The 57671-nt window shown below is 40.8% G+C and carries 62 protein-coding genes and 1 riboswitch (1 of these 63 only partly in view); of the genes, 12 read left to right on the forward strand and 50 right to left on the reverse strand.

Annotation, left to right across the window (positions count from 1 at the left end):
- The 5 genes from ACY8D0_RS19610 to ACY8D0_RS19630 all read right to left on the reverse strand — a co-directional run.
- Positions 1-80, reverse strand: the beginning of a protein-coding gene (locus ACY8D0_RS19610) for a PCYCGC motif-containing (lipo)protein (protein WP_462412174.1). The gene continues 373 nt to the left of window position 1, outside the view; the window shows 80 of its 453 coding nt (coding positions 1-80); the start codon lies at positions 78-80; its stop codon lies beyond the left edge, outside the window.
- Positions 81-263: 183 nt separating this feature from the next.
- Positions 264-761, reverse strand: a complete 498-nt coding sequence (locus tag ACY8D0_RS19615) for a DUF6803 family protein (RefSeq protein ID WP_462412175.1) — start codon at positions 759-761, stop codon at positions 264-266.
- 216 nt (positions 762-977) lie between these two features.
- Complete coding sequence (efp, locus tag ACY8D0_RS19620) at positions 978-1535, reverse strand: elongation factor P (protein WP_462412176.1); 558 nt, start codon at positions 1533-1535, stop codon at positions 978-980.
- A 24-nt stretch (positions 1536-1559) separates the two neighbouring features.
- Positions 1560-2621: a M24 family metallopeptidase gene (locus ACY8D0_RS19625; protein WP_462412177.1), complete on the reverse strand. Its 1062-nt coding sequence runs from the start codon at positions 2619-2621 to the stop codon at positions 1560-1562.
- A gap of 63 nt (positions 2622-2684) precedes the next feature.
- Positions 2685-3194 (reverse strand): YqhR family membrane protein, encoded by a 510-nt coding sequence (locus tag ACY8D0_RS19630; RefSeq protein ID WP_462412178.1) that lies wholly within the window; start codon positions 3192-3194, stop codon positions 2685-2687.
- 423 nt (positions 3195-3617) lie between these two features.
- Between ACY8D0_RS19630 and ACY8D0_RS19635 the strand changes: the two genes are divergently transcribed.
- On the forward strand, positions 3618-3962 hold the full coding sequence (locus tag ACY8D0_RS19635) for an SA1362 family protein (protein WP_462412179.1): 345 nt from the start codon (positions 3618-3620) through the stop codon (positions 3960-3962).
- Positions 3963-4191: 229 nt separating this feature from the next.
- Here ACY8D0_RS19635 and ACY8D0_RS19640 read toward each other — a convergent pair whose 3' ends face one another.
- Positions 4192-5076 (reverse strand): patatin-like phospholipase family protein, encoded by an 885-nt coding sequence (locus ACY8D0_RS19640; protein ID WP_462412180.1) that lies wholly within the window; start codon positions 5074-5076, stop codon positions 4192-4194.
- Positions 5077-5309: 233 nt separating this feature from the next.
- Here ACY8D0_RS19640 and ACY8D0_RS19645 point away from each other — a divergent pair, with 233 nt between their 5' ends.
- Positions 5310-7097: an urease accessory protein UreH domain-containing protein gene (locus ACY8D0_RS19645; protein ID WP_462412181.1), complete on the forward strand. Its 1788-nt coding sequence runs from the start codon at positions 5310-5312 to the stop codon at positions 7095-7097.
- A 40-nt stretch (positions 7098-7137) separates the two neighbouring features.
- On the opposite strand, the gene ACY8D0_RS19650 is transcribed toward ACY8D0_RS19645, so the two are convergent.
- From ACY8D0_RS19650 to copZ, 4 genes are all read right to left on the reverse strand, one after another.
- On the reverse strand, positions 7138-8514 hold the full coding sequence (locus ACY8D0_RS19650) for a sensor histidine kinase (protein ID WP_462412182.1): 1377 nt from the start codon (positions 8512-8514) through the stop codon (positions 7138-7140).
- A complete protein-coding gene (locus ACY8D0_RS19655; RefSeq protein WP_462412183.1) occupies positions 8515-9201 on the reverse strand; it encodes a response regulator transcription factor in 687 nt (228 codons plus the stop codon). It abuts the gene before it with no gap.
- 113 nt (positions 9202-9314) lie between these two features.
- Positions 9315-11723, reverse strand: coding sequence for a heavy metal translocating P-type ATPase (locus tag ACY8D0_RS19660; RefSeq protein ID WP_462412184.1), 2409 nt, complete (start codon positions 11721-11723; stop codon positions 9315-9317).
- Between the two features lie 82 nt (positions 11724-11805).
- Positions 11806-12012, reverse strand: a complete 207-nt coding sequence (gene copZ, locus ACY8D0_RS19665; protein ID WP_462412185.1) for a copper chaperone CopZ — start codon at positions 12010-12012, stop codon at positions 11806-11808.
- A 215-nt stretch (positions 12013-12227) separates the two neighbouring features.
- Between copZ and ACY8D0_RS19670 the strand changes: the two genes are divergently transcribed.
- Positions 12228-12485: a hypothetical protein gene (locus tag ACY8D0_RS19670; protein ID WP_462412186.1), complete on the forward strand. Its 258-nt coding sequence runs from the start codon at positions 12228-12230 to the stop codon at positions 12483-12485.
- A 102-nt stretch (positions 12486-12587) separates the two neighbouring features.
- Here the strand turns inward: ACY8D0_RS19670 and ACY8D0_RS19675 are convergent, their stop codons facing one another.
- Entirely contained in the window at positions 12588-13322 is a 735-nt protein-coding gene (locus ACY8D0_RS19675) for an urease accessory protein UreH domain-containing protein (RefSeq protein ID WP_462412187.1), read from the reverse strand.
- A 188-nt stretch (positions 13323-13510) separates the two neighbouring features.
- Between ACY8D0_RS19675 and ACY8D0_RS19680 the strand changes: the two genes are divergently transcribed.
- Positions 13511-14749 (forward strand): hypothetical protein, encoded by a 1239-nt coding sequence (locus tag ACY8D0_RS19680; protein WP_462412188.1) that lies wholly within the window; start codon positions 13511-13513, stop codon positions 14747-14749.
- 231 nt (positions 14750-14980) lie between these two features.
- Positions 14981-15559: a YdhK family protein gene (locus tag ACY8D0_RS19685; protein WP_462412189.1), complete on the forward strand. Its 579-nt coding sequence runs from the start codon at positions 14981-14983 to the stop codon at positions 15557-15559.
- 134 nt (positions 15560-15693) lie between these two features.
- Here the strand turns inward: ACY8D0_RS19685 and ACY8D0_RS19690 are convergent, their stop codons facing one another.
- From ACY8D0_RS19690 to ACY8D0_RS19720, 7 genes are all read right to left on the reverse strand, one after another.
- Complete coding sequence (locus ACY8D0_RS19690) at positions 15694-15906, reverse strand: DUF2933 domain-containing protein (protein WP_462412190.1); 213 nt, start codon at positions 15904-15906, stop codon at positions 15694-15696.
- Positions 15907-16237: 331 nt separating this feature from the next.
- Positions 16238-16915 carry a response regulator transcription factor gene (locus ACY8D0_RS19695; RefSeq protein WP_462412191.1) on the reverse strand — a complete coding sequence of 226 codons (678 nt, stop codon included), beginning with the start codon at positions 16913-16915 and terminating at the stop codon, positions 16238-16240.
- Complete coding sequence (locus tag ACY8D0_RS19700) at positions 16908-18305, reverse strand: sensor histidine kinase (protein WP_462412192.1); 1398 nt, start codon at positions 18303-18305, stop codon at positions 16908-16910. Before ACY8D0_RS19700 ends, ACY8D0_RS19695 begins: the two co-directional genes overlap by 8 nt.
- A 127-nt stretch (positions 18306-18432) precedes the next feature.
- A complete protein-coding gene (gene splB, locus ACY8D0_RS19705; RefSeq protein WP_462412193.1) occupies positions 18433-19458 on the reverse strand; it encodes a spore photoproduct lyase in 1026 nt (341 codons plus the stop codon).
- A gap of 463 nt (positions 19459-19921) precedes the next feature.
- Positions 19922-21016, reverse strand: coding sequence for an NADH-dependent flavin oxidoreductase (locus tag ACY8D0_RS19710; RefSeq protein WP_462412194.1), 1095 nt, complete (start codon positions 21014-21016; stop codon positions 19922-19924).
- Between the two features lie 345 nt (positions 21017-21361).
- Positions 21362-23920, reverse strand: a complete 2559-nt coding sequence (locus ACY8D0_RS19715) for a vitamin B12-dependent ribonucleotide reductase (protein WP_462412195.1) — start codon at positions 23918-23920, stop codon at positions 21362-21364.
- Positions 23921-24252: 332 nt separating this feature from the next.
- Complete coding sequence (locus tag ACY8D0_RS19720) at positions 24253-25089, reverse strand: lipoate--protein ligase family protein (RefSeq protein WP_462412196.1); 837 nt, start codon at positions 25087-25089, stop codon at positions 24253-24255.
- A 190-nt stretch (positions 25090-25279) separates the two neighbouring features.
- Between ACY8D0_RS19720 and ACY8D0_RS19725 the strand changes: the two genes are divergently transcribed.
- On the forward strand, positions 25280-25651 hold the full coding sequence (locus tag ACY8D0_RS19725; RefSeq protein ID WP_462412517.1) for a rhodanese-like domain-containing protein: 372 nt from the start codon (positions 25280-25282) through the stop codon (positions 25649-25651).
- Positions 25652-25929: 278 nt separating this feature from the next.
- On the opposite strand, the gene gcvPB is transcribed toward ACY8D0_RS19725, so the two are convergent.
- From gcvPB to gcvT, 3 genes are read right to left on the reverse strand one after another with little or no spacing between them, the layout of a single operon-like run.
- Positions 25930-27393 carry an aminomethyl-transferring glycine dehydrogenase subunit GcvPB gene (gene gcvPB, locus ACY8D0_RS19730; RefSeq protein WP_462412197.1) on the reverse strand — a complete coding sequence of 488 codons (1464 nt, stop codon included), beginning with the start codon at positions 27391-27393 and terminating at the stop codon, positions 25930-25932.
- Positions 27386-28732 carry an aminomethyl-transferring glycine dehydrogenase subunit GcvPA gene (gene gcvPA / locus ACY8D0_RS19735; RefSeq protein ID WP_462412198.1) on the reverse strand — a complete coding sequence of 449 codons (1347 nt, stop codon included), beginning with the start codon at positions 28730-28732 and terminating at the stop codon, positions 27386-27388. The genes gcvPB and gcvPA overlap by 8 nt, the downstream gene beginning before the upstream one ends.
- A 17-nt stretch (positions 28733-28749) precedes the next feature.
- The gene (gene gcvT, locus ACY8D0_RS19740; RefSeq protein WP_462412199.1) at positions 28750-29856 is read right to left on the reverse strand and encodes a glycine cleavage system aminomethyltransferase GcvT; all 1107 of its coding nucleotides are present in this window, start codon (positions 29854-29856) and stop codon (positions 28750-28752) included.
- A gap of 214 nt (positions 29857-30070) precedes the next feature.
- A riboswitch (glycine riboswitch) is annotated at positions 30071-30161 on the reverse strand.
- A 146-nt stretch (positions 30162-30307) separates the two neighbouring features.
- On the opposite strand from gcvT, the gene ACY8D0_RS19745 reads away from it, so the two are divergent.
- Both ACY8D0_RS19745 and ACY8D0_RS19750 read left to right on the forward strand, forming a co-directional pair.
- Positions 30308-31999 carry a DEAD/DEAH box helicase gene (locus ACY8D0_RS19745; protein WP_462412200.1) on the forward strand — a complete coding sequence of 564 codons (1692 nt, stop codon included), beginning with the start codon at positions 30308-30310 and terminating at the stop codon, positions 31997-31999.
- Positions 31977-32771: a YqhG family protein gene (locus ACY8D0_RS19750; protein WP_462412518.1), complete on the forward strand. Its 795-nt coding sequence runs from the start codon at positions 31977-31979 to the stop codon at positions 32769-32771. The genes ACY8D0_RS19745 and ACY8D0_RS19750 overlap by 23 nt, the downstream gene beginning before the upstream one ends.
- 48 nt (positions 32772-32819) lie before the next feature.
- Here ACY8D0_RS19750 and ACY8D0_RS19755 read toward each other — a convergent pair whose 3' ends face one another.
- The 8 genes from ACY8D0_RS19755 to comGA all read right to left on the reverse strand — a co-directional run bounded on the left by ACY8D0_RS19755 (position 32820) and on the right by comGA (position 37116).
- Entirely contained in the window at positions 32820-33008 is a 189-nt protein-coding gene (locus ACY8D0_RS19755; RefSeq protein ID WP_462412201.1) for a YqzE family protein, read from the reverse strand.
- Between the two features lie 64 nt (positions 33009-33072).
- On the reverse strand, positions 33073-33453 hold the full coding sequence (gene comGG, locus ACY8D0_RS19760) for a competence type IV pilus minor pilin ComGG (RefSeq protein WP_462412202.1): 381 nt from the start codon (positions 33451-33453) through the stop codon (positions 33073-33075).
- The gene (gene comGF / locus ACY8D0_RS19765; protein ID WP_462412203.1) at positions 33450-33908 is read right to left on the reverse strand and encodes a competence type IV pilus minor pilin ComGF; all 459 of its coding nucleotides are present in this window, start codon (positions 33906-33908) and stop codon (positions 33450-33452) included. Before comGF ends, comGG begins: the two co-directional genes overlap by 4 nt.
- Positions 33874-34209, reverse strand: coding sequence for a hypothetical protein (locus ACY8D0_RS19770; protein WP_462412204.1), 336 nt, complete (start codon positions 34207-34209; stop codon positions 33874-33876). Before ACY8D0_RS19770 ends, comGF begins: the two co-directional genes overlap by 35 nt.
- A complete protein-coding gene (gene comGD, locus ACY8D0_RS19775) occupies positions 34193-34633 on the reverse strand; it encodes a competence type IV pilus minor pilin ComGD (protein WP_462412205.1) in 441 nt (146 codons plus the stop codon). Before comGD ends, ACY8D0_RS19770 begins: the two co-directional genes overlap by 17 nt.
- A gap of 2 nt (positions 34634-34635) precedes the next feature.
- Positions 34636-34992, reverse strand: a complete 357-nt coding sequence (gene comGC, locus ACY8D0_RS19780) for a competence type IV pilus major pilin ComGC (protein WP_462412206.1) — start codon at positions 34990-34992, stop codon at positions 34636-34638.
- A gap of 20 nt (positions 34993-35012) precedes the next feature.
- Positions 35013-36044, reverse strand: a complete 1032-nt coding sequence (gene comGB, locus ACY8D0_RS19785; RefSeq protein ID WP_462412207.1) for a competence type IV pilus assembly protein ComGB — start codon at positions 36042-36044, stop codon at positions 35013-35015.
- Positions 36031-37116 (reverse strand): competence type IV pilus ATPase ComGA, encoded by a 1086-nt coding sequence (comGA, locus tag ACY8D0_RS19790; RefSeq protein WP_462412208.1) that lies wholly within the window; start codon positions 37114-37116, stop codon positions 36031-36033. The genes comGB and comGA overlap by 14 nt, the downstream gene beginning before the upstream one ends.
- Before the next feature lie 223 nt (positions 37117-37339).
- On the opposite strand from comGA, the gene ACY8D0_RS19795 reads away from it, so the two are divergent.
- Together ACY8D0_RS19795 and ACY8D0_RS19800 are read left to right on the forward strand one after the other, a co-directional pair.
- The gene (locus ACY8D0_RS19795; RefSeq protein ID WP_462412209.1) at positions 37340-38035 is read left to right on the forward strand and encodes a helix-turn-helix transcriptional regulator; all 696 of its coding nucleotides are present in this window, start codon (positions 37340-37342) and stop codon (positions 38033-38035) included.
- Between the two features lie 85 nt (positions 38036-38120).
- Positions 38121-38366, forward strand: coding sequence for a DUF2626 domain-containing protein (locus tag ACY8D0_RS19800; protein WP_462412210.1), 246 nt, complete (start codon positions 38121-38123; stop codon positions 38364-38366).
- A gap of 56 nt (positions 38367-38422) precedes the next feature.
- Here the strand turns inward: ACY8D0_RS19800 and ACY8D0_RS19805 are convergent, their stop codons facing one another.
- Together ACY8D0_RS19805 and ACY8D0_RS19810 are read right to left on the reverse strand one after the other, a co-directional pair.
- The gene (locus ACY8D0_RS19805; RefSeq protein ID WP_462412211.1) at positions 38423-39514 is read right to left on the reverse strand and encodes a class I SAM-dependent methyltransferase; all 1092 of its coding nucleotides are present in this window, start codon (positions 39512-39514) and stop codon (positions 38423-38425) included.
- A gap of 457 nt (positions 39515-39971) precedes the next feature.
- A complete protein-coding gene (locus ACY8D0_RS19810; protein ID WP_462412212.1) occupies positions 39972-40607 on the reverse strand; it encodes an MBL fold metallo-hydrolase in 636 nt (211 codons plus the stop codon).
- A gap of 250 nt (positions 40608-40857) precedes the next feature.
- Between ACY8D0_RS19810 and ACY8D0_RS19815 the strand changes: the two genes are divergently transcribed.
- Positions 40858-41034: a DUF2759 domain-containing protein gene (locus ACY8D0_RS19815; protein WP_462412213.1), complete on the forward strand. Its 177-nt coding sequence runs from the start codon at positions 40858-40860 to the stop codon at positions 41032-41034.
- Positions 41035-41057: 23 nt separating this feature from the next.
- On the opposite strand, the gene ACY8D0_RS19820 is transcribed toward ACY8D0_RS19815, so the two are convergent.
- From ACY8D0_RS19820 to ACY8D0_RS19835, 4 genes are all read right to left on the reverse strand, one after another.
- The gene (locus ACY8D0_RS19820; RefSeq protein WP_462412214.1) at positions 41058-41378 is read right to left on the reverse strand and encodes an MTH1187 family thiamine-binding protein; all 321 of its coding nucleotides are present in this window, start codon (positions 41376-41378) and stop codon (positions 41058-41060) included.
- 81 nt (positions 41379-41459) lie between these two features.
- Positions 41460-42602, reverse strand: a complete 1143-nt coding sequence (locus tag ACY8D0_RS19825) for a YqgU-like beta propeller domain-containing protein (protein WP_462412215.1) — start codon at positions 42600-42602, stop codon at positions 41460-41462.
- Between the two features lie 189 nt (positions 42603-42791).
- On the reverse strand, positions 42792-43772 hold the full coding sequence (locus tag ACY8D0_RS19830; protein WP_462412216.1) for an ROK family glucokinase: 981 nt from the start codon (positions 43770-43772) through the stop codon (positions 42792-42794).
- A gap of 9 nt (positions 43773-43781) precedes the next feature.
- Positions 43782-43994 (reverse strand): YqgQ family protein, encoded by a 213-nt coding sequence (locus ACY8D0_RS19835; RefSeq protein WP_462412217.1) that lies wholly within the window; start codon positions 43992-43994, stop codon positions 43782-43784.
- Positions 43995-44212: 218 nt separating this feature from the next.
- Between ACY8D0_RS19835 and ACY8D0_RS19840 the strand changes: the two genes are divergently transcribed.
- On the forward strand, positions 44213-45073 hold the full coding sequence (locus ACY8D0_RS19840; RefSeq protein ID WP_462412218.1) for a hypothetical protein: 861 nt from the start codon (positions 44213-44215) through the stop codon (positions 45071-45073).
- Here ACY8D0_RS19840 and ACY8D0_RS19845 read toward each other — a convergent pair.
- The 15 genes from ACY8D0_RS19845 to ACY8D0_RS19915 form a co-directional block, all read right to left on the reverse strand.
- Entirely contained in the window at positions 45036-46724 is a 1689-nt protein-coding gene (locus ACY8D0_RS19845; protein ID WP_462412519.1) for a rhomboid family intramembrane serine protease, read from the reverse strand. The two genes, ACY8D0_RS19840 and ACY8D0_RS19845, sit on opposite strands and share 38 nt — an antisense overlap.
- The gene (locus tag ACY8D0_RS19850; protein ID WP_462412219.1) at positions 46721-46915 is read right to left on the reverse strand and encodes a hypothetical protein; all 195 of its coding nucleotides are present in this window, start codon (positions 46913-46915) and stop codon (positions 46721-46723) included. The genes ACY8D0_RS19845 and ACY8D0_RS19850 overlap by 4 nt, the downstream gene beginning before the upstream one ends.
- Positions 46916-47034: 119 nt before the next feature.
- Complete coding sequence (locus ACY8D0_RS19855) at positions 47035-47979, reverse strand: L-lactate dehydrogenase (protein WP_462412220.1); 945 nt, start codon at positions 47977-47979, stop codon at positions 47035-47037.
- Between the two features lie 79 nt (positions 47980-48058).
- Positions 48059-48841 (reverse strand): DUF92 domain-containing protein, encoded by a 783-nt coding sequence (locus ACY8D0_RS19860; protein WP_462412221.1) that lies wholly within the window; start codon positions 48839-48841, stop codon positions 48059-48061.
- Positions 48838-49404 carry a 5-formyltetrahydrofolate cyclo-ligase gene (locus ACY8D0_RS19865; RefSeq protein ID WP_462412222.1) on the reverse strand — a complete coding sequence of 189 codons (567 nt, stop codon included), beginning with the start codon at positions 49402-49404 and terminating at the stop codon, positions 48838-48840. The genes ACY8D0_RS19860 and ACY8D0_RS19865 overlap by 4 nt, the downstream gene beginning before the upstream one ends.
- Before the next feature lie 51 nt (positions 49405-49455).
- The gene (gene rpmG, locus ACY8D0_RS19870) at positions 49456-49605 is read right to left on the reverse strand and encodes a 50S ribosomal protein L33 (RefSeq protein WP_015594975.1); all 150 of its coding nucleotides are present in this window, start codon (positions 49603-49605) and stop codon (positions 49456-49458) included.
- Between the two features lie 149 nt (positions 49606-49754).
- Positions 49755-50378, reverse strand: a complete 624-nt coding sequence (locus tag ACY8D0_RS19875) for a hypothetical protein (RefSeq protein ID WP_462412223.1) — start codon at positions 50376-50378, stop codon at positions 49755-49757.
- 24 nt (positions 50379-50402) lie between these two features.
- Positions 50403-51641 (reverse strand): glycosyltransferase family 4 protein, encoded by a 1239-nt coding sequence (locus tag ACY8D0_RS19880; RefSeq protein ID WP_462412224.1) that lies wholly within the window; start codon positions 51639-51641, stop codon positions 50403-50405.
- Positions 51634-52188, reverse strand: a complete 555-nt coding sequence (locus tag ACY8D0_RS19885) for a DUF4912 domain-containing protein (protein ID WP_462412225.1) — start codon at positions 52186-52188, stop codon at positions 51634-51636. Before ACY8D0_RS19885 ends, ACY8D0_RS19880 begins: the two co-directional genes overlap by 8 nt.
- Positions 52189-52450: 262 nt before the next feature.
- A complete protein-coding gene (gene phoU / locus ACY8D0_RS19890) occupies positions 52451-53116 on the reverse strand; it encodes a phosphate signaling complex protein PhoU (protein WP_462412226.1) in 666 nt (221 codons plus the stop codon).
- On the reverse strand, positions 53116-53889 hold the full coding sequence (pstB, locus tag ACY8D0_RS19895) for a phosphate ABC transporter ATP-binding protein PstB (protein ID WP_462412227.1): 774 nt from the start codon (positions 53887-53889) through the stop codon (positions 53116-53118). Before pstB (ACY8D0_RS19895) ends, phoU begins: the two co-directional genes overlap by 1 nt.
- Before the next feature lie 12 nt (positions 53890-53901).
- Positions 53902-54723, reverse strand: a complete 822-nt coding sequence (pstB, locus tag ACY8D0_RS19900) for a phosphate ABC transporter ATP-binding protein PstB (protein WP_462412228.1) — start codon at positions 54721-54723, stop codon at positions 53902-53904.
- Positions 54724-54738: 15 nt separating this feature from the next.
- Complete coding sequence (gene pstA / locus ACY8D0_RS19905) at positions 54739-55626, reverse strand: phosphate ABC transporter permease PstA (protein ID WP_462412229.1); 888 nt, start codon at positions 55624-55626, stop codon at positions 54739-54741.
- Entirely contained in the window at positions 55623-56546 is a 924-nt protein-coding gene (pstC, locus tag ACY8D0_RS19910) for a phosphate ABC transporter permease subunit PstC (protein ID WP_462412230.1), read from the reverse strand. Before pstC ends, pstA begins: the two co-directional genes overlap by 4 nt.
- 92 nt (positions 56547-56638) lie before the next feature.
- Positions 56639-57559, reverse strand: coding sequence for a phosphate ABC transporter substrate-binding protein (locus tag ACY8D0_RS19915; RefSeq protein ID WP_462412231.1), 921 nt, complete (start codon positions 57557-57559; stop codon positions 56639-56641).
- Between the last annotated feature and the right edge of the window lie 112 nt (positions 57560-57671).

Genomic DNA, 57671 nt, shown 5'->3' on the forward strand with positions numbered 1-57671 from the left:
CTATCAACTGTAGAGCCGCAGGCGGCAACAAACAGTGATAATGAAATTATGAGGACTAATACTGAAGCAATTCTTTTCAAGTTTGTTATACCTCCCTTCATTCTATTTATAAATTAATCTTAGCAAAAATTTAACAGTGGGAAGTTTATTAAATATTACTATTTCGTGAAGTTTAACGATTGCTTAAGAGGATAGTTAAAATATTTAATCCAATCTATTAAAGAATAAACAAGGGATATTCTAAATACCCCTTGTACCAACTTTTACATGTTCATAGGATTGTGTCCAGTATTGCTGTTGGAGACTAACGTTGGGTCAACCATACCAAATATCATGGCAATATGGGAAACAACTAAAAACATACCTACAAATATCGCATGAATTTTCAATTTTTCCAAAGCGGATTTCTTTTTAAAGATGATTCCTAAATCCAGTAAGGCCATGCCTAGCAACGGAACGATTCCTAACAAATAAAATGTTACAGCAAGAACATCGATCCATCCCTTCCATTCATCATTAACTGTCAGAGGGATATAGGCTGTTTTCATCAAATAAACGAATATCCCCGTGAAATAAATACCGACAAAAATGGAGACGGCTTTATTCACTTTTTTTAATGTGCCATCCAGATTACGGGTAAAAAGGATCGCTAGTTCTGATACCGCAATCGTTTCAGCACAGATAACTGGAATGGCCATAAAAATAATCAAGTTCCAAGGCTGGTTTGATGCTAACAAGGCCATATAATGTGTCATATTCATTTATTTTGCTCCCTTACGATTAGTAGTTACTACCTAAATGTAAGGACAAAATATGGAGAAACTTTGCAGAAAGAATGGATAAATTGTTAAGTTATTTTTAACAAAATGGCCCTGCTAAATAGGGCTGTTGATTGCAGCGAAAGTCAATCAGCGAACCTGCGAGCGTTCCGGGAGCCTAACAAAAAAAGCAGGGGGAAATATTCCCCCTGCTAAGATTTAGCCACGCGATACATAAGTACCGTCTGTAGTATTAATAATTAAGCGGTCTCCCTGGTTAACAAAGAAAGGAACCTGAACAACAAGTCCAGTTTCTACTGTTGCTGGTTTTGATCCGCCAGACGCTGTGTCCCCTTTAATACCAGGTTCTGTTTCTGTTACTTCCAATACTACTGTATTAGGCAATTCCACTCCTAGTGTCTCGCCTTGGAACATCATGATATGAACTTCCATGTTTTCCTTTAAGAATTTCAACTCATATTCGATGCTTGTTGCCGGAAGCTCCACTTGCTCATATGATTCCATATCCATAAATACGTGTTGATCACCGCTAGCGTACAAATATTGCATCTTGCGGTTATCGATTTGAGCTTTTTCTACTTTTTCACCGGCACGGAATGTTTTTTCTTGAATAGCACCTGTTCTAAGATTACGAAGTTTGGAGCGGACGAACGCAGCTCCCTTGCCTGGTTTTACATGTTGGAAATCGATGACGCGCCAAATGCCGTTATCCACTTCAATGGTTAATCCAGTACGGAAATCGTTAACTGAGATCATGTTTTATGAATCCTCCTAAATAAATTACAAAATAATAAGTTCTTTTGTGGAATGTGTGAACGGTTCGTTGTGGTCATTTGTAATCAACAAATCATCCTCAATACGGACTCCGCCAAGACCTGGGACATAGATGCCGGGTTCACAAGTGACTACCATTCCAGGCACCAAAACGGTATCAGAGCGTTTTGAAAGACCAGGGCCTTCATGGACTTCCAGACCAATCCCATGACCAGTAGAATGGCCAAAATAGTCACCGTAGCCTTTTTCCGTGATATAATCCCTTGTTAAGTCATCTGCTTGTTTACCGGTCATTCCTTTTTTAATTCCATCCATCCCGCGGAGCTGTGCTTCTAGGACAATTTGATAAATTTCCTTAAGCTCTGCAGCCGGTTCCCCTACTGCAATGGTTCTGGTAATATCCGAAACATAACCTTTATAATAGGCACCATAGTCCATGGTAACCATATCGCCTTTTTCGATGACTTTTTCACTGGCCACGCCATGAGGCAGTGCGGACCTTACTCCAGAAGCCACAATCGTATCAAAGGAAGAAGATGTCGCCCCGGCTTTTCTCATGAAAAATTCTAACTCATTCGACACTTCCAGTTCAGTGAGACCTGGACGGATAAAGTCTAAAATATGTTTAAAGGCAGCATCTGCAATGTCCGCTGCTTCCTTTAATATCTTAATCTCTGCGTCACTCTTAATCAAGCGTAACTTTTCAACAACACCAGAAATCGGGACAAGTTCAGCTTCCACTTCTTTTTCATATACTTTATAAGAAGAGTATGTCAAAAAGTCCTCTTCCACTCCAAGCTTATGAATTCCTAATTTTTTGGACTGCTCTGCCACTTCTTTTGAAATCGAATCAGAGTATTTAACAATTTCGAATCCTTCACATTGCTTGGTCGCTTGCTCAATGTAACGGAAATCAGTGATAAACTGGGCCTTCTCTTCACTGATTAAAACAACGCCAGAAGTCCCAGTAAAATTTGATATGTAACGTCGGTTATAAGGGCTGGTAATTAGGATACCATCAATTCCATAAGCGGCGAACTGTTCCCTTAGGTTTTCTAACTTTGCCATGGTTTCCACTCTCCTTTTGCTCCACACGGATAGCAATATTTTATCACAACAAAAGCAATCATACTAATTAATTCTAGAGCCCACCGCTTCTTTAACAAGGAGTTTTTTGTTTTCGTATTCATAATGAATGGAGTAACCAATAAAGATGCCGTAGACAACAAACAAACATAGTGATGATATTATGGTATTTCGGCTTAGGTCAACAAATGGCTTCATCCCAGGTAACAGAGGATCTACAACAAAAAATACAATCAGAAACAAAACAAGTCCAAAAACCATGCCCAGCCATATTCCATTATATTTTTTTAACAAACCAAAATAGACAAACGATACACCCACTGAAAGGATCCCTAATATGAAAATCGACAGCAGCGCTCCAATCCATCCGTGTTTCCAATCACCCGTTGTCCAAGGTTCTAAGATTACGTTCGGACGGATTTCAGTTAAATGAAAGAAAAAAGAAAGGTATCCGATAGCACTCCAAAAGACCCCTCCAAACAAACCCGTCCAAAACACCATTAAAGGAAAAGGCATGGGTTTTGGATAGGACTCGTTATAATGCATATCTGACATAAGATAACCCCCAATTTACTGTTGTTTTGACCGGTATTGCAATAACGCCATGTTTATTGAACTACACTGGCTTAATAGGAATAATATACCCTTTGCTGCCTTCTCTTTTTCATAAAAAAATTTTTTTGGTTTCTTTGGAAATATCATGTCATGAATGGAGGTTTTTTGTTTCTTTTAGTAGAATACAATTAAGTACATATAGTTTTCTTCTTTGCATGATCTATATGTAAGGAATTTCCTGTTTTTAAAATAATGATCCATCACCATATCATTCAGCGGATTCTATAATAGGATGGATTTATGGCCAATAAATTTTCTAAATCTTTCCTCTAAAGTGTTTAAAAGGATAAAAATATGCTTAAGATGCTCTTAGGGAGGTGGCTTTACTTGAGAAAACGGACATCTGCTATTGTCATTGGAGGATTGTTCATTCTTGCCTTAATCGGGCTTTTTAGTTCATTTACAGCAAATCCTGCAGGGTTTATTCAATCAATCGCTGTCTTTGCATTAATTGGTTTACTGATTTTTTATCTGGTTCGTCGTTTTTCAACTCCAAGCCCTCAAAAAAGAGAGCAGCGGGCATTTCTAAAAGCTGCAAAAAAGTCTAAAAAACGACTTCAGCAAAGGGGCGGAGAGGCATCCTCAAAAGGCTCCTCACTTGCCACACTGACAACTTTAAAGAAAAGTAAAACCAAAAAGAATCCCCCTGTTCATCTTACCGTCATTGAAGGCAAAAAAAACAAAAAGAAAAATCGAGCGTCTTTCTAGACGTTCGATTTTTTATCCTGTCAAAATATTTTTATATTTGACTCTGATATATTAGTCTGAATATTCCCGCTCCAGTCGCTCAGTGAACCCGCGGACGTGCCATGGAGCCCCTCGGCACCGTACTCCCGCAGGATTTCCGCTCCAATCATCGGAGTTAAAGAAATCAGCATTATCGTTTAACAAAGCCTGATCTTTATGAATTGTCCAACAACAGGGTACTTTCGCTTTTCTAGTAACTCCATCGATTTAAAAACTGTTTTGCCTGATTTTTTCCCAGTTCAAACAACTGCTGCTTTTTTTCCTCCGTTAAGTGAAATTCCATTGATAAAACCTCTTTGGCAGGGATAAATATGATGTTTTGGGCGTGTTTTCTGGAAATATACCTTGCATCGTGGGCATCCTTCATGGTTTCAAATAAAGCACCAAACATTTCAATACCATTGTTGATTTTATGTTTTTCGTGATCGTGCACACTTGAACTTAGTTTTATTCCGAGTACCGGCCTTACTTTTTTGATATTTTCTTTATCAAATAGCCACATGGGGAAATTGCTCAATACGCCGCCATCTACTAAGATATTGATTCCATCATGGGATCGCATTTTTACCGGTTCAAAAAAATAGGGGATACTGCAGCTCATTCTGATCGCCTTTGCAATGGAAAATGACCCAGGGGATATTCCGTACTTTTCCAAATCATCCGGCAGTACGGCCATTTGACCATTTGATAGATCGGAAACAACCACCCGGAGTGTCTGTGGAGGCAAATCGGAAAATGTTTTCAGTCCTTTTTTCTCCAGCTTTTCCTTAACCCATTTTTCCAATTCGTTTCCTTTATATAATCCCAGTTTCCAATAAAGCATCAGCCACTTTGCTACCTTAGTGGGGATGAAAGTCTTTCGAGCATCCAGTATTTTGGATAGATCCAATTCATCTACTAATTGGTACATCTCCTTACTTGTATAGCCGGCAACAATCAATGCTGCTATGATGGAACCAGCACTTGTCCCTGCCAGCCTTACAAACCGCAAACCCCTGCTTTCGATTTCTTCGTACGCCCCAATAAGAGCAAAGCCTTTAATACCTCCTCCGGAAAATACCCCGTCTATATTCATGGCAGCCACTCCTAAAAGAAGGATTCCTTTTTACATCTTTAAGCGGCACGCAAGCATTTTAGTACAGAGGACATGGATAAAATTTTTCATTTCTCATTCGCTTTCATGAATTAGTAACATTTTGTCTACAAAATGTTCACTATGCCCCCATATTTCTTCATATTATCAACATATTCCTTCCATACACTTTACTTATCCTAGAATATTGTCAAAGAAAAAAGGCAGGGTGTTTTATGGGGCTAAAGAAGGAAAGAATCAAGATTTACGATATGACCTGTACCTCTTGTGAACGGCGGATTGAAAGAGCCGTAAAAAAGTTGGAAGGAGTTTCTTATGTAAAAGCAGATTTTACCGGTCAGTTGGCCGATATCGAGTACAATGATGAATTATCCAGCCTTGAAGAAATCAAACAGGCGATTCATCGTGTCGGTTACAGTACCGAAAGAGGAAAGGGATTTCAGTTCATTGGATTACTCATCGTTGCTGCCGCGATTATTCTACTTGGAATTAATACAGGCAGCTTTAATATGGATGACAAATTACAAAATGCATCTTATGCCGTGCTTTTTGTTATCGGTTTAATTTCCTCGCTTCACTGCGTGGGCATGTGCGGCGGGATTATGCTTTCGCAAACCTTTGGAAAAGAAGGCACTACCAAGTTTAAAGCCATGAAACCAGCTTTACTATACAATCTGGGCAGAGTTGTCTCCTACACCATCATAGGCGGAATAATCGGTGCGATTGGGTCGATATTTGCCCTCTCCCTGACAGCTAAAGCAGCATTGCAAATTTTTGCAGGTATCTTCATGATCATGATGGGCTTTAACATGACTGGATTTAAACTATTTCGGAAGTTCCAATTAAGGATACCCGCTCCGCTTTTGAAGGCGGTAAGCAAACCAAAGCCGCGGACTCCGTTTTTGATAGGTATATTAAACGGTTTTATGCCGTGCGGACCGCTGCAAACCATGCAATTATTTGCTTTAGGCACAGGCAGTGCTTTTAGCGGTGCTCTGTCTATGTTTATGTTTTCGCTTGGAACCGTCCCATTAATGCTTACTTTTGGGGCCTTATCAAGTCTGCTAAGCAAGGGTTACACCAAGAAAATCCTCAAATTCAGCGGGATTTTAATTGTGGTCCTAGGGCTTATCATGAGTAACCGAGGTCTAGCGCTTGCGGGTATGAATATTAGCCCGAGTTCAGTCATGGCAGGTATCGGCGGCTCAGATGCAGATTCGTCGAATGTTGTTAAAGCCGTTATGAAAGATGGGGTGCAAGTTTTAAGTATGAAGGCAGATGTATACGGGTATACCCCGCAAACTTTATATGTAAAAAAGGATACCCCAGTCAAATGGGTTGTCAATGCAGAGCAATTGACTGGTTGCAATAATACCATCGTCGTTCCTGAAATGAATATTGAGCAGAAACTTCAGGACGGTGAAAATATCATTGAATTCACTCCCGGAGATAAAGATATACCTTTTAGCTGCTGGATGGGCATGAAACGGGGTGTCATTAAGGTAGTTGATAATCTAGACAAAGTATCGGCCAAAAACAGCGCTGCTAAAGGAGTGGATGCTTCCACCAATGCGACAGCATCGACCGCCTCACAATCAACACCTAGCATTTATGGCACTGATATCAGTAAAGTGGCTACCGACCGTTTAATTAAAAGAGCGGTAATCGTAAACAATGAGCAAACCATTTCCGTAAAAGGGGTTGGCTATGAATTAGAGCCGCTTGTCATGGTGGCCGCTCCAAATATGAAAACCAAATTGTCCATTGACTTATCTTCATTTGACAAGCCCGAGCAAGGGTTTTTAATTCTAAACAGCAATACCAAACAAATAATCGCCGATTTTACCGGATCAAAAGGTGTGGTGGACGTTGATTTTACTATTGAAAAAACTGGCTCTTACGGCATCTATTTAAACGAAAAGGATGTCATCGGAATGATTGAAGTAGTAAACGTTGTAAATGCAGCAGACTTAGAGCAAATTAGGAGCAAATATATACAATGAGCAAAAAAGGGCTTTGGATATCATATACCAAAGCCCTTTATTATGGATTTTCTTCTTTTGCAAAAAACAGGGTAAATTTAGTGCCCTTTCCCTCTTCACTGCAAACCTCTATTTGAGCATTGTGCAGCTGCAGTATATTTTTTACGATGGTAAGGCCGATTCCATTTCCCTCGATGACATTTCTGCTTTTGTCCCCACGGTACAGCCGTTCAAAAATATAAGGCAAGTCATCTTGACGAATTCCTATTCCATTGTCACAAACTTCGACGACAATATTTTTATGGTTTTCAAATAGGTTAATCAAAATATGCCCGCCTGGTTCAGTAAATTTAAGGCTGTTCGCGATTAGGTTGATAAATACTTGTTTTAATTTATCCTTATCACCCTTGATGCGATACTTATTATTTGGTTGAACGACAACTTTAAGAATCATTTGCTTTTTCTCAGCAGCAATGCAAAAGTCGTTGCATAGTTCATTGATGATTTCATCCAAGAAAATGATTTCAAAATTCAGTTTGGCCGCTTCTGATTCAAATTCTTTTAAGACATTTAAGTTTTCAATCAATTTTCCAAACCGGATGACCTCTTCATTTAAGGCTTGCAGTTTTTCGGTTGTGACTGGAAATAGGCCATCCACCATGGCTTCCAAGTTATTTTGCAAAACATTTAGCGGTGTCCTTATCTCATGAGAAATATCGGAAACCAGTTTTCTTCGCAGTGTCTCCTGATATTTCAACTTGCTTGCTAAATCACGTACACTTTTGTGAAGGTCCTCTATTTCGCGAATATGACTCCGCTTCGAAGACTGGATATTGAAATCTCCTTTTGACAGACTAACTGACATATTCGCCGCTTCCTTTATTGGCAGCGAAAATTGTCTGGAAAAATAGAGACTTAAAAAACTAACTAGTATTAAGGTAACGGCCCCACTGGCGAGAATACTTTTGTTAATCGAAGATTTAAATTGAACGTCTTCCTCTGTCAGCAATACGGAAGAGTATTGTCCGATATTGGCAAAACCAACCACCTTTCCATCTACTTTTATTTTGAATATTTTTGACGTATAGACACCGCTATCCTGGGTCGGCATGGACTTGTTGCTTAACTGTCTTTTAATCTCGCTTGGATCCATCCCCCAAACCGGCTGCTTATTCTGGTCCAAAAGTGTGATACAATAATGGCCCATATAGGCTTCATGCATAAGTTCGATCCCGGAAGTTTCTGTCCACTTTCCGTCCCTTTTATAGGCAGCTTCAAAAGAGGAGACGATTTTTTCATATCGTTTATTTTGTAGATCCATCATATATTGATTAAATTGATTGGTGAGTGTGATATTGACGACCAATGTGATAAACAAGATGGCGGCAATGCTGCAAGTAAACAATAAAATACTTAATCTCCTATTAATAGAATGCAATTACACTTCACCACCAAATTTGTAGCCTGCTTTCGTAACAGTAAGAACATATTTTGGATTCTTTGTATCCTCTTCAATTTTCTTGCGGATATTTTTTATATGGACATCGATTGTCCGATCAAACCCGGCAAAGTCTTCCCCGTAAATTTTGTCAATCAGCTGCTCTCTTGATAAAACATTCCCTTTGTTATAGACAAGAGCGGAGAGAATATCAAACTCATTGGGGGTAAAAGATATCGTGTCTCCGTGAACCTTTATCGCCCTTTTCTCCCCATCTATGACTAAATTTCCATCATCAAATAGAATACCAGTTGAATGAAACCCACCATTCAATCTGCGAAACAAGGCATTGACTCTTGCAGTCAATTCTCTAGGACTAAGTGGTTTTATTAAATATTCATCGGCACCAATGGTTAAACCCTCAATGCGGTCATTTAATGACCCTTTCGCAGTCAGCATAAATATATGTACATCAGAAGTTTGTCGAATGATTCTACAAATCTCTTCTCCGCTGATATCAGGCAGCATTAAATCCAAAATGACCAGGTCTATAGGCTGGGTTCGAAAAATATTGATTCCATTCATTCCATTCAAAGCACAATAAACCTGATAGCCTTCTTTTACTAAGTAAGCTTTAATGACCTCGGAAACACTTTGTTCATCCTCAATAAGTAAAATTGAATTCATGTCTATCACCCATAAAAAAATGATTGAACGCTAATTTCAGTATACTAGGTATATATAGTGTTAAAAGGATAAAAGGCTGACAATTATGTGTCAGCCTTTTACCTCTTTTTCCTTTATAGCTTTACCTTTTGTAATCGCAGGGAATTCAGGACAACGGATACAGAACTGAATGCCATGGCAGCTCCGGCAAGCCATGGAGCAAGAAACCCTAACGCCGCTACCGGAATCCCGATTGAGTTATAAGCCAATGCCCAAAACAAGTTTTGTTTGATATTGGTAATGGTTTTTTTGCTCATATAAATGGCATCGGCAATGCTATTTAAATCACCGCGGATCAACGTGATGTCGGCCGCTTCCATCGCCACATCCGTCCCGGTGCCAATTGCCATACCAATATCAGCTACAGCAAGAGCAGGTGCGTCATTAATGCCGTCACCGACCATCGCTGCCTTTTTGCCTGCCGCTTGAAGTTTTTTAATTTCGTCAGCCTTCCCTTCCGGCAGAACCTCCGCTATAACTTGGTCAATCCCCGCTTGGGAGGCAATTGCCTTGGCGGTCTGGTGATTATCTCCGGTTATCATGATGACATCAAGGCCCATTTTTTTGAGACGGCTGATCGCTGTTTTGGAAGTTTCTTTAATCGTATCGGCTACGGCCACTGTGCCGGCATAATGGCCATTAATGGCAGCTAGCATAGCGGTTTTGCCCGACTTCTCCAGTTCCTCCATCTTAGCAAGGGCACTGGTAATTTCTATATTGAACTTATTCATTAGTTTTCTTGTTCCCACTAATAATTCCTGATCCTCCACTATTGCGCGAATACCATATCCAGGAATCGCCTCAAATTCACTAACATCCTTTAGAGCAATCCCTTTTGCTTGAATTCCTTGAACAATTGCCTGTGCAAGCGGGTGCTCCGATTGCTTTTCAGCAGACCCAACTAAAGATAAGAACTCTTCTTCAGCCTCATCCGTGAAAATATCTGTCAAAACCGGAGTGCCATTCGTGACCGTTCCCGTTTTATCCAGAACAACCGTCGTAATTCGGTGGGTCATTTCCAAATGTTCTCCGCCTTTAAAAAGGATGCCATATTCGGCAGAACGGCCAGAACCGGCCATAATCGAAGTCGGGGTGGCCAATCCTAATGCACATGGGCAAGCAATCACGAGAACGGCAATCATTTTTTCCAATGCTTCAGCAAAGTTTCCAGGGCTAGCCCAAACATACCAGATAATAAAGGTGATGAACGCTATACTTACGACAATCGGTACAAACACGCCAGAAATTTGGTCAGCAAGTCTTTGAATTGGAGCCTTAGACCCTTGGGCCTCTTCGACTACTTTAATAATTTGTGCCAATGCCGTATCTCTGCCAACCTTAGTTGCTTCTACCTTTAAGAAGCCATTTTTGTTAATGGTGGCGCCAATAACTTCATCTCCGGCCTTTTTATCTACTGGGACACTTTCGCCAGTCAGCATTGATTCATCAATGGCAGATTGTCCTTCTTTAATCATTCCGTCCACTGGAATTTTTTCGCCCGGCTTGATATGGAGAACATCCCCAACTGCCACTTCTTCAATCGGGACCACAATTTCCTTCCCATCCCGTTCGATGACCGCCGTCTTGGCCTGAAGGCCCATTAATTTTTTGATAGCTTCCGATGAACGGCCTTTTGCTTTTGCCTCGAATAGCTTGCCTAAAATAATTAATGTAATTAAAACAGCACTTGTTTCATAGTAAAGCTCCATAGCTTGGCCTTTTCCCATAAGGGACATGACCGATAAATATAGGCTATAAAAATAGGCGGCCGAGGTTCCTAATGCTACCAGCACGTCCATATTGGCACTCTTATTTTTTAATGCTTTATATGCCCCAACATAAAATTGGCCGCCTATTATAAACTGAACCGGCGTCGCCAATGCCAGTTGGAACCATGGATTCATAAATAGATCAGGCACCCAAATAAATTGGGTAAACGAAAAGTGGCCTGCCATGGCCCACAGCAGCGGAAAGGCGAGTATAGCCGAAAGAACAAACTTTTTAGATTGCTTTTCAATTTCCTTTTGACGGTAATCGATTGTTTCTTTCGCATCTTCCTTTAACCTTGCGCCATATCCCAGGTTTTCTACTTTTTTTATAATATCAGTAGTTGTTAAAGCCGTTCCATTGTACTCAACAGTGGCTTTTTCCAGGGCTAAGTTAACGTTTGCCCTCATGACCCCTTCCAGCTTATTTAAGCCCTTTTCAATTCTCGCTGAACAGGCAGCACAGGTCATTCCGGTAATATCCAACTCTGCTTTTTCGGTTACGACATCATAACCCAAATCTCTGATTTTGGTTTGGATGGCATCAATATTGATTTGTGAAGGATCATATTTAATAGATGATTTTTCCAAAGCAAGATTCACAGTGGCTGCATCTACTCCTGCTAATTTGTTTAACCCTTTTTCAATTCTTGTGGCACAGGCGGCACAGGTCATTCCAGAGATTTGCATACTTGTTTCTTTTAAAATTTGACTCATAGTAAGTCAGCTCCTTATACCCCACTCCGGTATATATAGATGTAAAAAGAACGTGCTAAATGATTAGCACGGACTTTTTTTATTATTTTACATCGTATCCTTGGTCATCAATGGCTTCTTTAATTTGATTCAATGAAACCTTGTTTGAATTAAATTCCACATCAACTGTAGCAGCATCTAGGTTTACTTTTACAGATTCAACACCAGCAAGTTTTCCGACGCTGCCTTCGACTGCTTTTACACAATGTTGGCATGACATTCCTTCGACGTTCAAGGTTATCTTTTCCATTCAAATTCTCCCCTTCGTAGGTTATTTAGTTAATGGTGTGTTTTACAAATTCATCTTACCATACCCCCCCATCCTATGTTAAGGATTTTCTTTCATTTTTTTTAAGAATTCTTTGTGGTTTCACAAAAAGTACACAATCAACCAATTGGAGCTTCATTTTTTCTACATACATTTTTTATACGATTGAGGTAACAAAGAAAGGAGTTGCAGTGATTATGAAAAAGCTTGCAATTGGAGTTTTTAGTGCCGCATTGATTCTTGGAGCCGGAACAGCTGTATTGGCTTCTGGAAACAATAACTCAGGTTCAGGTCTTAGTTTTGAAGACATGCTGCCATTTATGCAAAAGATGCACCCAGATTCCTCTAAGGGAGACTTACAGAATATGTACAAGGATTGTCAAGAAAATGGAGGAATGATGGGCGGATCTAATGCAGATCAAACAAGCGCCAAAAACATGATGAATAACCTTTAAAATATCGTGGAAAAGCAAACCCGTAATTAGAATGTAGAAAAGGCGAAAAGCTTGAAGGAAATTTGCTTCAAGCTTTTTTTCCTTTCAAGAACCGTTACCTTGTCAAAGGGACCAATAGGTTATCGTATCAAATATCCCCAAAATCAGCATAAAAATACCAGCGATGCGTTGTACCAAACCTCCAAGTTTTCTTCCTTTTTTCATCAGGACACCACTCCCGCCAATATACCAGATAAAGAAAATAAACACTAATAATGGCAAAGCCGTACCAAGAGCAAAAACCGATGGAAGGACAAAACCATAGGAAGTTGATAAAACGACCGGCATTAATGTTACAAAAAACAAAATAAACATGGTTGGACAGAAAGCCAGTGAGAAACTTAACCCCAGCATAAAAGAACCAAATCGATGTTGACCTGTGTATTTCTCAGACCGCTTAAATAGATTTATCGTCCCTGTCCATTTTATTAAGCCAACCATATATATTCCTACAAAAATTAGGACGGGGCCCATTATCTTCCTAAGCCATGGAAAATAGAGTGTTAGGTTTTGTTCAATTCCTTTTCCCAGCATCCACACTAAACCTCCTAAAAGAGAAAAGGCAACTATTTTACCCAGAGTGAAACTAAATACATCCTTCCACACGATTTTCTTTTGAAGGGAATTATTTCCGTACAGCGTAATGGCACTAATATTACCTGTTAGCTGACAGGGAGCAAGTGCACCCACCAGACCTAAAATTAATGCAAAAAGAACGGGCCATGTTTCCAAGCTATTTGCCATATTAAAAAAAGGCTGGCTAAAGAAATTGCTTATTTGACTTAACAAACTATACATATAATCACCCTAAAGAGTATTTTGATAGAGTTAGGCTAGCATAATTTAATGAAGAAAATTTGAAGAAAGATATTTGTTCAAATAAAAGTCGTTATTTTTTGAAGATGTTTTAAACTTTTGGTCTATTTTCCTGGTATCCTTACATCTATAAATACATTAATGTTGACATACAAAAGGGAGCCAATTTCATGGAGCAATTAATCGAACAGTTTAAAAATGACCAAGAATCGGTTTACCATACTTGGTTTTTACAAAATACTGACCGTTTAAAAGCCTTTAGAACCATACGGAAGGGACTAATAAAAGTTATCAATGAGATGGACGAAAATACATTTGGGAATGATTTTAAAGGCTCTAGTTTGGAAATGGTGGTGACAGCGATTTCTGAGCAAAAACAAGTATTCGAAGGAGCTGCACATGCTTTTTATTGGAAGCCCAAACTACGAATACCGGATATTTATGAAAACACCCACAATCAACAAGCATTTGGCAGGTTTTTAAAGGCTTGCTTAGAAGCAACAAATGCTGAGAAAATACTGACAGAAATCTATCAATTAAACTCCCTTAAAATTAAGGGATTAGGCCCTGCTGTGGCAAATATCTTATATTTTTTACATCCAACTTTGTTTCCCCCTTTTAATACAGCCATTGTCAACGGATTCAATATATTATTTAACGAGAAGATTAAATTAGGATCCTGGGGCGAGTATTTGAAAATGCGGGATAAAATACTCCTAGTAAATGACCAGTACCGAAAAAATCTTTCAAAAGATTTAGGTGCAATAGCGGGACTCTTATTCGAAATTGGGAGCAATCGGATGATTATTGACAAAAATGCGGAGAAATTTATCAGGGAGGAAATGGAAAAAGCAGAAAAAGCTAGGACTCGTAGAAAAAAAGATGTCCTAGAGGACATGCTGGAGGAAAATACCCATACCGAAATGCAGCATTACTTGGCATTGTTAGGCCAATCTCTAGGCTATCATGTATGGATCGCCAGAAACGATCATAATAGACAATGGAAAGGTCAAAAATTAGGTGAGTTTTCTCTAAAGGAAATTAACATTGCAAACTGCGCACCTTCTGTTGCAGATACCATTGCCCTCATCGATGTGTTGTGGCTGGATCAAAATCAAAATATTATTGCCGGATTTGAAGTTGAGAAAAGCACTTCTATTTATTCCGGAATTTTACGCTTAACGGATTTGTCGCTATCTAATCAAAGTGAGAAATGTCAATTTTATTTGGTTGCTCCGGAGAAGCGCGAAAAGGAAATTAAGGCTCAATTATTGAGGCCTTCTATTCGTTCACTTTCCTTTCCTTCGATATCTTACTTATTATTTCATGATTTACGCTCCGATTGTGAAGCAATGTGCAAATACGGTAACGATTTGTCTGTGTTAAAGAAAATATCTAAAACAGTGTGATTATTGACCAAAAGGGCGTCCAAATACGGATGCTTTTTTTGCTGAAGCAAGCCTCCAACATTGAACAAAGCAAAAAACGTTAAGTGACACTTCATAAAAAAGAATATCATGTGTGATTTTTGTCATTTTCTTTTTCACTCTCCATACTTTCTTCAAATTTAGCCATTATAATGAGCAAACAATGAAAGGGATGAATAGACAATCCGGATTAATCAAAGGGTGGGAGAAATTATGAATAAAAAAATGATGATAGGCATCGCTTTATTGTCTGGGGTATTGACACTAGCTGCATGTACTAATAATGAGGGTTCTTCCAGCCAGGAACAAACAATTACAAATGATACGATGAAAATGGATCATTCTAGTATGCAGCACTCCGGTACTGCAGAGGTTCCTGAAGGTTTAAAAGCAGCCAAAAATCCAAAATATGAAGTGGGAAGCAAGGCCGTTATTAAAGATGGTCATATGGAAGGGATGAAAGGGGCAACGGCAGAAATTGTAGGAGCCTACGACACAATTGCCTACGCAATATCCTATACTCCCACTAATGGCGGCAAAAGGGTCACCAATCACAAGTGGGTTATTCACGAAGAAATAGAAAACGCCGATGAAAAACCATTAAAACCTGGAACCGAAGTAAAGGTTAATGCAGACCATATGGAAGGGATGGATGGCGCAACGGCAGAAATTGACTCTGCTGAAAAAACGACAGTCTATATGATTAACTTCACGTTAACAACTACCGGGGAGAAAGTCACTAATCATAAGTGGGTAACCGAAAGCGAGTTAGCACCAATTGAGGATAAATAATAACCAAAATAAAACCGCATGAATTCGCATTGATATTCGTGCGGTTTTATTTTGGATTTGAAAGTTTATCATAATAGATTGGAACTCTTCAAAAAATATCTCCCTTGACATAGCGGCCGCAGGTATTTTAAAATTTATGATTCTTTTTTTAACATAGATGAGAGATTATGAACCTCATTGCGTAGTTTTTCATTCTCTAATTCCAGTTTAGCCATTTTCGAATCCAATTCATTGATAAAGCCTTCATGATGATGCTTCGGGCCAGTTCCATGACCTCCATGTCCCCTCATCATAACGATCATCATCAATGGACATATTAACACTAGTAAAAAGGATAGCCATTCCATATTAATCACTCCTTCCAAGTTTATCTTAAAAGAAAATGATGGAATTTCTATGGAGAAACACTTTAATTCTGCAATTAATCCCTTTTTCTTCTTCTCCAATTATTCATAATTACCCATAAAATAGCAATAAGCCCGAAAAGGAGAATACTAAGAATAAACATTTGGGAAAACCAGAAATACAAATGATGAAACATCATTTTTTTCCCCATCATCATACCCATTGTATTTGGTGGAAATAAAATCATTCTGATAACGAATATTAATGTTGATACCCCAAGTACCATAATAAATATAAACAGCATCATTGAGTTTGGCTTTTTCATTTTCTCACCTATTCTACCTTGTATCCAATACCCCAAACTGTTTTTACTGGCTGCTCCTTTACACCCACTGCTTTCAATTTGTCCCTGAGATTTTTGATATGTGAATCTACCGTTCGATCTTCCCCCATAAACTCAATTCCCCAAATCAACTCTACAAGCTGCTCTCTTGATAAAACATTTCCTTTATGCTGAATGAGGACGGATAGTAAATCAAACTCCGTTTGCGTAAGATATATTTTCTTATCTCCGTATATGACCGTTCGTGCAGGTAGATTTATTTCAATTCCATTATATTTTTGTATATCTTCATTTTCTTCATTAGTAGGATGAACCCTTCGAAGCAGCGCTTGAACCCTTGCCACCAATTCTTCCGCTTCAAAAGGCTTTACTAAATAATCATCTGCCCCATTCATTAATCCGGTCACTTTATCTTTTATGGTTCCTTTAGCCGTTAACATGATGACAGGCAGATTAGATACTTTCCTCACTTGTTCTAGCGTCTGCCAACCGTCCATTACCGGCATCATGATGTCTAAAATCATTAACTGATAATCATTGTTGATCATCTTTTCTATGGCATCTTTTCCATTTTCCGCTTCATCCACAAAATACCCCTCTTGCTGCAAGTAAAGCCTTAATAGCTGCCGCATCTCAAACTCGTCATCTACAAGTAAAATGTTAACCATCGATTTTCCCCTCCTCTTTTATTATCAGTGAAATAGTAAAAGTCGAGCCACCATTCTCGTTGCTCTCAACAGTAATCTCACCTTCATGTGCTTCAACAATTTGTTTTACAACATAAAGTCCCAGTCCCGATCCACCTGTTTTCCTTGCGCGGGATTGGTCAACACGATAGAAACGGTCAAAGATTTTCAGCAAGTCCGATTTAGGAATACCAATTCCAGTGTCAGAAATTTTTATTTTGACATTTCCTCTATCCCAGAAGGAATCTACTCCTATTTCTCCTTTATGGGTATATTTCATCGCGTTTTCAATTAGATTGTAAAACACTTGTTCCATTCTTTTTGAATCGATATGGATTAATGGAAGTTCTTTGAGACTGACTGTTAAAACAATTCCTTTCTTTTCTATAGCAGGTTTAAGATTGCCTATCACTTTTTCAATAATTTGATTGACATCGATCCACTCTCGTTTTAGGACAAATTCATTTACCTGCAATTTGCTCATTTCAAACAAGTCATCCACTAAAGCAGATATTCTCTTGGTTTCGTTATTAATAATTTGCAGAAATTGCTTTTGCTCTTCTTCATTTTTGTACATTCCTTTAGTCAAAATATCACTATACCCCTTAATATAGGTTAAAGGGGTCCGAAGCTCATGGGAAACGGAAGCAAGGAATTCATTTCTGCTGTCTTCGTAATATTGAAGCTGCTCCCCAAGGGACTGAATTGAGATCCCGAGCTGGCTTAATTCATCGTTACCTGTCACAGGTATTTTTTGCTGGTATTTCCCCAATGACATTTTATTGGTTGCCTCCTTCATAATTAAAAGAGGCTGTGCAAGCTTTCTGGACAAAATCCCGATAAAACCAAAAGCAAGCAAAACAATCCCAATACTGATGACCAGCATTAAAATGTTTAATACTTCTACAACTTCCCTTAAAATATTGGATGGGTAATACATGTATACATAGCCTTCATTACTTCCAATCGGGGAAACGGAAATAATATAATCATGCTTTTTCCAATTGGTTTCTATCAATGTTCCGGTCTTCAGCTTCTTTTTCTTAGGCAATAAATGATTTTCCATATCTTCATCAGGAGGTACCGAAGAGGCAATAAGATTTTGTTTTGAATCCGTCACAACAACCTTTGTAGTTGCCCCTTTTTCCATTCTAATCACGTGCTGAATGGTTTCCTGCTTGTATTGGCCTTCTAGTACTTTGGCATGGTTATTCCCTCTGACAAGTAAATCCTGCTGAATATAATCAGCGAATACGTTGATAAACACGCCATAAAGAATCGTTCCTAAGATTAACAACAATGCTACAAAGATTCCGCTGAAAAGGAGTCCCAGCTTTGTTGAAATGCTATTTATTTTCAAAAGTTGTCTCATTCCCATTTGCTCCTAAGCTTACACGGATTTATTCTATTTTAATTCAATATTATCAAGATTTTGTGAAGAAAATAAGAAAGCTGCTTCAAAGGTCATTCATCCTGACTTTTGAAACAGCTCTCATAAATTATGTGAAATATTCAACTTTAGCGTTTGGAAAATAGTCCTCAATGTATCCTCGGATGGTTGTTTGAATATCCTTTTGGGCTTCATCCGGGTAGACGTACTTGCCAATTCCATAGCGTCCCCATTTGTATTTGCGCTTTTCTTCATTCATTTCCAGCTTTGTTTTTGGATAACGCTTGGCAATGACATTTTTGGCTGGTTTGGTAAAGCGGTGCTGGATGAGTTCAAACGTTAAATCCGGTATTTCAACCCCTTTTAATTCCTCGCTCAGTCGTTCAAATAATTCCAGATAGCCTTCCTTCCAGTCTTCATGCAGGTAAATGGGCGCCACAATGAAACCTAGCGGATACTTGGCATCGGCCACTTTTCTGGCTGCCTGCAGTCGTTCTTCAAAAGATGATGTCCCTGGCTCAAAGTTTTTGATTACATAGCGGGAGTTGACGCTGAACCGGAACCGGGTTTTTCCATTGTGCTTCGCATCAAGCAAATGGTCCACATGATGAAATTTTGTTACAAAACGCAGACGGCCATATTCGGACTGTCCAATAAATTCGATGGTTTTCTTTAAGGAATGAGTCAAATGGTCCAAACCGACAATATCAGAGGTACAGGCTGCTTCAAATCGGGTAATTTCTGGTTTTCTTTCGTCCATGTACTTTTGAGCTTGGTCAAAAATATCTTCCAGGTTTACGTATGTGCGAATGTACGGTTTGCTGCCAAGAGTAGTTTGCAGGTAACAATAATGGCAATGGCCCATACAACCGGTTGCCAAAGGTATGGCATATTCTGCAGATGGCTTGGATGTATCAAATTTCAAGGTTTTCCTAATCCCGACCACGAGTGTTGATTTGGCATTGCGGTATTTTTGCAGTTCGTTTTCTCCAGGAATCCCTCTCACTTGATTATGTGAAGTGGTTTCCCGGATCTCCAGTCCCATGTTTTCAAACTTCTCCTTCAGTTCCCGCCCTAATGGGTATTCCAAAGCCCTGGGCTCTATGTAGACAAGCTGTGGTGTAAATGGCTTCATAGTCTTCCTCTTTCCTGTGTGGTTTTTTATAGTATTGCTTGATACGGGAAAGTTAAGTGCAGAGTGAATGGAGTAGTTTTTACCTATCTTATAAAAAAAAGGATGGAAGTAAGTTTCCATTGTAGCTTTTCAACAAAGTGTGATCAGGAACACCTTATAAACCCACATCTTACTTAAAGTTAAATCAAGCTGTTGATTTCCCTTCCAGGCGATCAGCGAACCCGCGGGCGCGCTGGGGAGCCTCCTCGGCGCTGAAGGCGCATGCGGGGTCTCCCCCCTGCACTGTCTCCGGCAGGTGTCGAGCATATCCGCTCCACTAAACAGTGCTTATAATATCAACAATATCGGTTAGCGGAGCCAAAATTAAAAGAACCCGTTTTGAAATAGCTTGATCAAAACGGATTCTTTCATTGTGAAGTATTGGACAATTTTTATAATAATTTTTGATTATTTTTTGTAAGCTCTATTTAACACCAGCTACCCAACCAGGTCGTGATTGCATCATGCTCATCAATGGTCTAGGAATAACATTCTCTCTTGTCATATCCATTTCGGTAATGATTTCTTCTCCTGCAGAAACTTTTTCAACCCAATGTGGTTCAATTAATAATTCTCGACCCAATGCTAATAGTTCTGCACCTGTTTCCATAGCTTCTAATGCATCTTGTTTCGTACAAATTGAACCTACACCAATAAGCGGGAGTCGACCATCAATGACACGATGGATTATTTTGATACGATTTTCTTTCTCCCCTTCATAACGGCGGGCTAATGAACGGAAATCCCCGAGTGAAATGTGCAAATAATCGAGTGGCTCATTTGCTAATCGGTCTACAAGCTGCACCGTATCATCGAGGGTAATACCATCTTCTTCCGGCTCTTCTGGGCTGAACCGATAACCAACGATAAATGAGTCATCAGCATATTGGTGCTTTACACGATTCACTTCTGTTATTACTTCTAATGGGAATCGCATCCGTTTTTCAGGTGTACCACCATAATCATCTTTTCGTTTGTTAGTTAAACAAGAGAAAAATTGTTGAAGTAGATACGTATTTGCACCGTGTATTTCAACTCCATCAAAGCCTGCTTCAATAGCGCGGCGGGTTGTTTCACCAAACGCCTTCACGATGTCTTGAATTTCTTCAACCGTAAGTGCGCGCGCCTTTCCCCCATCTGCCGCAATCGTATCACTCGCACTGACAACATCGCCATTTGGAACAAGTTCACGAGGCGATTGGCGGCCACCGTGATAAATTTGGAGAAGCGCTTTAGCGCCGCCTTTATGAATCGCTTGTGCTACTTTCCTTAAACTGTCAATATATGAATCTGTATGCCCAGCAAATTGGCCAGGGAAACCTTTACCGTTTGCGATCACATATGTACATGCCGTAATCACTGCCCCTACCCCATATGAGCGCTCTTCATAATACGCTAATTCTTCATCCGATACTGTATCATCTGCATTTGCAGAATAAGTCGTCATCGGTGCCATTACAACACGATTACGAAGCTCAATACCATTATCAAATCTAAATGGTGATAAATAAGTTGTCATTTCCATTCACTCCTTGTAATTTATAGTAAACAAATCGGTTTTATTTGTAAAAAGGTCTGCTTGACTATTTTATCATTAACAAAATCTGAGTATTCAGCTAATTAAGGGCAGTTTCATTCCAAATCAGACAATCATACGGGTGCCTTCCTGTTTTAATCAACCATGGTTTTCATTTGAACTTATCCCGTCAACAATCTTCTTTAATTCATTGGTCAATTTTAGATGTTCTCATGGACAAAAAAAACACCCCTTTAGATATAGTGATCCAAAGGGGGGGAAACAGTACAACTTTTTTATAACAGTCTAACTTTATTTTCAAGCTACAGTATCCATTCTAATGAAATATTACAAACCGCATTTTAATTGGGTACCGCAGTTTGAGCATGTATTACAACCGCCAATTTCTTCTACTTTTCCTTGACGGCAGACTGGGCAAGTATTGCCGACCTCGGAACCGATTGTTACATCGGTTGAACGCAAGTCGCTGATGGTATCAACTAAAACGACATGCTGTTTTGGTTTCTCTTTAAAAGCTGGCTCTTCTTCTGCCGTATTTTCTTCAGCCTTAAGCGTTAATACTTGAGAGTCACGGGAACCGTCAACATAGACAGTACCGCCTTTTGCACCTCCGCGGTACAAGCGCTCATATACCTTTTCAACTTGCTCCACACTGTAACCTTTTGGAGCATTTACCGTTTTACTGATCGAGCTGTCAATCCAGCGCTGGATAACACACTGTACATCCGCATGTGCTTCTGGTGCCAGTTCCATTGCTGTCACAAACCAATTTGGCAGGTTCTGCTCGTCTGCCTCGGGGTACTGTTCCAGATATTCTTGAACAATATCGGCATGGACTTCAATGAATTTTCCAAGACGACCGCTGCGGAAATAGGAAAAGGAAAAATACGGTTCAAGTCCTGTGGATACCCCAACCATGGTTCCAGTGGATCCCGTAGGAGCAACAGTTAATAGATGCGAATTTCTTATTCCGTTTTCAAGGATTGATTGACGGATATCTTCAGGCATTTTTTTCATATAGCCAGTCTCAATAAACGCTTGCCGTAGACGGTTAGTTTCTTCTTCCGTTTCACTGGTTAAGAATGGGAAGCTGCCTTTTTCTGTTGCCAATTCAATTGAAGTTCTATAAGCGGTTGTTGCAATGGTTTCGAACACTTTATCAACAAGTTCGTTTCCTTCTGGTGAACCGTATTCTGTTTCACAGTAGATCAGCAGGTCGTGCAGTCCCATTACACCTAGACCAACACGGCGCTCGCCGAGGGCTTGTTTTTTATTCTCTTCCAAGAAGTACGGTGTGGCGTTGATAACATTGTCTTGCATACGCACGCCGACAGCGACCGTTTTCTTTAATTTTTCAAAATCAACAGTTTTGGTATCTTTATCTGCCATTTCTGCTAAGTTTACAGCAGCTAGGTTACAAACTGAATAAGGTGCAAGAGGTTGCTCTCCACACGGATTCGTTGCTACGACTTGCTGACCGTAAGCTTTTGCATTGGTCATGTCATTCGCGTTGTCAATGAAGAAGATTCCAGGCTCTGCAGAGTAGGTTGCACAAATATTAATCAGGTTCCAAAGCTCTTTAGCTTTAATGTTTTTATAAACCCGAACTTTGTGGCCCATTTTCTCCCACTCACGGACATCACCAACTTGATGCCATTGCTCGTTGTAAATTTTCATTTCTTTTTCATCATAATGTTCCACATATGGGAAACGCAGTTCATAATCGCTGTCATTTTCAACGGCTTCCATGAACTCCTTCGTTAAAGTTACAGAGATATTTGCACCTGTTAAGAATTCTGGATTATGAACCGTATAATGTCCGCCAGTGGCCAGTTTTTCTTCTGCCTCGGCAATAATTTCTTCCGAGAAACCGCCTAAGCCTGGAATCACTTTGTAGTTCACGATTCCTTGATACATTGCTCTTTCCTGCGCAGTTAATGGAGTAAACTTAAGTTTGTCATTCGCCAGCTTTTTAATCGTTTCGTCTTTTGTATTTTCAATTAAGAATCGTAAAATTCTTGGGTTTTGCATTTTTGAAATAATAAATTCAATAATATCTGGATGCCAGTCAGCCAGCATAATCATCTGGGCGCCCCTCCGGGACCCACCTTGCTCAACCAAATGAGTCAATTTCGCAATATCATCCAGCCAAGAAACAGAACCAGATGACTTACCATTTACCCCTCGTGCCAACGTATTGCGTGGTCTTAACGTAGAACCGTTCGTTCCAACCCCGCCGCCGCGGCTCATAATTTCCATTACCTGTTTGCGGTGATCAGAAATCCCTTCACGAGAATCTGCCACAAACGGCATGACGTAACAGTTAAAATAAGTAACCTCGGTACCAGTGCCCGCTCCATAAAGGACACGTCCTGCAGGAATGAAGTTTAAGTTAACAAGTTCTTGGTAGAACTTCTCCGTCCACTCTAGCCGCTTCACTTCCGTTGTCTCCACTTCGGCAAGCCCTGTTGCCACCCGCTTGGCGATTTGCTCATAAAACAATTCAAGCGGTTTTTCAATCACATCTAATGAACGCCAAATCATCCCTGTGGTGGATTCTTCTTCGTTATCCAATACACCGCGAAACTCTTCCTCCACTAAAACCTTGGCTTTTTTCTTTTCCCAATCAATTTCCTGAATATAACCCAATCCTCGGGCAGGAAATTTAGGATCCTCTTTAATCGTCAAAACAACAAAGTCTCCATCTGTTAGGGTAATTTTTTCAGTGTCCTTGAAGGTGTAGCGATCAAGCATGACCAAACGTGATACACCTTTGTGAGTTATTTTCATATCTGGGGTTACCGGGTGTACCTGGGGAAATAGGTGGATATCCTCATTCAGCCTTTCAAAATCAATATTCAATTTTTGTCTAAATACTACAGACATGAGAACAACTCCTTCAAATAAAATCTATCTATATTGCTAGATTCTAGTTGTCCAGGCTAGATCTAGATGACTTAATAAACTAAGGGTATCATAGCACGCAACTTGAAATCAACATATAGTGTCCGAAATATTTTCGACACCACTATATATTGTATGATGAGCAAAAAACATTTATTTTGTCAAACACAAAAAAATATAGATTTAAGAGAGAATAATAGATTTTCAACACTTTTCTCTATAAAACAAGAAATTTTAACAAATTTTGCAGGTTGCGGTGGAAGAGACAAGGTACCTAAAAAAAAGGAAAAAAGCGGCAAACACCGCTCCTCGATTTAACGTTTAAAATTCCATTCATCATTCTCATAGCGCTCTTTCGCCAATTTTTCAACGTACTTCAGTTCCTCATCGCTCAGTTGGTATGGAACCAATTCAATCTCAAGTCCCTCGGCAAAACCTTTATAAAAAGCTTCCTTTGCTTCCGCAAGCATAATCTTCCTCGGGCTAATTTCATTGATCGCTACGGCTTTGTCCTTAAAGGACTTTTTCATTCTCTCTTTTACCCGCTCGTTCGGATATTTAAACAGACTGAATAGCTTGTCCTCATCCAAGTCCAATAAAATGGAACCATGCTGTAGAATAACGCCTTTTTGCCTTGTTTGGGCACTGCCGGCAACTTTCCGGCCCTCAACCACCAGTTCATACCAGCTTGGTGCATCAAAACATACCGCAGACCGGGGATTCTTTAAAGCATCCCGCTCTTCCGCCGTTTTCGGAACAGCAAAATACGCTTCCAAACCTAAATGGTGGAAGCCTTTTAAAATCCCCTCAGAAATGACCCGGTAAGCCTCCGTCACGGTTTTCGGCATTTTTGGATGCTCCTCCGAAACAATTACACTATAGGTCAGCTCATGTTCATGGAGGACACCACGGCCTCCTGTCGGCCTTCTGACAAAACCAAGCCGATGTGCCTTAACGGCTTCCATATCAATTTCCTTCTCCACCTTTTGAAAATAGCCAATGGATAAGGTCGGCGGATTCCAGCCATAAAACCGGATGACCGGGGGAAACTTCCCCTCACTATGCCAGTCAAGCAAAGCTTCATCCAGTGCCATATTAAACGACGGTGAACAATCCCCTGAATCAATAAAACGCCATGTTTCCTTCCTCATGCAAAAACCTCTTTTACTTATTAATCTTTTTTAAGTCTATCAAAGTCCGCTTTAATTTCAAAATCAGAGAAACTGGGATAATTTTTTATCAAGATTTTTCACTATTCATCTTTATCTTTATCAATTTGACTACTATAATAAATACTAGTGCAGAAAAGCCTGAAAGGAGCAAAAGAAGTTGAGTTCAATTATTGTTTTATTAGTGGTCATCGCCGCACTGATTCTTTCCTCCGTTTTTAATTATTTTCGCCAAAAGAAGATTGTAAAAACGGTATCTGAAGAAGAGTTCCGTGCCGGATATCGGAAGGCACAATTGATAGATGTACGCGAACCAAATGAATTTGAAGGCGGTCATGTTCTAGGGGCCCGTAATATTCCCATGTCACAATTAAAAATGCGGATGAAGGAACTTCGTCCGGATCTGCCGGTTTATTTATACTGCCAAAGCGGTACGCGCAGTGCCCGTGCAGCACAACTATTGTATAAAAACGGCTATAAAGACCTGACACAACTAGAAGGCGGATTCAAAAAGTGGACAGGCAAAGTTAAAACGAAAAAATAAAATAGAAAAAATAAAATAGAAAAGCGTAAGCGCCCTGGTCAGCACCGTATGGCCGGGAGCTCTCCAACCGAGATAAAGGAATCACCAAGTGCGAAGCGCATTCGTGCTTGACTTATCGTAGGGCGGAGAGCGAAGGCTTCTCGCCGCTAGGGCGCTGGAGCTGGACAATTCTCAAAGATCAGATATAACTCTTATAATACATGGAAAGGTACCGATTCTACGGTGCTTTTTTTACTGCCATACAAAAGGCTGATTCTCTATAGAATCAGCCCTTCTCATTACTCTGTTTTTTGATATCTTAAAATAGGTTTCCTAGCTGCAGTGGTTTCATCCAGCCTGCCCACTACTGTCGTATGAGGAGCTTCTTGGACAATTTCCGGATTCTCTTCCGCCTCTTTGGCAATTTGAATCATGGCCTCAATAAAAGCATCCAGTGTTTCTTTCGATTCAGTCTCGGTCGGCTCAATCATGATACATTCTTCCACATTTAACGGGAAGTAAATGGTTGGCGGATGATATCCGAAATCAAGGAGACGTTTGGCAATATCGAGTGTGCGTACCCCCAGCTTTTTTTGTCTCCTTCCGCTTAACACAAACTCATGCTTACAATGCTTATCAAATGGAAGGTCATAATATTCCGCAAGCCGTCTCATCATGTAATTGGCATTTAACACGGCATATTCAGTGACCGCCTTCAATCCGTCGGGTCCCATGGAACGTATATAAGTATAAGCCCGTACATTTATGCCAAAATTCCCATAGTATGGTTTTACCCTGCCGATTGATTGCGGACGATCATAGTCCAGTACATACTCTGAATCCTGCATCGTGATAACCGGTTTAGGAAGAAACGGGATTAGGTCCGCCTTTACCCCGACAGGTCCTGACCCTGGTCCGCCCCCTCCGTGAGGACCGGTAAAGGTCTTATGCAGGTTTAAGTGAACAACATCGAAGCCCATATCGCCTGGTCTGGCTTTGGAAAGGACCGCATTTAAGTTGGCCCCGTCATAATAAAGCTTTCCGCCCGCTTCGTGGACAATCTCGGCCATTTCAAGAATGTTATCTTCAAAAAGTCCAAGTGTATTTGGATTGGTCAGCATTAAAGCTGCTGTGTCCGCTCCAACAACCCTTCTTAAATCCTCCAAGTCAACTAAACCATGCTTATTGGATTTTACCGTAATCGTTTCAAATCCAGCAATCGTGGCAGACGCCGGGTTGGTACCATGGGCGGAATCAGGAACGATTACCTTTGTCCGGTTTATATCACCGTTTGCTTCGTGATACGCACGAATCAGCATTAATCCAGTCCACTCACCATGCGCGCCGGCCGCGGGCTGAAGGGTGACCTCATCCATGCCGGTAATTTCTTTTAAATGTTGCTGCAGGTCATATAATAATTCAAGCGCACCTTGGACGGAACTTTCATCCTGCAGCGGATGAATATGGGCAAATCCATTGAACCGGGCAACATTTTCGTTCATTTTTGGATTGTATTTCATGGTACAGGAGCCCAGCGGGTAGAAACCTGAATCCACGCCGTGGTTTCTCCGTGACAGGGATGTGTAATGACGCATAATATCAAGTTCAGAAACCTCAGGCAGCAAAGGTTCTGCTTGCCGCAAATAGCCTTCTGGAACAAGAGAGTCTAAATCCATTTCAGGTACGTCCATTTCTGGGAGACTATAACCGATCCGGCCTGGTGTACTAAGTTCAAAAATGAGCGCTTGGTCTTGATTATGCATTGAGATCCCCCATTTCTTTCACAAATGAATCTATTTCTTCCTTGGTTCTCTGCTCCGTAACGGCAATCAACATTTGATTAGAAAGCAATGGATAGTCCCTTCCTAAATCGTAACCGCCGATCATTCCCTTTTCCACCAGCTTCCGGTTGATCTCTTGCACCGGTTTGCTTAATTTAATGACGAATTCATTAAAGCAGTAACCGTCAAAAGCAATTTCAAAGCCAGCCTGTTTAAAAGCTGTTTTCGCGTAGTGTGCTTTTTGCATATTCGCTACAGCCATTTCCCTGACACCCTTCTTCCCCAGCGCGGTCATCGCGACAGATGCGGCCAGGGCATTTAAGGCCTGGTTGGAACAAATATTGGAGGTCGCTTTATCGCGGCGGATATGTTGTTCACGTGCTTGCAGGGTTAACACGAAACCGCGGCGGCCTTGGTCATCCGTTGTCTGCCCCACCAAACGCCCTGGAAGCTTTCGCATCAGTTTACTAGTGACAGCAAAATAACCACAATGCGGTCCACCAAACGCGGTTGGGATGCCAAAGACTTGGGCATCGCCAATGACGATGTCAGCGCCAAGTGCACCAGGTGGTGTCAAGACTCCAAGCGATAATGGGTTACTGGATACAACAAACAATCCTTTATGCTTATGGATGGTCGATTCAAAATCCTTTAACGGCTCAATTCTCCCAAAAAAGTTCGGATATTGGATAATGACAGCTGCGACATTGTCATCCACCAAATTTTCCAAAGCCTCGACATCGGTAATCCCATTCTTTACCGGAGCCTCAATTACCTGAAGGTGCTGACCCTTTGCATATGTTTTGAGGACTTCCCTTGACTCTGGATGCACCCCCTCTGAAACGATGATGGTTTTACGTTTTGTATGGCCGGCACTTAACATTGCAGACTCAGCAAGAGCGGTCCCGCCATCATACATGGAGGAGTTGGTGACATCCATTCCTGTTAATTCACAAATCATTGTTTGGAATTCGAAAATGGCCTGCAGCTCTCCTTGGGAGATTTCCGGTTGGTACGGCGTGTAGGCTGTATAGAACTCCGACCTGGACAAAACGTGGTCGACAATAACGGGAATATAATGGTCGTAAACCCCGGCACCAAGGAAGGAAACATTTGTTTTCAAATCGGCATTTTTACTTGCCAGCTTAAACAATTCCTTCATCAAGGGTGTTTCGGATTTGGCAGGTTTAATGTTGTACGCCCCCTTAAACCTCACCTTTTCGGGGATATCGCTAAATAGTTCATCCACGGTCGATACCCCAATTGTCTCAAGCATAACCTTTTTATCTTGATCAGTCATAGGTAAGTAGCGATGTTGCATTTCGTTTCTCCCTCCTGCTATTGCCTTTCTCTTTTATAAAATGGGGTTGGAACCACTTTGGCCTTCAACCGTTTTCCGCGGATTTCCACATCCAATTCGGTGCCGGTTTCACTGAATTCGGAAGAAACCAGTGCAAGACCGATATTTTTCTTTAAGGTTGGCGATTGCGTTCCCGTTGTTACTTCCCCAATTTTACGGTCATCCCTAAAGACGGGATAGCCGTGCCGCGGTATACCACGGTCGACCATTTCGATACCGACAATTTTTCTTGGCACCCCTTGTTCTTTTTGCTTCGTTAACGCCTGTTTTCCAATAAAATCGGCTTCTTTGTTCAATTTGACAGCAAAACCAATACCTGCTTCGAGCGGGGAAATTTCCGGCGATAACTCTTGGCCGTAAAGGGCCAACTTTGCTTCGAAACGAAGGGTATCCCGTGCTCCCAAACCGCAAGGAATGACCCCTTCTTCCTTTCCTGCTTCTAAAATCAATTTCCAAAGTTTAACAGCATCGCTTGCATGGCAGTAGATTTCAAAACCATCTTCCCCGGTATAGCCTGTTCTCGAGACCAAAACCGAGATGCCATTTATGTCAGCCTGTTGTTGGAATTTAAAGTAGCCAATCTGATTCAAATCCGTACTTCCGGAAAGTTTTTGTAATACTTTTAGGGACAAAGGACCCTGCAGTGCCAGTTGTGCCGTGGTTTCTGATAAATTATCAATGGTGACCTCGCCTTCAAGGTGTTCTTCCAGCCACTTATAGTCCTTGTCAATATTGGAGGCATTGACCACGAGCAAGTAGTGCGACTCCTCCATTTGATAAACAAGCAAATCATCAACCGTACCGCCATTTGCATAGCACATCGCCGTGTATTGGGCGCCACCAGTTGCGAGTTTGGACACATCATTGGTCATCAGCTTTTGCAAATATTTCAGACTATCGGGGCCTTTTACTTCAATTTCACCCATATGTGACACATCAAACAAGCCCGCCCTGGTCCGGACAGCTTCGTGTTCCTCTTTAATGCTGGAGAACTGAACCGGAAGCTCCCAGCCCCCGAAATCAATCGTTTTCCCCCCGTGTTCCTGATACACTTCAAAAAGCGGAGTGCGTTTCAATTCGGTCATCCGTAATCCCCCTTTGTTTGGTTATAAAAGTTGTTCATTGATTAGTAACATTCTTCCCTCTTAAAAAATCATGCTGGGATACCTGACAGGAAACAAAAAAGGACAGAAAACTCCCTTTCCAATGAAAGTGAGTCTCTGTCCTTGCACCTGAAAGTTTAACCAATTATGGCTTTCCCCTTTGGTGGCTGCTAAATAGCAGCACTCTCCAGAGTTGCGTCAAACAAGTGTACTTTTGCCTGAGAGATTCACAGGATATCTGTTTGCTCCTTCGGCGCTACCAAGGTAGTCTCTCCCCTTGTTATCATCCGCATTCATAATATTTTCCAATTTGGTCATACTAAATATACTTCTAGAAAAATCCCTAATTAAAAATATTTAAAACTTTCTAAGCTTATTATCATCCTACCATTAAAGCTATAGATGGGCAATAATTTTTAAAGGAGCTGAAATTATGACAGTTGACATACATTTTGATTCGTCCTGGCAGGATGATTTTCTACATAAAATCGACCATGATGGTCCATGGGGAAATTGGGAACTGTTTAAGCTAGCAATTCAAATTGAAAAACAACTGGTCATACCGGAATTTGAGGGCCTTCAGGCACCCAAACACCTGCCAAACTTAACTCCGCTGCCGCACCAACTAGAAACGGCCAAGCAGGTGATTGAAAATATGAATGGTAAAGCCATTCTGGCAGATGAGGTAGGACTTGGAAAAACCATTGAAGCTGGGCTGATCCTGAAAGAATACATGATCCGCGGGCTTGTGAAAAAGGTGCTGATTCTTGTGCCTGCCTCGCTGGTTACACAATGGGCACAGGAATTGATTAATAAGTTTTACATTCCGGCCATTACCCAAAGGAAAAGTTATGTGTGGGAGCAAGCGGATGTCGTGGTATCTTCCATCGACACGGCCAAACGAAATCCTCATCGGGATATTATTTATCAACAGAATTACGATTTGATTATTATTGATGAAGCCCACAAACTTAAAAATAACAAAACCAAAAACTATGAATTTGTCCAAAACTTGAAAAAAAAGTTTTGTTTATTATTAACAGCCACCCCAATCCAAAACCGAATTGAAGAGATTTTCAACCTGGTATCACTGTTAAAGCCAGGGCATTTAGGCAGCCAAACCGCGTTTTATGAAAAATATAAGCGGGATGCCCGTTCGTTAAATGATGACGAGCATCTAAAGGAATTAGTAAACAAGGTAATGATTCGCAACCGCCGTGCTGATACCGGCATCGAATGGACCAAACGTCATGTCGAAACGATTCCAATCGAGTTTTCCCCTACAGAGAAAGGACTTTATGATGCCATTTGCGACCTTAAAGCGGCAGGAGATTGGATACAAACGAGCAGTTTTTCGGTTATGACATTACAGCGGGAAGCATGCAGCAGCAGGGAAGCGGTATTTTACACCTTAAAAAACATGCTTCAAAAGCAGGAAAATCCTTCGCAGGCTTACGAAGATCAGATTGCATCTCTAATAAAAAAAGTAGAAGAAGTCCAAACCAATTCAAAAGCAGAAAAAGCACTTGAACTCATTCAACAAATTAATGATAAAGTCATCATATTCACGGAATACCGGGCCACCCAATTATATTTGCAATGGTATTTAAAACAACATGGAATATCATCGGTCCCTTTCCGCGGCGGTTTTAAGCGCGGCAAAAAGGATTGGATGCGGCAATTGTTCCAAAACAATATGCAGGTTCTGATTGCCACCGAGGCTGGCGGTGAAGGAATTAACCTGCAGTTTTGCCACCATATCATCAACTTTGATCTGCCATGGAATCCGATGAGGCTGGAACAGCGAATTGGCCGGATACACCGGCTTGGCCAGGAACAGGACGTCAGAATCTATAATTTCGCCATCAAAAATACGGTAGAAGAGCATATTTTAAAGCTTTTGTATGAAAAGATTGACCTGTTTGAGAAAGTAATTGGCGAACTGGATGATATTTTATCAAAACTGGAATTCGGCAATTTAGAGGACCATTTAATTGATATATTTGGAAAATCGCGTTCCGAGGGTGAAATGAGAATTAAAATGGAGAATTTGTCTTCCATGATTGAATTTGCCCAGGATATGAAGGAGGATGGAAAGTCCCATGCAGCAGCAGGAAATTCATAACTTTCTGTTAAGCTATTTTCAGGCCAATGACTGTCCGGTCTTGGAGAATCACCCAAGCTATCTCACGGTACAGCTCACCATTGAGCTTGATAAAGAATTGATGAACCGCCCCTTTTACTGGCATTACCTTGAAAGAACAGGCGGAGTCCCAAATCCCATGAAGCTTACCCTGATCACGGATAAAAATACAGCGCCGGAAAAGGTCCGTGGTGAAACAATCCATTTTGGGTCACCCCGGCTGCACCAGATTTTTGAATCCACTAAAAATCTGTCAAAATATATCCGGCTTTATGAACACCATCCTAACGGCAACAGGCAGACGGCTTTGTATCCATGGCTATGCATGAATGTAAAAATCTCGTACCAATGTGACCGTAAGCGCGATGTTTATAAATCAATTGGCCTGCAATTGATCAATGGCAGAATGGTGGAAGACTTTCATGACCAGCTCATGCCAATACCGTTAACACCTAAAATACCGGATTATTCCTTTACGTTATCCCCATTAGTTAAGCCACAAAGTGGCATGAAACGAATTGAAAATTATTTGCGGATGACGATTGAAGACGAGGAACACAACTGGGCGGATGAGGCTATAGGACGTTGGGAGAAAGATTTAAAGCTTTTAGACCATTTTTATGAAGATGCAGAAGATGATGAGAATGAAAGTTATCAAACAGAAAAACAAGCACTTAAAGAGCAATACGAGCCAAAAATTAATATATCTTTCATCAACGGAGGCCTATTTTATTTAACAGAAAAAGCACTATAAGGAAAAGAACCCCCAAGGACCTATTATCGGCTTGGGGGTTACCATTATTTATTTCACTTTTCGCATTCTTTTAAATTCAGAGTAAAGGACGTATGGGAGGATCCCAAACCATCTATACCAGAATGAGGCCTTCGCCTGCTTTTTCTCCAGGCGCAATCTTTTTCGCTCATCCTTTGGCTGGTCTACATATTTTACAAAGGTTTGGGTCATATATTTTACATAATCATTCGTTTTCATCGTGCACACCTGCCTTTTTCATTCACAAGTATGTCCAGTTTTTTAATATTTCAAAACGAATGTTTTATAATTCCACCCACCTAATAAATTTTTTCAGGCTGGTATCAAAATATCCTCTGCCTATCATTGTTTCCCCCGACTGCAATTTTAAAGTAAAATTTATTTTTTGAACGGTGCCAATCGGTACCTCTGCCACATAGTCGACATTCCCATTCTGATAAGCAACCGTGCCCTTAGCCGGAATCGCCTCCCCTGCTTGAAACATCATTTCAATTTTTGTTACAGATGAATGTAAATAATATTCTTCGAGTAAAATGGTTTCCGTTTCACGGGATAATTTTCTTAGCACTGTTAATTGGTCCACCTGCATAGAAAAAAATAGGAGAAAGACAATCAGAAGGCATAAGGTGAGCGGATAGGTGAACCCTGCTTCTTGCCGCTTCATGTTCCATTGCCCCCATTCCCGAAGAAAGAGGCTATGATTGTATACTCTTTGCCCCGAAGGTCGTTAACAGTGAGTTTCACTGCATTTTTGGTCAGTGAGAAAGAATAGGATGCAACATTCTGTAAAACAATTTCATGTCCCGTTGAATTTACCCGTCTTCTTAAGTTGGAGTCATATTTCTCATAGATGACCGTCTCTGTGCTCTTTGTCAAAATTAATCGGTTGGATACCACCTCGGCCTTGCTGGACATACGGATTTCCTTTTTAAACTGGCTGCAAAAGACCTCCCATTCCATTGCCTGCAAACCAACATTAGTTCCCCGTTGATCCAGCATAATTTGAATGGCGGGTATGGTTAAGAACATGACCATTGATAGAATGGAAAGGGATAGCAGCACTTCTATTAACGTAAAAGCTGTTTCATTCAAGCTTCCGGCAGATTTCTGTTCCTTCATGCAAGTGATTCTCATCAACCTTTACGCACACCTCCTTTATCCCTGCCGTTTTTCCATCCATCCAAGTAATCCTATACATAATGCCATTGCGTGTAATTGTAAAAGCTGTAAATGTTTTATCTGTTAACTTGGCATGCAATTCCTCATAAGCAATTTGCCGAGCTTGATTGGTTATCTCCAGCATGGCGGCCTGTTTTCTTAAATCGACCAACAGCGGGACCAAGTTTAACCCTATTAACAAAATAGCGGAGAGGGACAGCAGCAAATCCAACAGAAAATAGCCCCTATTGCTCCGTAACATAAAATCTTCCCCGTCCAATTAAAATTGTTACCTTATAGGTCTTTGTCGGCATGCGAATATAGAAGGTTCCGAATTTATTTACATTTCCATCTGAGGAAAATTTAAAATATAAGGGGATTGTTCCTTCTGTCAAATAAATCTCTTTCGAGTATTTTCTAAGGACGATTGGGGATTGGTCATTCTGCATGATCATATAATATTGAAAATTATCGGGCATTAGGACGACGGAGACCTCATGCTGATGGGACATCGCATAGGCTTGGGAAAATAATAGGTCCGCTTTTAACTGCGAAATAAATGCCTGGTCCTGCACCATCAAATGTTGGGGTTTCAAGGAAAACACCGTAAAGAGTGAAAGAATCATAAAGATGGAGAGAACGATTAATGATTCCGCCAGTGTAAAGCCTGTTTGCCTAGAAGTCATGGTTAGGGGGTTTCTGCAGCAGAGGTCGTTGAAGTGGATGTATTAGCAAGTGTAACTTCACCAGTGGAACTGTCAATGGTTATGATTTTGGTGTTCCCGCAGCTGGTAGCATCGCCATTCAGGTAACCTTCAGCTTTTAATTGAACAAGTGTCGGAACACTGTTTTTCTCCATTTGATACGCTTGCACTTGCGCCTGAACCATTTTCAAATATGCCTGACAGCCTTTACTATTAATATTCTCATTATGCTTTGCGACGTTTGGTATCGTGATAATCAAAATGACAGATATAACCAGCATGACAATCATCATTTCAATTAGGGTAAACCCTTGTTCGTTGTTCAATTTTCGAATGGACATTTCGTAATCCTCCTAATTTTTTAAATGCTATCCAGTAGATGAAACATAGGTAATAAAATCGCCAAATACATGGATACTACCAGCAGCCCGATGAAAAGATACAGAAGCGGCTGAACAATCTTTAATAACTGTTCGATCCTATCCTCCATTTCCTCAATACAATGCCTGCTAAAAAACAACAATTCCTGTTCCAATTTTCCATTTTCCTGTCCGTGCTTGACAATAATAGGAAACTCTTTTTCAAAGAAGGAAAATGAACTTAAAATCGTATCCAATGTTTCCCCTGTCACAAGTTTTGTTTTGATAAAAGCTCCCAATTGGCTAAAAAAAGGCTGCTTTTGGTTTTGTTCGAATAGTGACAAAGCTTCCGGAATCGAAATTCCTCCTTGCAAAAGGAAACTTAACTGCATGGCAAAATAATGGGTAAACAATAATTTGAGGATTGGGCCGGCAATCGGCAGGCGAACAAGCAATGTTCTTTGCTTTAATATGGAGTACTTCCGAAAGATGAAGAAATAGTAACAGCCAGCCAGTGAAATGACGGCAATAAATACCTTTATGAAAAGGGGGAAATATAAATCAAATGCATAAACCACTTTAGTAAAAAAATTATCTTCTAAACCAAGTGACGCAAATAAGCTAGTAAATCTCGGCAAAAGTGTGTTCTCAACAAATCCAAATAATAGTCCGGTAAGCACTAGAAGAAAGATGGGATATTGAAGCATTTTCAATAGTTTTTTTAGGTCCCTGTCCTTTAATTGCACCAGACCGCTTCCCTCTAGCAGCGCCTCGGCAAAACTGCCATGCTGCTGGGCATAATACACATATCCGATTAAATCATTGTGAAATCCAAGTCTGTCCAATACATCATGAAAAGGCAGTCCTTTTTTTAATTCCTGCAAACATTCATATAATTCCTCCTTCCGTTTTTTAGGCAAATGTAACGATATCGACTCAATTGCTTCAGCAATAGGATATCCCTGCACCAGTAATTCACCAACTCGTTTCAAGAAGCTTGCTTGCTCATCCACTGGCCATTTATGTCTGGTCATCTTCATACACCAGGCGGTCATACTCAGACTCTTGAATATAGCCAAGAGCAATTCCTTTTTTAATCATATCCTTTAGTGACCGGTACTTCCCTTCCATTTTCTCGCCCTTTGCAGCCTTCATGACTGCAGTCAAATTTCTTCCCGACAATACTTCAAATACACTGGCTCTTTTCCATCTTCCATAAGAATAACAATATGGAGAACACTCATCCTCACAAAAAGGACAGGTTAATTCCACCAATCTTTGAGCAGTTACCGCTATTAGCGTTTGCTCCACTTCCAGCCAGTTGACCCCGAATTCATGAAGACGGAACACCGCCCCTTTTGCATCTCTTGTATGCATCGTGCTCAACACTAAGTGCCCAGTCAAGGCGGCTCTGACAGCTATTCTAGCTGTTTCAGCGTCCCTGATTTCACCCACCATGATAATATCGGGGTCATGCCGCAATATCGCCTTAAGCCCTGCCGCATAGGTGACACCTGCTTTTTCATTCACCTGCACTTGCAGGACCGAGTCATAGTTCTTCTCAATCGGGTCCTCTAATGTGATGACATTTCTCTGAAATAAATGGGCTGTTTCATTAATCAGGGAGTAAAGAGTGGTGGTTTTACCGCTGCCTGTAGGGCCGGTAAAAATAATTAATCCGTGAGCGTGTTTAAGAAGGGCCAAAAGTTTTCTTGTCATGGATGGAAATAAGGAGAGCTGGTGAAACGGAATTTGATTTTGCTGGGGCAGAAGACGAAGCACCAGGCTTTCTCTGTTATTCGATGGAAGCGTTGAGAGCCGAAGCCCCATAAATTCTCCGTTGACTTCACAAAAAATGGCACCGCTTTGGGGGCGTCTTCTTTCACCAATGTCCATATTCGCTTTAAATTTAAAATGGGAAATGAGCCGGTCGCATTCATCTGTTGGTAAAGTTAATCGGGGGATTAGCCTGTTGGTCAAACGGAATTGGATGAGCGTATCCTCTTTACGGGGAATGATGTGAATATCAGTTGCCTGGTTTCTTGCAGCATCAGAAATAATCCTGTCTGCTAAAATTTCAATGTCGCTTACAATGGGAAACACCACCTTTTTTATTTGTCCCCTCTATATTTCGACACGGTTCATCACCTTCCTGCTTATTTTAAAAAAAATAAATTTTTTTGTAGAAAATCTCTTTAATTGTTACAATAAATCGTCAATAAATGTGAACATTTTCTAAACATATAGTGTTTACATTGTTAACTCCGTTCCCACACGATTCCCGCTGTATTATAATGGAATAAATTATGGGGGTCCGAGGTGAACCGAGATGGAACAAACACTAAAAATAACAAACGTTTTGTCTGATCCAACGCGTTACTACATCTATCAATACATCACGAAACGTCACAAAGAAGTAACAGTACAAGAAGTAGCCGAAAATTTTAATATTCACCCAAATGTAGCCAGATTGCATTTATCAAAACTGGAAGATGTTAACATGCTGATTTCCGAAACTAAGAAAACAGGTAAAGGCGGAAGGCCGAGCAGATTGTACCGATTGTCTGACGATGTCATTCAGCTTCATTTCCCGTACCGTGATTACATGCTCCTATCAAAAGTGGCCATTAAAACAATGATATCCTTAGGGGATTTAGGGAAACAGGCACTGTTTATGACCGGGAAGCAGTTTGGGGTAGAAGTGATGGAGCAAGAAATGGCGAAAAGGCAGGTTGGTGATCAATTAACTTTTGATGAAAAACTATCCATATTAAAAAGTGCCGCTACACTTGCCGGTTTTTATCCCGAATTGGAAGTAAGTGAGGATAAGTCCAAAATTTATTTTCAAATTTTTAACTGCCCGTTCAAAGAAGTAGCTGAGGAGTCTGCGTCTGTTTGCGATATGCACCAAGAATTCCTGAAAGGAATGTTTGGGACGTTATTTGACTCCGCCCAACTGATTGAGCAGGAAAATATGATTTCCGGCTGCGACACATGTTCCTATCAAGTAGTTGTTGCTAAGTAAAATAAAACCAATATTTACATTCTCCTTTACTTTCCTTATAATATTATATTGATGGTATTTATCGAGGGGTAAAGGAGGGATACATATGGATCGGATGTTCAGGGTAATGGGTTTTTGGACAGGTATTTTTACTGTTATGTTTTATTTGGGTGATATGAACAAAACAGCAATGCTATTTTTAGCGCAAACTGGGTTCTTTGTGCTACTTAGTTACTTAAAGCTTTCTGAACGAATGTATATGTATGTATTCGGGGCATATTTAACCATTTTTTTCGCAGGCTTTACATATTGGAGTACGTTCATGATGCCGCTTGGTACAATGGGCCAATAAGGCAAAAGAAACGCCGGAATATGACATTCCGGCGTTTTCTTTGAAAATTTTTTCAACTATACTTCAAACAAAGAGGCTTCGTTCAGATGTAAACCTTTTTGCTGGATGATGATATGAAAATAAGAGCTTATCCCCCCTGGCAGGATTAAACTGCGAATCGCCCGGTTACGCTTGGCCGCCTCCGAAAATGGATTGGGGTCATAAGATTCTTCCAATTCTTTTAGAATGCCGGCTTTTATCAGAAAATCATCCTGGCGCAGCTTAGAAACAAAGGCCAGATTGAGTTGATTCCCTTTTTGAATTAAATGATCAAAATGAACATGTGTCGTTATGTCTATTTCTCCTGGATTAATTAATACATGATCAATCATCTTATGCTGGCTGTATCCCCGCAAACTACCTTTTTTCCTAGCTGGATCCATCCATTCTTCATTGGTATAACCATAATCCGCCGAAATGACCAGTCCCTTTTCACAAACAGCAGAGATTTGTTCGATCATTTCTTCCATCGCTAGGGGGACCTCAATCCGCTGGTGGTCTGTTAATTGCAGGTTGCTATGCCGCAAAAATTCAAGGATATCAGGATTGTTTAACGGCATCTTGTACTCTTTCAACTTGTCCTTCTCAAGTCCAATCATAATCTCAAACAAGTCCCCACCCTGTTTTTCAATAACATGAACTGGCAATGCATCAAAGAGCTCGTTACTAAAGATAATCCCTTCAAACCCCTTCAATTCGGTTAAGTTATTTAATTGGTTTACTGACTCGAAGTCCGTTAATAATTGTCTTTGAAGCTTTCGATGATATGGGCTGGCCTCAACAATGATGTACTTGATCGGGGCTTTATTCGATCTTGACCATTCCTGTAAAAAGGCATGGGCAAACCTTCCATTGCCGGCGCCAATTTCACAGACAGCCGGTATTATGTCCATTTTTTTGAAAACAACCGCCAGCCATTTGGCCATGACTTTCCCGAAAATATCGGAAACGCTGCTGGTGGTGATAAAATCGCCCAAACGGCCAATTTTCTCTTTTTCACTCATGTAATAACCGTATTCGGGATGATAAAGTGCTTCAGATATGAATTGTGCATACGAAATCATTTGGTTAGGGGAACAAGAAATTAATTTCTGTAAATAGGTAAACATTGGAACTCCTTTTCGATTAACACTATTGACATAGTGAAAACTTTATAATATTGTAAAGGTAGTAGCTTAACAATATCCCTCCCATTTTATGAATAGAACATCCCCCAGAAAGACCCTTCTCATTCGAGAAGGGTCTTTCTTATAATAATAAGATATCATTATCCGCTATGAGAATTCTCCAGCTCCACAAGGAAAGCGCTTAGCATCATAAACATCGGACGAAAAAAAGCTTTAGCTTTTTGGAGGACCATCCTAGCGCCTAGTGTCCTTCGCTCCGCCATAACGATATGGCAAACAAGAATGCATATGTTCAACTACGCCTCATGCACCGCCTGCTGCCTTTTGGAGAGCTCCACAAGGAAGGCTTCGACACATAGGCATCACACGACCAAAAGGCGTTAGCTTTTGGTTGGAGGAGGCCTGTCGAGTGCTGACCAGGGCACTTGCGCTTTTCATATTAAAATCCGTTTAAAAACGGATTGCTGTCCATTTCGTTGACAATGGTAGTGACTGAGCCATGGCCGGATAATACATAGGTTTCTTCCGGAAGGGTCAAAAGCTTGTCATGTATACTTTTTAACAGCTGCGTCTGATTTCCTCCTGGCAGGTCTGTGCGGCCAATGCTGCCTTGAAATAAGGCATCCCCAGAAATGACAAAGCCTTCCTTTTCAAAATAGTAGGAAACGCTTCCGGGCGAATGACCTGGTGTATGGTATACATGAAAGCTAAAATTATGGATTTGAACAGTTCCCTCACTTTTTATTATTTCATCTGCAGGTTTAACAATAACCGGTTCAATAAGGGAGAAGAATTGGGAACCATTCAAGCTTGCGTCACCCAGCCACTTTTCTTCCTTTTTGTGCAGATAAACAGGAATTTTGTAATGCTCCCTTACTTCATCAACTGCGCCAATATGGTCAAAATGGGCATGTGTTAACAAAATCGCCAGCGGCTTTATTCCTCTGCTATTCAGGAGATTAATTAGCTTCTTCGCATCACCTCCAGGGTCGAAGATAAGGCAAGCTCGCTCTGAATTTTCAACAATGTAACAGTTGGTTTGGATACTCCCCAAGGGGATTTGCTGCCATTTCACTAAGAATTACCTCCAATCCGGATTCCGATACTATAATATTATACTAAATCACCAACCTAAGAAAGAATTGCAGAAAAATAAACTCTCCCTGATGTCCGTGGCTTCCAATGGTAAAATAGTCAGAGAATTTATATAAGGCCTCGACAAATAAAGGAAAAAAATATAAAATAAGAACGAATGTAAATAATATTGATACATAGGATTTAAAAATCAAGCTTGGCTTGTTTCTAACGGAAAAAGGGGGATTACCATGGGATTAGTCATTATTTTCGGTTTAGTAGCAATACTTGCAGCTCTTGGTGCATTTAAGGCACTTAAGAACAAGAATTTATTGGCTGCATTTTGGGGAGTTGCTTCTCTTGCTGTATTCGGATGGTTTGCCGTCATGACACTTATCAATTCAGGATATCCAACCGGAACACATTAAAAGACTGTCAAATGACAGTCTTTTTATTTTTCTTCACTTAATAGGCTATGAACCTTATCCACCTTATACTCCATCGTTCGGTTCACATCCCTGCGGTCATCGATCCGAATAGACGTGCATACCCGCTTGACGCCTTCAGAAAATGGAACTTCATGCATCGCTTGAATCACCTCAAACAATATCGGTAACTCACCTTCTACAATGGTATTCATGGGCGTTAACTGATAACGGATTTTCCCTTTTTGTTCATAATCCTGCAATACCTTTTGAACATTTGCTACATATTGACTTACACTCGGAGACTCTGTGCCTACCGGAATCACAGTCACATCAACAATCGCCATTAGCTGCACCTCATCTTTAATGAATTGACACCGTGATTTTATCACAATCAATCACAAAATGAAAAAGAATGACACTTGATGTCACCCTTCAAATAATTGATAAACTTTCTTGCTGTCGATATCTATAACCTTGTCAAATTGATATCCGTAAAGCAACATGTCCCCAGATGGGGAAAACATGATAGGCTCATTCTCCATTTCCGAGAGAACTTGATGATGCTTTCCGTTTTTAATATCATAACTTACCAAATCAAACCCACTCGAATAGGAATCCGCATCCCCACTAGTAACCGGTTGAAAAGTCATGAATTGGTTGTGGTTTTGGCTGTAGTCATAATACGGGATTAACCAATCAGAGTACATGGCAAGCTGGGGAATCGTGAATACCAAGGTTTCTTCCAGCTGTTCGTTATAGATGGTATATTTTGATTTTGTTGGTTCATTGCCGTCAACCGTTATCGCCATCAGTTGGTTTCCAAACAAGTTGTAATGAATAACCGATTCTAATAACATCTTTTCTGAGCCAGTTGTTATATTCCGTGTCATTAGCGGTGCAAATAATCCAGGCTCTTCTTGATCCCAATTTATATAGACAAGTCTTTGTTCATCCTGCCATTTGTTAAACGGCTGGGGCAAGGACAGTTCAGTCATAGATCTACTGTTCATATTCAGTACAAAGGTCTGAAATGTCCAATCCTCATTGAATTTAGAAACCAGCACCTTTGTTTCATCATAAGGATTCCACTCAAAACTAAGCTCATGAGAGGGAATCGCTTGACGCTCCCTTTGGTTTCCTTTTGTATCGATAATCGTAACAACACCCTCATTGGAGGAAGGGGAAGAATGAATCAGGATATATTGCTTGGATGGACTAATGACACCAGTAACAACAGGTGTATCACTTCGATAGATCACTTCACTGGTGCCCGATAGGAGGTTGTACCGATAAAGGATCGAAGTTTGTCCCTGATTTGCCAGATAAACCACTTCTGTTTCGGAAAGCCAGCCTATAAGGCTATCAAATTCGCCTTCCGGAACGGATATCGGCAGTTTCCATTGTTCAGCAGCCACAGCAGATACCGGCTTGGCTGTTTCACTCGTTCCCGCAGCGGCAGGCTTTGTTGGTTCCTGATTTTTACATGCTCCTAAGAAAAGGTTTATCACCATGACAATTACAACCAAAGAAAATACGTTTGAATATTTTCGCCTGAAATTTAGAAGCATCTTCCCCCTCCTCCCACACGATAATACGTTTAACTTCATTATAATGTTTCAATTATTAAAAATATATGACAACTTAAAATCATGGCTTCCTAAATGGTGCAAAAATCTTAACAGTAATGGATCTTCACAATAACCCCCAAACGTACTTGTTCAATATTTTGGAAAAAGAAAACCTGCATCTCTGCAGGCTCAAACATTCTGTGGCAATTTATTTTTTATCAACCAGGCAGCCCCAATGACTCCTGCATCATTCCCTAAGGTTGCCAAGGCAAGTTTGGTAGAGTTTTTCACAGCCGGAAAGGCAAACTTCGCAAAGTAGTCATTTACTGAGTCCAGTAAAATGGCACCCGCTTGGGATACACCGCCGCCAAGTACTATTTTATCTGGATTGAGGGTATTAGCCAGATTAGCTAAGATTAATCCTAAATGAAAGGAGACATCATTCAAAACTTTTTTCCCTATCGAATCCCCACTCTTCGCCGCATCAAAAACGTCCTTTGCGGTAATTTTTTGCTGGGCTGCCAAAAGTTCTGTTAATTTCCCTTGAAGCTCCCCTTTCTTGATCTCCTCTAGAGCCAATCTAACAATACCGGTAGCTGAAGCCACTGTTTCAAGACAGCCAGTTTTCCCGCAATTGCAAGGTGCACCTCCAAATGGAACTGCCGTACTATGGCCGATTTCTCCGGCCGCGCCATTCACTCCTTGGACGATGCGGCCACCGACAATAACCCCGCCTCCCACACCTGTTCCCAGTGTGACACATACGAGATCCTTTGCTCCCATTCCTGCTCCCATCCACATTTCACCCAAAGCGGCACAATTGGCATCATTCTCAACAGCCGCAGGAAGGGAGGTGGCAGTCTCGAGACTCTCCTGCAGCGGGAAGTTATCCTTCCACCCTAAATTGACGGCATTTAAAATGACTCCGGTTTCATAATCAACAGGACCAGGTGCTCCCATCCCAATACCAGCGAGCTTTTCTTTTGAAACTCCAAGTTCGGTAAGCTTTTCGTCAATTGATTTTGCTATATTTGCCGTAATGTTTTCACCTTCGTTTGAATTGTCGGTCGGAAGCTCCCATTTGTGAATTATTTCCCCGTCTTGCGAAATAAAAGCAATTTTTGAGGTGGTACCACCCAAGTCAACTGCTGCAATCCATTGATCTGCCATTCTCCTCACCTAACTTTTCCTGGACTTTTTGTCTTTTTCCAATTGAATCTCGTGCCTTAAAATTAACAAGGCAGTTTGAAAATCCTTCGTATCAATCAGTTGTGACTGATACATATCCTTTAATTCGGCTTCCATTAATTGAAGATCAGCCTCTCTGTCACCGATATAAATAAGCGTTCCAAAATTCTTTAAAAATTGTTGAATATCATAAACCGTTTTCATGTTATTTTCACCTTAATCTATTAATGGGGAGCTATTCCCCTACAACCAAAGTATACCCTAGTGGTTATCAGTCCTCAAGTAATCTTCCCAAAACTTATCCGCGGCTCTTTTCAACTTCTTTCCCGGTTTGTTTTAGTCATTTCACGTCTCGGATTCCCATATAACAATAACAGGACAATCTTTTCTGTTCGAAAATATTGCGGAAGGATGAAGATTTCTTGAGAAAAATATATTATGCGGCAGGGTTGGGGGTCATCGTCCTAACAGCTTGCCTATTATTAACTTCGCTTGGTACTCCAAAAGCCCAAGAAAGTATTACCTATTTTCCAATTGAACCGAACGTTACCTATAAAAAAAGTAATACAGCTGTCTCGCTTGCGGATCAAAAATCAACTGATTGGAAAATCAATTCTATCTTGGACCGAAAAGCGTACTTACGTCAAGATGCCGGCCTGTTGTTTCAAAACGGAAGGCTGATTGGTAAACTTGGGGAGTGGAAGCAAAATACAGCATCGATTTCGCAAGAAAAACGTTTTCCGGCTCAAACTGGCTTGCTGCAGGCGGTCACTTTTCACCATGCCGAGCTGCATGAGGGAGATAAAATTTTGAGCTCTCAAGCGATGTCGGAAGATGCTTTATATGTCATTGCCCAACCCCCAAATTCTGTTTTTTCCTTTCGATCACCAACTACAAATGCGGAGCGGGAGTGGAAGCAAAGATTGGACGAACAGACAGAGCGAATGCTATATTACAGCTGGAACAAGGGCGTGAGGCATTTTTCCATTCCACTTAGTGAATACCAGGCCTATCCGCTGCCTCTTTTCAATAATCGGGCAAAAACCGGCCTTCCTGGTTTTTCAAAAGAAGCATCGGACAAAATCACCGGACAATTATGGGAAGGACTCTATAAAAATTATTTTCTTGGCATCAAAAAACAGGACGGCACTACCGTCCCTCCGATTGGCAGTACCATCCCGCTGATTCTTTTGGCAAAAAATCAAACCCATCTATTAGTCCTGACAGAGACAAAGGATGGCAGTCCTATTCTCCTCCGCCAGATGATTGCAGCTGGCTATTAATTTCACGTACCAAGTCGGAATACTCCTGCTGTTTTGGATTAAGGTCAGCCGCTTTTTCAGCGTTTATTTTCGCCTGTTTTAAGTCCTTTTGCTCAAGATTGACCAGTGCCAGATTGAAATAGGCTTCATGGAAATCCGGGTCAAGTTCAATGGCTTTTTGCAAATGAATTTTTGCATCCGCCAGATTGTCCTGCTTTATTTCAACATACGATAAAAGAAAATAGGTTTTCTCGGAAGGATTTTCTGCATTGCTTTCATATCTATTTAGAACATTATAGGCTTTTTGATAATTATTTTGTTTCATATAGTCTTGGGCAAGAACGACAACGGTATTCTCATCCTGCGTTTGACTCGAAACATTAAACCCATATGAAAGGGACCCCCAAACTATAATGGCTGTGAGAATCAAAAAGGCTGCCTGACTCATACCCTTTCTTTTTTTCGGAAAATAAACAATTCCTCCGGCCAAGAACCCCCCAATCAGTCCACCCAGATGGCCGGCGTTATCAATGCCTGAAGTCGTGAAGCCAAACACAAGATTAAGGACAAGAACAATGATGATATTTAAACCCATGGTCCGGAAAAACAGCTCTCGGTGAGTGGCTCCAAAATACAACAATGCCCCAAAACAACCAAATATGGCGCCACTGGCCCCTGCGGAAAGGTTGGGACTAAAGATAAAGCTGGCAATCACTCCTGTAAAGCCGGCAAACAAATAGATCAACAGGAACCTGACTTTTCCGTAAATTCGTTCCACGACAGTCCCTAAATAATATAGGGAAAGTGTATTCATGAATAAATGCAACAAGCCAATATGAACAAAAACCGGGGTTATAAACCTCCAATATTCCCCTTCATCTATCAACTCGTTTACTTTTGCGCCATATTTTATCAAGGTGGAGGTGTTGGTGCTCCCGCCATTCAACTGCATCAATAAAAACACGGCCAATTGAACAAAGATGAACAAATAGGTAAAAAAGGGCTTACTATTTTTAAAAATCGATCGCTCATTGTTTACCCGATTAATGGCGAAATCCAAAGCAGCCTTTTTCTGAAGGTTAACATCCTGGTCCGTGTATTCGGCTTGATCAGATAATTTTAGTTCCATTCCCAGCCGGTTTGATAGTTGCTCTAACCCCGTTTCACCTATACCTTTTGCGAGAAGGAATGAATGAACCGTTGTTTTATTTTTATCCGGGTAAACATAAGGGGTCTTGAGACGGTACTCATATTCATCGACAGGAGGAAACTCGCTGATATAAATATTGACCACGTCCAGTTTATGCCGTCCAAGCTGACTTCGAACTCTTTCACCATTGGAGGCGGTAAACTCGATATCCCTCTGCATGGCGTTTCCCCAGTCCATGTTTTCGAGTAACATTCTAACCACGGGTGCATTTTTGTTTTCCATTTTCTCAAGCCAAAGCTCCCTTTGGTTTTCAAACAATTGAATAATCCGGTAGCCGTGCTCGGAGATGAGTATACGGGCGATTTTCCAGAAAACATAACTCTCTTTATTATTCATTTCTCCCCTGCCTTCCAATGAACAGCTATTTGGTACTAACCTGATTCTTTCATTATATACGAAATGATAGATATTCTTGAATAAGATGGCTCTTACGGAATAAAAAAAACCATCTGTGGTGTTCACCAATCAGATGGTCCTCCAAATACTGATCCCATTAATCTTTGCTTTACACCAGGCAAGCGCATCATCGAACTGACAGCCAGCCGGCGCATCCAGCTTAAACCGAGCAGGATGTTCATAATCCGATATCGGTACCTGTAAACAATAAACCCTAATGACCCAATCATGATAATGGTGGATAATATACGTGACATGTGAATCCCTCCTATGTTATATACTTTGAAATTCACGTAAGTTTTATCCAAAAAAAATAACAGCTATCCCAAACAAATGGCATCATGCCATGGATGGAACAGCTGCTGTTACTCTCTAATTATTTAAATACAGATTCCATGGTTTTCTTTAAGACATTGACGGAATGCTCGAATTTTTGTTTCTCAGTTTCGTTTAATTCCAGTTGTACAATCTCTCTAATGCCATTTCTGTTAACAATTGCGGGAACCCCAATATAAATATCATTCTGTCCGTATTCTCCATCCAAGTAAGCCGAAACAGTCAGAACTGAGTTTTCATTCTGCAGAATGGCTTTTGTTAACCTTACGAGACCCATGGCAATCCCATAATAGGTAGCACCTTTACGCTCGATAATATGGTAGGCGGCATCGCGGACATTCTCAAAGATTGGATTTAGATCTGCTTGGGAATTTCCGTGAATCTCCATCCATTTTTCAATTGACGACCCCGCAATATCAGCATGACTCCACACTGGGAGTTCTGTATCCCCATGTTCGCCAATAATATAGGCATGAACATTCCGGGTATCCACATTAAAGTAATCTCCCAGCAGGAACCGGAATCGTGCAGTATCCAATATTGTTCCTGAACCGATAACCCGCTCTTTTGGGAAACCAGAAAACTTCTGAACGGCGTATGTTAAGATGTCCACCGGGTTAGTTGCCACTAAGAAAATGCCTTGAAAGCCGCTTGCCAATATTTCATCAACAATATTTTTAAAGATTTTCGTATTTTTCTCTACAAGGTCCAAACGGGTTTCTCCAGGTTTTTGATTGGCCCCCGCTGTTATAACAACGATATCGGCATCCCCGCAATCTTTATAACTGCCATACCATATTTTTGTATGGGACGGCGCAAAAGGAAGTCCATGATTCAAGTCCATGGCGTCACCTTCCGCTTTATCTTTATTCAAGTCAATCAGGACCAACTCTTCTGTTATTCCTTGGTTCAGCATGGCAAAAGAATAACTTGACCCTACGAATCCTGTTCCGATAAGAGCAACTCGATTTACACGATCTTGCATATCTATTCCTCCCAAAAATTCTTATTTTTCTTTAATGAACATGAACCATATTTTTAAGTCTAATTCATACAGTAGCGGGCTATAACATAAATAATCCGATTGCCGCAAGCGAGGCAAGAAAGTTTGATAAAAAATTAACCATATCGTTGTCCACAAATGGCATGCCCTTTATTTTAACGGTTGGCTGGCTGCAGTGAGTATGTTTCTCAGTTGTCATGCCGCAAACCCGGCACTGGTAAGTTTGTTGATAAAACGCACCAATCAATGTATCAACGACATTTCCTATGTATCCAAAAATAAAAATAGCCAGACTTACTAAAATATTCATTTCAAAAAGCCCAAAACTAATGACCGCAATTAACAAGGATCCTGCCATTGCGGCAATACTTCCTAATAAACTGACAGCACCGGATGTTCCTCTTTCGACAGGCTTCAAGGTCTTAATGAAGATTGGTTCCCTTTTGCTTAAACTGCCGATTTCCGAGGCCCACGTATCCGAATTGGCACTTGCGATACTCGTTGCAAAACCAATCAACCAAATACTTTCCTGTTGAAAGATGTACATGATACTGAATAGGCCGGCTGCTCCTCCATTGGCAGCAACCTGACGCCAGTCTCTTGTCGATCCCTTAGCCAGTTTTTCTTCCAAACCATGTTTTGCAGATTTTTTATAACTGGACCAGTAACTGGAGGTGGCAAAAAACACGGCCAAGAGGATCAGCCCGCTTAGGCCAAACCCCAACAATATGGAAATGCCGACTACTATGGACGCGATTGCCCCTGATTTATCTAAAAGCTTAAAAAAATAACCAGCCATACCTCCTAAAGCAATGACGGCAACAAGGATGATAGACTGGGTCATCTGATTTTCAGGACCTTATCAGGAGTAATAATACACGAAACCGGGATATCATGGTTTTCGACAGGAAGATCGCTGATGATTTGTTCATTAAAGGCCAGTGATACAGTATTTCCGGAATATCTGCTTAAAAAGCGGTCATAATACCCCCCGCCAAAACCGACCCGGTATCCATCCGTTGAATAGGCCAACCCCGGAACAATTAATAATTCCATGTCGTCGGCAGCCACTTCCTTAGTTATTTCCTCTATTGGTTCAAATAATCCAAAAAATACGGACTCAAGCTGGGAAAACTCTGTCAGGGCATGAAAGGTCAATAACTTTTCCTTGGGATTACATTTTGGCACTGCCACTTGTTTTCCTGATTCCCATGCTTTGCGAATCATCTGATATGTATCGACCTCAGGCGGCTTGGAAATGGTTATGCCGATAATTTTCGCCTCATTCCAAACCTGTTCCTGAAATAGCCTGCAGGCAATCTTGTATGAATAATCCTCGTAAATCGGTTTACTCAGCTGTGAAAGGGTCTGTTTCATCCCGGACCGGATGGAAATTTTTTCACGCATGGTTCGTCCTCCTATACTTAGGTACAAAAAAGCAGCAGGAAAACCTGCTGCTTATTTTGTTTCACGGTGTGCAGTTGTACGCTTTTCTCTTGGGCAATATTTTTTAAGCTCAAGACGATCCGGGTTGTTACGCTTATTTTTTGTAGAAATATAGTTACGGTCTCCACACTCTGTGCAAGCTAACGTAATATTTACACGCATGTTTATTTCCCTCCAAACGATTAAGCTAGTAAAGTCCATACGACTTTTCTATAATATCATTTTTCAAAAGGAAATGCTAGTCTGTTTTTCAGAAAAGCGTAAGCACTCCAGATTAGCGACGTATGTCACGGAGTCATTCATCCTAATGGTTAAAAATAGGTTTCCCTTTTCTTTAAAAGGGCCTGCTCCATAGAAATTACTTCATTTCGACTAACACCAGCAATCGCCCATGAGTTCACTTTTTTGGTAGAATGCCTTTCCACTTTTAAATTCAGGGCAAAAATACTGACGGCTGGCCCTTTGGCCATCGGCTGATACTTGAGCGACCCTGTTTCAAGCGAATTCCAAATCTGATCTGTAAAAGCATTCCATATCGGTATGGTCGTATATTGGCTGACCCCTTCGTCCGCTGTTTGGCCGTTTACTAAAAATACGTCCTCACCATTATGATGAAAAATATGCTTATCTGTTGGTGATATAAAGGTTAAATGTTCTTGATCAATATTCGGAAAATAGTGCATCCCCATGATTTTGATATCTTTGTCTTGATTACCATGATTACTGACGATAATCTTAGACAAATGAATTTTCGAGTGAATATGTTCCTGTTTCATATTCAAGATTAACGCTTCATCATAAATCACTTTTTCCGTACTGTTATAAAGCCAATAATATTTTTCATTTACCCATATCCCGGGCACAAAATGCAAGTGCTCCACGGAACTTCGGCGTCCGGAAGTCTCAATCGGTTTTTGCGGTTTGATTAGTTTCATCTTCCTCTACCCCAATTTTCATTTTTATTTAACCGTAAAATGTTCCTCATCTTCATATATCTGCTTGCCCAATACCATATCCTGCATCAATTGACCTGATTCATAGGCAATTCTTTTCCATCCATATAAACTTAACGCAATGCTTTTACCCTTTAATCCTATTTCTTGTAATTTAGCTGGATTTTCCACTAAGTATGTTACCTGTTTTAACAGACTTTCGGCGTTTCCCGGATTCATGAGCAACCCAGTTTGCAGGTGCTTCACAATCCCCTTTAAACCACCCGTATTCGAGACGATGGTTGGTTTGCCAAGAATCATTGTTTCAAGGGCAACGATGCCAAACGGCTCATAAAGACTAGGAAATACGGCCATTTCACTTCCTGCAATAAGCGCGTTTCGTTGTTCGTCGGTAACAAATCCTATAAATTCCAAGTAATCAGTTAATTCTCTCTTCTCAATCAGCTTCTGGTATTCAGATAACATCGGTCCCTTGCCGGCAACAACAAAGAAATAATCTAATTTCCTTTGCTTCACGATTGTTGCTGCCTCAATGATCGTCTCAAATCCCTTTTCTTTCACAATCCTGCCAATCGAAAAAATGTATCGGCGCCCGCTTAAATTAGGAAAATACATTTCCGCTTTTTCTTGGATACAAGGAGTGTCAACTCCATTAGGGATGACCGATAGTCTGCCCTCATCCACAGAAAAGATGGACATTAAGGATTGCTTCATATACTCACTGCAGACGATTAAATGGTCTGACTTAGACATAAGCTGCTGTTCCTTCTCATGGATAAACCGTTGCATTTCCGTATAAATTCCATTATTTCTGCCATGTTCCGTTGCATGTATGGTCGATAAAAGGGGTATGTTCAAAGTGTCCTTGATATAAATGGCTGCTGCCCCCACCAACCAATCATGGGCATGCACCAAGTCGAACTGGGTTCCATCGGTCAGTTGTTCCGCCTTAAAGGCCATTGCCAAATTAAGACCGCATATCCATGCAAGAAAATCTTCATCTTGGTCATTGAGGGGTATTACCCGGTGCACCTGCACTCCTTCCCTGACCTCAAAGGGCATTGAGCCTGCGTTGCCGGCAGTTATCACATGCACTTCATGACCGATTATGGCAAGATGAACCGATAAGCCATAAACATGTCTGGATAGTCCTCCCACCACGTTTGGCGGGTATTCCCAGCAGAGCAGGAGTATTTTCAGCCGTGATTTGGAAATATCCTTAGAAGGATTGGGAGAATTAGTCATGTTGGTCCTCCTTGTTGCGATAATAACTATAGGTGCTTACATAATCATGCCATTTGGGAGCAACGTTGAAGGGTGGCTTGACCGGCGGCAATCCATGCTTTGAATCAGGATTCATCTGCTTTTCACTCTCCGGTACCAGAAGGCTATTGGAGCGGAAAAACGGGAAGTACTCGTCTTCTTTTAAATACACTCCTATTTCTGAAACATAGCTTCGTTTTCCCGCTAATCCCTTAACATGCCAGAAACCATTCTGATATGGAATAGCTAATTCGTAAAAATGGTGTGCATTATGACCGGTAAAAACCAAATCGGTAACATCGTAAATCCTCACCACGTGTACTAGGTCTTCAAACTGTATGCCAAAAAATAACCCGATCATTTTTTGGGGCAGATCAGAGGGATCCCAGAATATGGCTATTTCATTTGGGGAAACCAGCTTCATTTTCACATTATTTATGGGAGGTTGAAAGAGTGGCAGCAAAGCGTCACCTGTGGCTGTCTCTTTCTTATGAAGTTGTTGCGTTAAATGGTCGCTTTTGTTAATCATCTTTTCCTCCAGCCTTAACCTACAATATATGAATAAAACAAGGAAATATACCGAGTCGATAAGTTAATCGTAACATCAGAAAGAGAGTCAGACAATAAACGCAATTTGTCGCTTTTTGCACTTCCTTATGTTCAAAAGGATTTGACAGGGAAATTTTTTTTGAAGGAACATTTGTCATGAAGAATCGACAGTCAGTGCACGGAGGGGGAAATGACTTTCGACAAAAAAAGATGAGCACCATGGTGTCTCATCCAAAAATAATTTATGCGTTTAAATTGTATCGTTTCCCGGTTTCCAGATAAATCACATTTTCGGCAATATTGGTGGAATGGTCGGCAATTCTTTCGATAAAACGGCAGACAAAGGCTAACTGGATAATTTGATTGGTGAAGTCCGGATTTTGGGGAATATAGGTCAGAAGTTCTTTAACTAGGCTTCCGAACATCTGGTCTACCATGTCATCCTTTTCAGCACATTTCTTTGCGAGCTCAGTATCTTCTGAATAAAATGAAGTAATGGACTCACTGACCATCTCTAATGCCATTTCCATCATATGAGGGATATCAATCAGCTCTTTCACATGTTTCTCATTTCCAATATGAACGGCAGATTTTGCAATGTTAACGGCAATATCCCCTAAACGTTCAACCTCGGAAGATACCCTTAACGCGACATGGAGTCTGCGTAAATCTTTGGCAACTGGAGACTGGCGAGCAATTAACATTAAGGCTTTGTCATGAATTTCATATTCAAGGTCATCGATTACATTATCACCATTAATTACTTTGTCAGCTAGTTGGATATCTTGGTTTAACAGTGCCAGCATGGCATTTTTAATGGAGACTTGCGCTTCGTCCGCCATTTTCAGCTGCAGCGATTTTAATTCTTTTAAATTTTGGTCAAAGTTCGTTCTTGTATTCATGGACATCACCCGAATCTTCCTGTAATATAGTCTTCCGTCCTAGAGTCCTTGGGCATGGAGAAGATTTTTGCGGTTTCATCTAATTCAATCAGTTCCCCCATTAAGAAGAAAGCTGTTTTATCTGAAACCCTTGCTGCTTGTTGCATATTGTGAGTCACAATCACAATCGTATATTTTTCTTTTAACTCGAAGATTAACTCCTCAATTTTTAACGTTGAGATTGGATCCAGCGCGGAGGTCGGTTCATCCATTAGCAGCACATCCGGTTTCGTAGCAAGAGCTCTTGCTATGCAAAGCCGCTGCTGTTGTCCGCCCGACAGCCCGAGTGCAGGGGCGTTCAACCGGTCCTTTACTTCATCCCATAGTGCCACATCCATTAAAGATTTTGTGACAATTTCGTCCAGATGCTTTTTCTTCTTGATGCCATGAATTCTTGGCCCGTAGGCTACATTATCGTAAATCGTCTGTGGAAATGGATTCCCCTTTTGAAAAACCATTCCGACATGTTTACGCAATTCTACTAGGTCAGTTTTCGCATCCAAAATATTTTGGCCGTCAAAATTCACTTCACCGGTTATTTTTACATTCGGGATCACTTTATTCATTAGATTTAGGGTTTTTAAAAACGTAGACTTCCCACATCCTGACGGACCAATCATTGCCGTTACTTCCTTCTTTTGAATGGGAAAGTTGATACCTTTTAAGGCATGGTGGTCACCATACCATAAATTAAGATCATTGACATCAAAGATATCTCTTGTTAGTGTCTGTGTGCTCATAAGTCTACCCCCTTATCCGAATCTTCCGGAAATGTATTCTTCTGTCTTTTGGACGGATGGATTTGTAAAGATTTTTTCAGTCATGTCATACTCAATTAAATCTCCGCTTAAAAAGAACGCTGTTTTATCAGAAATCCGTGATGCCTGTTGCATGTTGTGGGTGACAATTATAATCGAGTAATCTTTTTTTAAATCTACAATTAAGTCCTCAACCTTTGCGTTTGAAATTGGATCAAGAGCAGAAGATGGCTCATCCAGCAGAATGACAGTCGGTTTCATGGCAATGGTTCTAGCAATGCAAAGCCGCTGTTGCTGTCCGCCAGAAAGCGAAAGAGCAGATTTATGAAGCCTGTCCTTTACTTCATCCCATAGTGCTGCTTTTCGCAAGCTTTCTTCCACAATTTCATCCAACTTGCTCTTCTTTTTAATGCCGGCAAATTTAAGGGCATGGGTAATATTCTCGTAAATGGATTTCGGGAAAGGATTTGGCTTTTGGAACACCATCCCGATTTCTTTTCTTAACGCGACTACATTAATATCTTCAGACAGAATATTTAGCTCTTCGTAAAGGATTTCTCCTTCTGCCCTTGCACCAGGGATTAAATCATTCATCCGGTTAATGCTGCGCAAGAAGGTGGACTTCCCGCAACCCGAAGGACCAATTAATGCGGTTACGGAGTTCTTCTCAATCTCCATAGAAATTCCATTTACTGCTCGCTTTTCCCCATAAAAAATCTCTAAGTTCTTTACTGTTAATATATTTTTTGGCTGGAATTCACTATATCTTGGAACAGTTACATCCATAGCTGTTTTCTCCTTTACGGCTGTCACCATTTGACTCCCACCTTTTTATTTAGTTGCAGTTACCCGCTTGTGAATGATACTTCCGATCCAGCGGGCCGCCAAATTGAAAATCAAGACAGAAATAACAAGAACGGCAGCTGAACCACTTGAAACTTCGTCTACATCAGGGATCAATCCCTGGGTATTCACAGACCATATATGAACCGCGAGCGTCTCGGCAGGGCGGAAGATATTCAATGGTGATTGTTCTGAAAAAGGATTCCAATTAGTATAGTCCAGTCTTGGCGTTGACAACCCGGCAGTGAATAATAGAGCGGCCGCCTCACCAAATACCCGTCCAGCAGCAAGGATGGCACCTGTTAAAATGGAGGGAAATGCACTCGGCAAGATGACCGTTTTAATCGTATGCCAACGAGTTATTCCTAGGGCAAGGCTTGCCTCTTTTAAATCACGAGGCACTGAACGAATCGCATCCTCCGTCGTTCGCACTATCGTTGGAAGATTGAATACCGTCAGGGCCATAGCGCCTCCTAAAATGGTATAACCCCAGCCAGTAGTGTTTACAAACATCAGTAAACCAAACATACCAATAACAATGGAGGGTAATGAAGATAAAACTTCAATACAGGTCCGGATGAGATCTGTAATCTTTCCGGGCTTTGCATATTCAGCCATGTAAATCCCGCCGCCTATTCCAATAGGAACGGTTATTAACATGGTGATGAGCAAAATATAAAAGGAATTAAATAATTGATCGCGAATTCCTCCGCCTGCCCGTACATTACTGGAAGGGGTTGTTAAAAACTCGAAGGAAATATGCTTAAATCCATTAATAAAAATATAGAAAAACAAACCGGCAAGTATTGCAACGATTACAGTAGCTATCAGGATAAAAACCCCTGTGGCTATTCGATCTGCTGTTTTACTATTCATCGTAATTTCCTCCTTGACGAAAGATAACGAATCAGGAGAATGAACGCGAAGGACATAATTAATAAAATGAGACCCATCGACCACAAGGTGTTATTCTCCACGCTGCCATAAGTGGTATGACCCATATTTAATGTAATAATGGTTGTTAATGTTGCAGAGGCATCCAAGATACTTGATGGCAAATCCCTAACGTTTCCGATGACCATTTGCACAGCCAGTGCCTCCCCGAATGCCCGTGCCATTCCAAGTATGATGGCCGTTAATAATGATGGCATTGCAGCAGGAATCAGCACCTTTCGTATCGTCTGCCATCTGGTTGCACCTAGTGCATAAGATCCTTCGCGAAGATGGTTCGGAAGTGAACTGATGGCATCTGTAGCAATGGTCGTAATGGTGGGTAGTATCATAATGGAGAGCACAATCATCCCAGAGAGCAAACTAAAACCTAATCCGCCGACATTCTCCCGAATAAACGGCACTAAAACCGATAGCCCGATGAAGCCATAAACAACAGACGGGATACCAACCAGCAGTTCCACCACTGGCTGAAGAATTTTTCTCCCCCACGATGGAGCGATTTCCGTCATAAAAATGGCTCCGCCAATTCCTAAGGGTGCGGCAACCAGAGCGGCTAAAAATGTGACAGCAAAGGAGCCAAATATGAATGGGAGAACACCATACGCCGGGTTTGCTTGATCGGTTGGGTTCCATTTTGTACTGGTAATAAACTCGATGATACTGACCCCATTTTTTATGAAGGACTGCAAACCTTTTGTGCCCAGAAAAATAGTGATGGCGATTGTCGCAGATATCATAATGACTGCGCACAATATCACAATAATTTTGCCGCGAAGCTCCCCATCCGGCCTGCTGCTCTTTGATTTTAACAATCTATCTTTTGCTGGAAGAAGTTTTTCCATAATTAACCAAACTCCTCTGAATACGTCGTAATAGGGTAAACGCACATCGCATTTACCCCCTCTTTTTTTGTCGTCACACAGTTGTTTATGAATTAAATGTCTTTTTGTTTGCCTTCTGCATCGCGTTCTACTTTCATCTTTGTTACAGGCAGATAACCTTGTTCTTTTAATAAACTGTTTTGAATTTCATCTGACATCATATAGTCTAAGAACGCTTTGGCTAAACCATCAGGCTCACCCTTTGTATAAGAGTGTTGATAAGCCCACACTGGGAATTCTCCGGATTGTACATTTTCTGCTGTAGCTTCCACACCATCGATTGCAAGTGGGGTTACAGTGTCATCAGTGAAGTACGAGAATGCAAGATAACCGACTGCTCCGTCTGTTTCAGCAATGATTTTTTTAACTGTGTTTGAAGAATCTTCCGTAATCCCTTCAGCCGGTGTTGCGCCGTCTAGGGCAAATTTATTGAATACCGCACGTGTACCAGAGGAGTCAGGACGGTTTACAAGAACGATTTTTTGATCTTTTCCGCCGAGCTCTTTCCAGTTAGTGATTTTTCCGGTAAATACTTTAATTAGATCTTCTTTAGAAATCTCATCAATTCCTACTTTAGGGTTAACAGCTGCAGTCATACCAACTACGGCTACTTTATGGTCAACAATTTCTTCTGCTGGGATACCTTCTTTTTCTTCAGCGAAGACGTCAGAGTTACCAATTTGAACGGAACCTTCAGATACTTGCGATAAGCCTGTCCCAGATCCACCAGCATTTACTTGAATATCAACCTTTGGATTTTCTGCCATAAATTCTTCAGCGGCTGCTGCAACTAATGGCTGCATTGCCGATGATCCGGATATTGTTAATGAACCTGAAAGTTCTTGTTTTTCTTCGGTTTTAGTGTTGTCTGAACCATTTGCAGCGTCATTAGATGCTCCGCCTCCACAAGCTGCTGTAAATATAGATAAAGCAGCGAACAGTGAAAATAGGCTTACTTTTTTCAAGCTTTTCATTTCTGTTATTCCCCCTAAGATTTGGTGGTTATTTAACAACCTTCCTTACATAATTAGAATAATAGAGAAGTGTTAATCGAGTTTTAATGGAATGTAAAGGATTTGTAAAGTT

This window comes from Neobacillus camarae, assembly GCF_054950115.1.

Coding starts and splice junctions, on each gene's coding strand:
- ACY8D0_RS19770 (WP_462412204.1), bottom strand. CDS start 34,209: ATGTTACGGAGCAATAGGGGCTATTTTCTGTTGGATTTGCTGCTGTCC.
- pstA (WP_462412229.1), bottom strand. CDS start 55,626: ATGAATAGTAAAACAGCAGATCGAATAGCCACAGGGGTTTTTATCCTG.
- phoU (WP_462412226.1), bottom strand. CDS start 53,116: ATGTCCATGAATACAAGAACGAACTTTGACCAAAATTTAAAAGAATTA.
- comGB (WP_462412207.1), bottom strand. CDS start 36,044: ATGACCAGACATAAATGGCCAGTGGATGAGCAAGCAAGCTTCTTGAAA.
- comGF (WP_462412203.1), bottom strand. CDS start 33,908: ATGAAGGAACAGAAATCTGCCGGAAGCTTGAATGAAACAGCTTTTACG.
- comGD (WP_462412205.1), bottom strand. CDS start 34,633: ATGACTTCTAGGCAAACAGGCTTTACACTGGCGGAATCATTAATCGTT.
- ACY8D0_RS19815 (WP_462412213.1), top strand. CDS start 40,858: ATGGGATTAGTCATTATTTTCGGTTTAGTAGCAATACTTGCAGCTCTT.
- ACY8D0_RS19850 (WP_462412219.1), bottom strand. CDS start 46,915: ATGTCACGTATATTATCCACCATTATCATGATTGGGTCATTAGGGTTT.
- ACY8D0_RS19670 (WP_462412186.1), top strand. CDS start 12,228: ATGAAAAAGCTTGCAATTGGAGTTTTTAGTGCCGCATTGATTCTTGGA.
- ACY8D0_RS19875 (WP_462412223.1), bottom strand. CDS start 50,378: ATGAAACTAATCAAACCGCAAAAACCGATTGAGACTTCCGGACGCCGA.
- pstB (WP_462412228.1), bottom strand. CDS start 54,723: ATGGTGACAGCCGTAAAGGAGAAAACAGCTATGGATGTAACTGTTCCA.
- ACY8D0_RS19860 (WP_462412221.1), bottom strand. CDS start 48,841: ATGACCCAGTCTATCATCCTTGTTGCCGTCATTGCTTTAGGAGGTATG.
- ACY8D0_RS19745 (WP_462412200.1), top strand. CDS start 30,308: ATGACAGTTGACATACATTTTGATTCGTCCTGGCAGGATGATTTTCTA.
- pstC (WP_462412230.1), bottom strand. CDS start 56,546: ATGGAAAAACTTCTTCCAGCAAAAGATAGATTGTTAAAATCAAAGAGC.
- ACY8D0_RS19915 (WP_462412231.1), bottom strand. CDS start 57,559: ATGAAAAGCTTGAAAAAAGTAAGCCTATTTTCACTGTTCGCTGCTTTA.
- ACY8D0_RS19640 (WP_462412180.1), bottom strand. CDS start 5,076: ATGAATATAGACGGGGTATTTTCCGGAGGAGGTATTAAAGGCTTTGCT.
- rpmG (WP_015594975.1), bottom strand. CDS start 49,605: ATGCGTGTAAATATTACGTTAGCTTGCACAGAGTGTGGAGACCGTAAC.
- ACY8D0_RS19675 (WP_462412187.1), bottom strand. CDS start 13,322: ATGTATAGTTTGTTAAGTCAAATAAGCAATTTCTTTAGCCAGCCTTTT.
- ACY8D0_RS19885 (WP_462412225.1), bottom strand. CDS start 52,188: ATGATTAACAAAAGCGACCATTTAACGCAACAACTTCATAAGAAAGAG.
- ACY8D0_RS19755 (WP_462412201.1), bottom strand. CDS start 33,008: ATGAAAACGAATGATTATGTAAAATATATGACCCAAACCTTTGTAAAA.
- ACY8D0_RS19710 (WP_462412194.1), bottom strand. CDS start 21,016: ATGACAACTTATTTATCACCATTTAGATTTGATAATGGTATTGAGCTT.
- ACY8D0_RS19720 (WP_462412196.1), bottom strand. CDS start 25,089: ATGAGGAAGGAAACATGGCGTTTTATTGATTCAGGGGATTGTTCACCG.
- ACY8D0_RS19795 (WP_462412209.1), top strand. CDS start 37,340: ATGGAACAAACACTAAAAATAACAAACGTTTTGTCTGATCCAACGCGT.
- ACY8D0_RS19700 (WP_462412192.1), bottom strand. CDS start 18,305: ATGAGACAACTTTTGAAAATAAATAGCATTTCAACAAAGCTGGGACTC.
- ACY8D0_RS19750 (WP_462412518.1), top strand. CDS start 31,977: ATGCAGCAGCAGGAAATTCATAACTTTCTGTTAAGCTATTTTCAGGCC.
- ACY8D0_RS19835 (WP_462412217.1), bottom strand. CDS start 43,994: ATGAAAACGGTTTATGATATTCAACAATTTTTAAAGAATTTTGGAACG.
- comGC (WP_462412206.1), bottom strand. CDS start 34,992: ATGTCCATTCGAAAATTGAACAACGAACAAGGGTTTACCCTAATTGAA.
- ACY8D0_RS19830 (WP_462412216.1), bottom strand. CDS start 43,772: ATGGCAGATCAATGGATTGCAGCAGTTGACTTGGGTGGTACCACCTCA.
- comGG (WP_462412202.1), bottom strand. CDS start 33,453: ATGAAGCGGCAAGAAGCAGGGTTCACCTATCCGCTCACCTTATGCCTT.
- pstB (WP_462412227.1), bottom strand. CDS start 53,889: ATGAGCACACAGACACTAACAAGAGATATCTTTGATGTCAATGATCTT.
- gcvPB (WP_462412197.1), bottom strand. CDS start 27,393: ATGCATAATCAAGACCAAGCGCTCATTTTTGAACTTAGTACACCAGGC.
- splB (WP_462412193.1), bottom strand. CDS start 19,458: ATGAAGCCATTTACACCACAGCTTGTCTACATAGAGCCCAGGGCTTTG.
- ACY8D0_RS19825 (WP_462412215.1), bottom strand. CDS start 42,602: ATGCTTCTAAATTTCAGGCGAAAATATTCAAACGTATTTTCTTTGGTT.
- ACY8D0_RS19880 (WP_462412224.1), bottom strand. CDS start 51,641: ATGACTAATTCTCCCAATCCTTCTAAGGATATTTCCAAATCACGGCTG.
- ACY8D0_RS19660 (WP_462412184.1), bottom strand. CDS start 11,723: ATGAGTCAAATTTTAAAAGAAACAAGTATGCAAATCTCTGGAATGACC.
- ACY8D0_RS19805 (WP_462412211.1), bottom strand. CDS start 39,514: ATGTTTACCTATTTACAGAAATTAATTTCTTGTTCCCCTAACCAAATG.
- ACY8D0_RS19645 (WP_462412181.1), top strand. CDS start 5,310: ATGGGGCTAAAGAAGGAAAGAATCAAGATTTACGATATGACCTGTACC.
- ACY8D0_RS19680 (WP_462412188.1), top strand. CDS start 13,511: ATGGAGCAATTAATCGAACAGTTTAAAAATGACCAAGAATCGGTTTAC.
- copZ (WP_462412185.1), bottom strand. CDS start 12,012: ATGGAAAAGATAACCTTGAACGTCGAAGGAATGTCATGCCAACATTGT.
- efp (WP_462412176.1), bottom strand. CDS start 1,535: ATGATCTCAGTTAACGATTTCCGTACTGGATTAACCATTGAAGTGGAT.
- ACY8D0_RS19655 (WP_462412183.1), bottom strand. CDS start 9,201: ATGAATTCAATTTTACTTATTGAGGATGAACAAAGTGTTTCCGAGGTC.
- ACY8D0_RS19855 (WP_462412220.1), bottom strand. CDS start 47,979: ATGCAAGATCGTGTAAATCGAGTTGCTCTTATCGGAACAGGATTCGTA.
- ACY8D0_RS19685 (WP_462412189.1), top strand. CDS start 14,981: ATGAATAAAAAAATGATGATAGGCATCGCTTTATTGTCTGGGGTATTG.
- ACY8D0_RS19820 (WP_462412214.1), bottom strand. CDS start 41,378: ATGGCGATTGTTGATGTGACTGTGATTCCGGTAGGCACAGAGTCTCCG.
- ACY8D0_RS19695 (WP_462412191.1), bottom strand. CDS start 16,915: ATGGTTAACATTTTACTTGTAGATGACGAGTTTGAGATGCGGCAGCTA.
- ACY8D0_RS19615 (WP_462412175.1), bottom strand. CDS start 761: ATGAATATGACACATTATATGGCCTTGTTAGCATCAAACCAGCCTTGG.
- ACY8D0_RS19800 (WP_462412210.1), top strand. CDS start 38,121: ATGGATCGGATGTTCAGGGTAATGGGTTTTTGGACAGGTATTTTTACT.
- gcvPA (WP_462412198.1), bottom strand. CDS start 28,732: ATGCAACATCGCTACTTACCTATGACTGATCAAGATAAAAAGGTTATG.
- ACY8D0_RS19715 (WP_462412195.1), bottom strand. CDS start 23,920: ATGTCTGTAGTATTTAGACAAAAATTGAATATTGATTTTGAAAGGCTG.
- ACY8D0_RS19625 (WP_462412177.1), bottom strand. CDS start 2,621: ATGGCAAAGTTAGAAAACCTAAGGGAACAGTTCGCCGCTTATGGAATT.
- ACY8D0_RS19630 (WP_462412178.1), bottom strand. CDS start 3,194: ATGTCAGATATGCATTATAACGAGTCCTATCCAAAACCCATGCCTTTT.
- gcvT (WP_462412199.1), bottom strand. CDS start 29,856: ATGACCGAATTGAAACGCACTCCGCTTTTTGAAGTGTATCAGGAACAC.
- ACY8D0_RS19690 (WP_462412190.1), bottom strand. CDS start 15,906: ATGGAATGGCTATCCTTTTTACTAGTGTTAATATGTCCATTGATGATG.
- ACY8D0_RS19865 (WP_462412222.1), bottom strand. CDS start 49,404: ATGCGTGAAAAAATTTCCATCCGGTCCGGGATGAAACAGACCCTTTCA.